Origin of the sequence: Methylobacterium sp. UNC378MF (genome assembly GCF_900103195.1) — a bacterium.
Lineage (GTDB): Bacteria > Pseudomonadota > Alphaproteobacteria > Rhizobiales > Beijerinckiaceae > Methylobacterium.
The window spans coordinates 1-54,069 of sequence record NZ_FMWU01000017.1 but is presented as its reverse complement, the minus strand read 5'-3'; the positions used below and the strand labels follow the sequence as shown (position 1 = coordinate 54,069).

Sequence of the window (54,069 nt, the reverse complement as noted above, 5' to 3'; positions counted from 1 at the left end):
TTCGCGGCGCTCTCCGCGGCGGCCCGCAGGAACGGAGGCAGGCCGGCCAGATCCTCCTCGCCCTGAAGCGGCAGCGTGAAGCTGCTCTCGTCGGCCAGGAGATTCTGGCTGAAGCGGGTGCCGAGTTCCGACATGCGTGCCGCGATCTCGGCGATGCGGGCCTTGTCGTCGGATCCGAGATCCGCACCCGAGCGGCGAAAGCGGATCCGGTACCGGTCGAGGACCCGGCGCTCCTCCGGACCCAGTCCGTCGGCCTCGATCGCCGAGATCCGTGCCCAGAGTTCGGGGTTGAGGTAGATGGCGCTGCCATGCCGGGCGAGCTTCGGCCCGATTTCCCGCTCGATGGCCTGCAATTCCGGGTTCGTGTGGCTGCCGGTCAGATTGTAGAACACGCCGGCGACGCGCTCGAGGGCCTGGCCGGCGCGTTCCATCGCCGCCACGGTGTTGTCGAAGGTGGCCGGCGTGGTCTGGTTCGCGATGGCCCGGATTTCGGAATCGTGGGCGGCGAGCGCCGCCTCGAAGGCCGGCCGGTAGTGCTCGGGTCGGATCCGCTCGAAGGGCGGAAGGCCGTGCGGGGTGCTCCACTGCGCCTCGCGGAAGGGATTGTCCTGCGGCAGGCTCGGGAGCCCGGCATCAGCTGCGTCCGACATGCGGTCCTCAAAACTCCGTCCACGCGACGGGGCGACTGGGCTGCCCCGCCGGGACACCGACATGGGATCTGCCGGCGCGCTGCGAAAGACAGTGGCTCGATCGGCGCGCGCGTCAACCGGACGGGGACTGATCCGAATGGCATCTCGCTCGTTGTAGAGGCCAACGCCCACGCTTAGAGGCTCCATGCCGGGACGCTGCCAGTCGCTTCTCCGACCGTCGATGATGCTCGCGGGCGGAACCCTCGCCGTGGGGCTCGCCCTGCTTCCGGCGACGCCGGCCCGCGCCGTGGAGGCGCCGGCATCCGCGGTGCCGACGCCCCCGCCCCTGCCGCCCGAGCGCCCTGAGGCGCTGAAGCCGCCCGTTGCCGAGCCGGCATCTCCGACGCCGCCGGCGAGGCCCGCGGAGCTGAAGCCGGTGGTCCCGGAGCCGATCAGGGAGCCGGTGAAGGACGTCATCCGGGACAAGCCGTCCGAACCCGCGAAGGATTCCCCGAAGGAAACCGCGAAGCCCGAGATCCCCTCGCCGCCGCCTTCACCGCCGGAGCGGCCACCGGAATTGTCCGGATCGGCGGCCCTGGCCCTCAAGGTCACGCCGCCGGATGACACCGCCTGCCGGACGCGTCTGAAGCGTCTCGGCGTCGATTTCGAGCCTTTGCCGCCCATCGCGGAGGGGCAATGCACAGCGCCGCTGCCGCTCAAGGTGACGAAATTGGCAGACGGGGTCACGCTGCCGCAAGGTGCGACGCTGACCTGCCGGACCGCCGAGGCCCTGGCCCGCTGGGCCACCGAGGTGCAGGTGGAGGCCGAGCGGACGCTGAAGCATCCCCTGACCGGTCTGGAACTCGGCGGCTCCTATGTCTGCCGCGGGCAGAACCACGATGTCGATGCCAAGCTGAGCGAGCACGCCTTCGCCAATGCGGCCGACATCATGGCTTTCACCTTCGGCGGCCGCGCGAGCATCGCCGTCAAGGCGCTGCCGGAAGGCTCCGATGACGCGCAGTTCCTGAGGACGGTACGCATGAAGGCCTGCGGCTTTTTCCGCACCGTGCTGGGTCCGGGCTCGAACGCCGCCCACGCCAACCATCTCCACTTCGACGAGCGCGAGCGCAGCGGTGGCCATCGGCTGTGCGAATAGTGTTGCGTGGAACGTTCCGGCCGGCTCGGCATTCTTCGGCACGGGAGCGCGTCCGCTCCCGGGAATGACGACGTCGATGATCCCGACATCCTGGCGGCCGGCTTGCGTGGCTCTCCTTACGACCTGCCTCGCCGCGCAAGGCGCGGCGGCGCGGTCCGAGAAGCGCCAGAAGACCGAAACCGCGCAGACGCCGGCTTTGACCGCCGATGCGGTGAACGCCGCCGCTCTGGCGCCGCAGGACGGCGGGACGACCGACGGGGCCAAGTCGAGCAAGAAGGCGCGGAAGGCCAAGACATCCGACGAAAAACCTGATCCCTTGATCGTCAAGGCACAGGTGCTGCTCGACCGCGCGCATTTCTATCCCGGCGCAATCGACGGCCGGAAGGGCGACAATTATCGGCGCGCCCTGTCGGCCTTCGCGGTGTCCCAAGGGCTTCCCGCAACCCAGGACCTGACGCCGGAACTCTGGGACAAGCTGCAGGCGACCAGCGATAAGCCCGCCGTCACGGAGTACACGCTGACCGAGGCCGATGCTGCGGGTCCCTATGTCGAGCGGATCCCGCCCAAGATGGAGGAGCAGGCCGAACTCAAGACGCTGGGATATACCAACCCCCGCGAGATGCTGGCGGAGCGCTTCCACATGAGCCGCGACCTCGTCGGCGCGCTCAATCCGGACAAGCCGCTCGACAAGGCCGGCACGACCATCGCCGTGGCGGCCGTGGACCCGATGACCACCGACAAGCCGAAGGGCAAGGACCTGCCCGGGGAACCGAAGGTCGAGCGCATCGAAGTCGACAAGACGAGCCGCGACGTCCGTGCGTTCGGAGCCGACGGGAAGCTCGTGGCGTACTATCCCGCCTCGATCGGCAGTTCCGAGAAGCCTGCGCCGAGCGGCGAAACGAAGGTGAAGGGCGTCGCCTTCAATCCCGACTACACCTACAACCCGAAATACGGGTTCAAAGGCGTGAAAGCGCAGCACAAGTTTACGATCCAATCCGGCCCCAACAACCCGGTGGGCCTGGTCTGGATCGACCTGGCAATTCCGAGCTACGGGATCCACGGAACGCCGGAACCCGAGAAGGTCGGGAAGACCGAGTCCCATGGCTGCATCCGCCTGACCAACTGGAATGCCCGCGACCTGGCCGCGCATGTGACGCGGGGCGCAAAGGTCAGTTTCAAGGACGATTGACCGGCGGCTGTGCCGGTCTCCAGCCCTTGTGGCGAGAGCCACACGTACAAAAATGTATCATCGGTTAACATAGCGCCCGGTCTGAGGGTCGGAACGAGCCGGGAACGCTTGACACATTGCCCATTACGGGCGACGCCTCAGGTTGTCTCGCGGGCCGACCTTCGAGCCGCGTTCATGCACCCGGACGCTGCTCTTGCGGTGCGCAAGCCTGACCAACCGCACGGCAAATGCCCTGGCGACGGGGCATTCGAAGGGAAGACGGCCCGGCGTGATTGCTGATCCCAACGATGACGTTCTCAACGGCGTCCGCGTTCTCGTCGTCGAGGACGAGGCTGCGATCTCGATGCTGCTCGAGGACATGCTCCTCGATTTCGGCTGTGCCGTGGTCGGGCCGGCCGCGCGGCTCTCCTCGGCGCTCGAGATGGCCTCGCAGGAGACCTTCGAGGTCGCCATTCTTGACGTGAACGTGGCGGGCGAACCGATCTACCCGGTAGCCGAAGCCATCGCCAAGCGCGATCTGCCGCTCGTGTTCTCGACCGGCTATGGCGGGGCGGGCATTCGCGAACCGTTCCGGGACAGACCCGTGGTCCAGAAGCCGTTCAGCCAGGCCGATCTCAAGCGCACGCTGATCGGTGCGATCCGGGCAGCCCGCGCCTAAGGCGCGCATGGCCGTTCGGGACGGGTGAAGCGGGCATCCCCGCGCCGGGGCCGCCGGTTAAAGCCCTTCGATCGTGAAGATCTGCTCGACATGGGCCGGCCATTCGCGGGCCCCGACGAACACGGCGTCGGCGCGGAACGTCGCTCCGGAGCACCACCCGTTGCGCCCGATCCACGCGCGGACCGCCCGGGAGAACCGCCGCCGCTTGGCGGCATTGATGGCGTCCCGCGCGTCGTCGCGCTTCGCCCGCGCCTTTACCTCCACGAACACGATGGTGTTCCAGCGCTGGACGACGAGATCGATCTCGCCGCCGGCTATGCTCACACGTCGGCCGATCGGCCAGTAGCCCTTGAGCATCAGCGCGGCCAGCGCCAGCCACTCGGCGTAGTGGCCCCGCCGATAGGCCGCACGGCGCCGCGCGGTGCGGTCTGGCAGAGCGCCGTTCATCCCTGTTCACGCGCGAGCGCCAGCGCCCGCGCGTAGACCTGACGCCGGGGCTGCCCGGTCTCGTCGGCGACGAGGCTGGCGGCGTCCTTGATCGAGTGCCGCTCGAGCGCCCCCAGGATGAGCGCATCGAGTGCGGCATCCGAATCCGCATTCCGCTCCGGCGCCGTCGCCGCACCGATGATCACCACGATCTCACCCTTCGGCGGTCCCTCCTGGGCGAAGCGCTCGCTCAGGCTGCCCAAGGTATCCCGCCGGATGGTTTCGTAGAGCTTGGTCAGCTCGCGGGTCACGGCGGCCGGGCGTTCCGGGCCGAGCACCGCCGCGGCGTCCGCCAGCATGTCGGGCAGGCGATGCGGCGACTCGAACAGGACCAGCGTGCCCGGGACCTGAATCAGCGCTTCCAGGCGGTTGCGCCGGGCTCCGGCTTTCTGCGGCAGGAAGCCTTCGAAGAAGAAGCGGTCGGTCGGAAGACCCGCGGCGACCAGGGCCGTCATCACCGCCGACGGCCCCGGCACCGGCGTGATCGCGATCCCGGCTTCGATGGCGGCCTGGACAAGCTTGTAGCCAGGATCCGAGACCAGCGGCGTGCCCGCATCCGAGACGAGGGCCAGGGCTTCGCCGGCGCGCAGCCGCGTGACCATCCGCTCGCGCACGGCCTCGTTGGAATGCTCGTGATAGGCCAGCAGCGGTGTCGTGATCCCGTAATGCGCCAGAAGGTTGCGGGTGACGCGGGTGTCCTCGGCCAGAACTGCATCCGCGGCCGCCAGAGTGGCCAAGGCCCGGATGGTGATGTCGCGCAGATTCCCGATCGGGGTCGCCACGATGTGCAGGCCCGGCGACAGCGCTTCGGCTTCGCTCGCCAGCCCGAAGGCCGTGAACGTGGTGCTGCGCGGTCGATCGGGGGCGAGCTTCTGGGACGGCGCGCGGGTCGAGGCGGCGGGCCCCGGGTCATCGAATCGTCGGGTCATGTCCGGCGATCTTGCCACACCCGCCGGCTCTCGTCGCGGTGAGGCCGCCCGACCGGGGGCAAGTCGGTGCCCTCACGTTTACTTTTGGAAATCCGGCCGTCAGGCTGGAGGGCCTGCCCGAAGGAGTCCGCGCCATGGCGCGTCCGACAAGCGCGCGGGACCGTCTCGTGCGCGTCACCGCCTCGACTGCCGCGCTCTGCGCCATCCTGCTGCCGCTGGGCGGCTGTCTGGGCACCGACCTCGCCCGGCGCGTGACGGCGCCGCAGGCCGAGCTGACGCCGCCGGCGGCCGTGCCGGAGGCGCCGGGCCCCGCGCCCGCGGCGCCGACGATGCCGGCCGCGGGCGGCACCGCGCGCATCGGCTCCGGTTCGGTGAAGGTTGCCCTCGTGCTGCCGCTGACCGGCCAGGGCTCGACGGTGGGCGCGGCCCTGCGCAACGCGGCGCAGCTCGCCTACGACGAGGCGCAGCAGCCGGATCTGACGATCCTGGTCGAGGACGATCGGGGCAGCCCGGACGGGGCCCGGGACGCGACCCAGGAGGCGCTGCGTCAGGGTGCCGAGATCGTGCTCGGCCCCCTCTTCGCCGGCAGCGTCCAGGCAGCGGCGGTCGTGGCGCGGACCGCCGGCAAGCCGGTGATCGGTTTCTCGACGGATGTGACCGTGGCGAACCGGGGGGTCTACCTGTTGAGCTTCCTGCCGCAGCCGGAGGTCGACCGCGTCGTCGAGGATTCCGTGTCCGGCGGAAAGCGGTCCTTCGCGGCGCTGATTCCAGAGACCGCCTACGGCAACGCCGTTGAGGCGGAGTTCCGCGAGGCCGTTGCGCGCAAGGGTGCGCGGATCGCCGCCGTGGAACGCTATCCTGCCGGTGCGCCCGGGCCCGCGGTGGAGCGGCTGTCGCGTGTCATTGCCGGCCCCGGCGCCACCGCCGACGCGCTGTTCATCCCGGAGACCGCCGAGTCCCTGCCGGCCGTTGCGGCCGCGCTGACCAAGGCGGGGTTCTCACCGGCCCGGGTGCGCCCGATCGGCACCGCCCTCTGGAACGAGCCATCGCTGTTCGCCCTGCCCGCGCTGCAAGGTGGCCGCTTCGCCTCGCCCGACCGCGCGGGCTTCTCGAATTTCAGCGGCCGCTATCAGGCCCGGTTCGGCGGCGTGCCGCCGCGCGTGGCTTCCCTGGCCTACGATGCGGTGATGCTCGCCGCGGCCCTGTCCCGGCGCTACGGCTCGCAGCGCTTCGCGGAGGCCACCCTGACGAACGGGTCGGGCTTCGCCGGCATCGACGGCACCTTCCGCTTCCGACCGGACGGGCAGAGCGAGCGGTCCCTGGCCGTCTACGAGATCCGCAACAACGCGGCGACGCCGGTCAGCCCGGCGCCGCGGGTCCTCGCAAAGCCCGGGACCTGATCAGGCCGCGAGTTCGGCGACCAGCGCGTTGAGGACGGGGGCCCCGCGCGCCGTGGCGGCGATGCGGCCGCCGGGCAGCCGCTCCAGCAGGCCGTCGCCGATCAGCATGCCGATGCGGTTGCCGTTCAGCGCGCGCCCCTTGAGAGCAGCGTAGCGCTCCGGATCGATCCCTTCGCGGAGCCGGAGGCCCATGACCAGGAATTCGTCGGCCTGATCGGCGGCCGTCAGCGTTTCGGTCTCAACGACGCCGTGTCCCGCGCGCTCGACGCGGGCGAGCCACGCCTCGGGCGACCGCTCGGTGACCGTTCCGATGCGCGCCGAGGGCGTCACCAGCCGGCCGTGGGCCCCCGGGCCGATGCCGGCATATTCGCCGTAGCGCCAGTAGAGCAGGTTGTGCCGCGACTCCGCGCCGGGACGGGCATGGTTCGAGATTTCGTAGGCCGGCATCCCAGCCTTCGCGCAGAGATCCTGGGTGACGTCGTAGAGGGCGCGGCCGACCTCGTCGTCCGGCGTCACCAGCTTGCCGGCGGCGGCGAGCCCGTGGAACGGCGTCCCGGGCTCGATGGTGAGCTGGTAGAGCGAGAGATGCTCGGCCGCCCGCGCCAGCGCCGCGCCGAGCTCCGCGCGCCACAGGGCCGGCGTCTGCCCGGGCCGCGCGTAGATCAGGTCGAAGGAGGTCCGCGCGAAGGCCGATTGCGCCAGCTCGATCGCCTCCAGCGCCTGCGCGGCATCGTGCAGGCGTCCGAGGGTTCGCAGCGAGGCGTCGTCGAGCGCTTGGACGCCGAGGGAGACCCGGTTGACCCCGGCCGCGCGGTAGCCGTGGAAGCGGCCGGCCTCGACGCTCGACGGGTTGGCCTCGAGGGTCACCTCGGCGTCCGGCGCGACCGTCCAATGAGCGGCCACCGCGTCGAGCAGGCCGGCGACGGTGGCGGGCTGCATCAGCGACGGCGTGCCGCCGCCGAGGAAAATGCTGGTGACGGTCCGGCCGGGCGTGCGGGTGGCATTGTGGGCGATCTCCGCCCGGAAGGCCGCGAGGAAGCGCGGCTCGTCCACGCCCGCGTGGCGCACGTGGCTGTTGAAGTCGCAATACGGGCACTTCGCGGCGCAGAAGGGCCAGTGCAGGTAGATCCCGAAGCCCGCGTCGCGGGTCGGATGGTCCGGGCCGGTCGATGCCATGATGGCCGGGATGTGAGCGCCCGCGCGCCGTTTGGCAATCAGGAGCCGGGCGCGAGGCAGGCCCGGCTCAACTCGACGAAGGCCCGGGCCCGGTGCGACAGGCCCCGCCCCCGCTGCCAGTCGACGCCGTGTTTCTCCTCGGCGCTCATCTCGCCGAAGGTCCGGTCGTGGCCATCCGGCCGGAAGATCGGATCGTAACCGAAGCCCGCCGAGCCCCGCGGCGCGACAAGATCGCCGAACACCCGCCCCTCGAACAGCTCGGTATGGCCGTCCGGCCAGGCCAGAACCAGGGCCGACACGAAATGCGCCCGACGTTCGGTCGCGCTGCGCCTGTCGAGTTCGACGAAGATCCGGTCCATTGCGCCGGCGAAATCCTTGGTCGGACCGGCCCACCGGGCCGAGAAGATGCCTGGCGCCCCGTCGAGGCCGTCCACGCAGAGGCCCGAATCGTCCGCAAAGGCCGGAAGCCCGGTAGCGTTGGCCGCTGCCTGGGCCTTGATGGCGGCATTCTCGGCGAACATCGTGCCGGTCTCCTCGGGCTCCGGCAGGCCGAGTTCACCCGCCGACACCGCCTCGATCCCGAACGGCGCCAGAAGATCGCGCATCTCGGCGAGCTTGCCGGCATTGTGGGTGGCGATCACCACCTTCCCGGTGAGGCGGCGGCTCACGCGATGGCTTCCTTCTGGAGGGCGACCAAGCGCTCGGTGCCGGCGCGGGCGAGGCCCAGGAGTTCGAGGAGCTGCTCCTGAGTGAACGGTTCCATCTCGGCGGTGCCCTGCACCTCAACGATCCCGCCGCGGCCGGTGAGCACGAAGTTGGCGTCGGTCTCCGCGGCCGAATCCTCCGCGTAGTCGAGGTCGAGGACCGGCAGGCCCTTGTAGAGGCCGCAGGACACGGCGGCGACGTGGTCGCGGAGCGGATCGACCGAGATGATCGAGCGCGTCCGCATCCAGGCGAAGCAATCGTGGAGGGCCACCCAGGCGCCGGTGATCGCGGCCGTCCGGGTGCCCCCATCGGCCTGGATGACGTCGCAGTCGATCGTGATCTGGCGTTCGCCCATGGCCGGCAAGTTGGTGACGGCGCGCAGCGACCGGCCGATCAGCCGCTGGATCTCCTGTGTCCGACCCGACGGCTTCCCGGAACCGACCTCGCGGCGGGTGCGTTCGTGCGTCGCACGCGGGAGCATGGCATACTCGGCCGTGACCCAGCCCTTGCCGGAACCGCGCAGCCACGGGGGTGAACGCTCTTCCAGCGACGCTGTGCAGTGCACCCGGGTGTTGCCGAAACTGACGAGGCACGAGCCCTCGGCGTAGCGCGAGACCGCGCGCTCCAGGCTCACGGGCCGCAACTCGTCGGCGGCACGCTTGGAAGGCCGCATTGCGGGCCCCTTCTGTCGAGAGTGTCGAGGGCCGGGCTCTTAGGCCGACGCGCCAGCGCGGGCAAGCAGCGCCTGACGGATTGATCCGGGCGAGACGGTTGGACATGATCGCACCACAGGATGATTGCGTGACACACCCCGGTCCCAACCTCTCCAACGGCCAGTCCATGCAGGCCCTTGCCGCCCTCAACGAGCGTGCCCGGGAGATCTTTCGGCAGATCGTCGAGAGCTATCTCACGACCGGCGAGCCCATGGGGTCCCGGAATCTCGCCCGGATCCTCCCGATGGCGCTGTCGCCGGCCTCGATCCGGAACGTGATGGCGGATCTGGAGCATTCCGGCCTGATCTTCGCGCCGCACACCTCGGCCGGGCGCCTGCCGACCGAACTCGGATTGCGCTTCTTCGTCGACGCAATGCTCGAGCTCGGCGACGTCAGCCAGGACGAGCAGGCCCGCATCGAGGCGCAGATGCGCGCGGCAGCCTCGGGGCATACGTTCGACTCGGCTCTGGCCGAGGCCTCGACCATGCTGTCGGGGGTCTCGCGCGGGGCCGGCGTCGTCCTGACCACCAAGGCGAACGTGAACCTGAAGCACATCGAGTTCGTGCGTCTCGATCCCGCCCGCGCCCTCGTCATCCTCGTCTCGGACGATGGCTCGGTCGAGAATCGTCTCGTGGACCTGCCGCCGGGTCTGCCGGCGGGTGCCCTTCAGGAGGCCACGAACTTCCTGAACGCGCGGCTGCAGGGCCGAACCCTGGGCTCCCTGCGCGCCGAGATCGAGGCCGGCCGTAAGGCGATGAAGCGCGAACTCGATGCGATCACCGAGCGCCTGGTGGATGCCGGTCTCGCCACGCCGGTGGGACCGACCGAGGCGCGCCAGCTGATCGTGCGGGGTCAGGCCAACCTGCTCGACGACCTGCGCGCGGTGGAGGATCTCGAACGCATCCGCCTGCTGTTCAACGACCTGGAGACCCAGAAGGATGTCATCGACCTCCTGGCCCGCGCGGAGGGCGGCGAGGGCGTGCGGATCTTCATCGGCTCGGAGAACAAGCTGTTCTCGCTGTCGGGTTCGTCACTGATCGCGGCGCCGTTCCGCGACGGATCGCAGAAGATCGTGGGGGTCGTCGGGGTGATCGGCCCGACGCGGCTCAATTACGCGCGCATCGTGCCGATGGTCGACTACACGGCCCGCGTGGTGTCGAAGCTGCTGGATGGCGGGAGATAGGGGACGCCGGGCGGATGATCCGCCCGGTGCTCGTGGTTGGCCGCCGCCGGCCGATCAGGCCGGAATGACGTCGACAATCTCGTAGGTGTCGGGATCGATGATCACGATGTCGTCGCGCACGAGGATGAACTCGTAGCCCTCGTATTCCGGGACGAGGGTGACGATCGCGGGCGGAAGCCGATGCAGCGTCACCGAGCGCGGGATCGTGGTGCCGACTGCGAGGCCGAAGGCGACGTCCCGGATGGGCGAGACGCCCAGACGGGTGATCGAGCTGCGGAACTCGGTCCGCTGCCGGGTATCGAGCCGGCCGACGGCACCGCGGACTGCGCCGCCCTCGCGGGCGCCTGCGCGGCCGCCCCGCTCACCGGCCGGCCCGCGGCCGCCTCGATCGGAACCGGCGGCGTCGCGGTTGCCGCGCTCGCCACCGGCGCCTTGTTCGCGGGCCCCGGGATTGGCGGCCGTCCCGGCCCGATCCGACGGGCCGTTGCGCTCGGCTGCGCCACCAGGGCGCCCCGGACCTTCGGCACCGCGACCGGCCGGACCACCCGGCTCGGCGCCGCGCGGACCGCCCTCGGCCCCCCCGGCACCACGCATTGCGCCGCCCTCGGCGCCGCCGGCACCGCCCCGCATGCCGCCGCCCGGGCCTGCGCCCCCACCGGCCGGCCCGGCACCTGCACCGGCAGCCGCTCCGCCGGGACCGCCGGAGCCGCCACCTGGCCCGGCACCGCCGGCGCCCGGGCCGCCCTGTGCGAAGGCCGTCGCCGCTCCGGCCACGACGATAGCTGCCGCAACGGTGTCTCTCAGAATGCGCTTCATGGCCTCTCCTCCTGGACTTGCCGGAGCGCCAGCGACGCCCATGCCGGCCCGCAACGGGGCCTCGGGGCGAACCGTTCCGTCCCGCGGCGTCGTGGACGCACCGCAGTGACACGGTCCCGCGCTGTCCTCGGCTAAGTCCGATCACGGCCTTGCGATCAGGCGCGTCGCCTGTAACGTCGCGCCGCACGAAGAAGAGACCGGCCGCGGCCGGCATCAAGATTGATCGACGGAGACGCCATGTCCGCCTCGCGAGACGATACGATTGGTATCGCACCGAGCGCCCTCGATGACGCCGCAGACCGGAAGCGCCGCATCTGGGCGATCGTCGGCTCGTCCTCCGGCAACCTCGTCGAGTGGTACGACTTCTACTGCTACGCCTTCTTCGCGCTCTATTTCGCGCCGGCCTTCTTCCCCAAGGGCGATTCCACCAGCCAATTGCTCCAGACCGCCGGGATCTTCGCGGTCGGCTTCTTCATGCGCCCGATCGGCGGCTGGCTGTTCGGCCGCATCGCCGACCGCGTGGGGCGGCGGACCTCGATGGTCATCTCCGTCCTGATGATGTGCTTCGGCTCGCTGCTGATCGGCATCCTGCCGACCTACGAGCATGTCGGCACCCTGGCGCCCGTGCTGCTGCTGCTCGCCCGCATGCTGCAGGGCCTGTCCGTCGGCGGCGAGTACGGCACCTCGGCGACCTACATGAGCGAGGTGGCGATCAAGGGGAAACGCGGCTTCTTCGCCTCGTTCCAGTACGTCACGCTCATTGGCGGCCAGCTCCTCGCCTCGCTGGTCCTGGTCCTGCTCCAGACGGTCATGACCGGCCCGGAACTTACGGCCTGGGGCTGGCGCATCCCGTTCTTCATCGGTGCCGCGCTGGCGGTCGTCGCGCTCTATCTTCGGCGCTCGCTGGCCGAGACCAAGGATAGCAGCGACAAGGAAACCGCCGGCACCTTTTCCGAGCTGGCCAAGCACTGGCGCGCCTTCCTGGTGGTGGTGGCCTACACGGCCGGCGGCTCCCTGAGCTTCTATACCTTCACGACCTACATGCAGAAGTATCTGGTCAACACTGCGGGAATGCCGAAGACCTCGGCCTCGCAGGTGATGACCGTGGTGCTGTTCGTCTACATGGCGATCCAGCCGATTTTCGGCGCCCTGTCGGACAAGATCGGCCGCAAGGCCAACATGCTGCTCTACAGCGGCCTCGGCACGCTGATGGTGGTGCCGCTGATGACGGCGCTCGGCACCAACAAGGACCCCTATCTCGCCTTCGCGCTGATCACCCTCGGGCTCGCGGTGGTGTCGTTCTACACGGGCATCAGCGGCATCGTGAAGGCGGAGCTGTTCCCCACCAACATCCGCGCCCTCGGGGTCGGCCTCTCCTACGCCGTCGCCAACGCCACCTTCGGTGGCACCGCCGAGTTCGTGGCGCTGTGGTTCAAGGACAACGGCATGGAGAGCACGTTCTTCTGGTACGTGACCGTCCTGATGGCGATCGCCTTCGTGGCCTCGCTGATCATGCCGAACCCCAAGGTCCACGGCTATCTCGACGGCGCCGGTACCGTCGAGGAGGCTCTCGGTAAGAAGCCGCGCCTCGCCCATGCCTGATCGCTAGGCCGTCCTGCTGGACCGGCCGCCGTTTTCACGCTGATATGCCTCCCGCCGGGCGCGCCAGACGTCCGCGGGAGGATACCATGCTCAGGAAAGCCGCCGCCGGGGCGTTGGCCCTGCTTTGCCTTGCAGCCGTCTCGACGCCGCGAGCCGAAGAGGGGGCATCCGCCCAAACCCCGTTCAAGCCGACGCTCCCGTCAGGCTACTTCTTCGTCGGCGGCCGCTACGCGACAGCAGGCGGCAAGACCACGGCCCACGGGCAGATGTTCGTGGAATACCGCGCCCCCGCGCGGGTGACGCAGCCCTATCCGATCGTCCTCGTGCATGGCACCGCCCAGACCGGAGCCAACTTCCTCGGCACGCCCGACGGACGGGCGGGCTGGGCGGACCGCTTCGCCGCCAAGGGCTTCGCGGTCTACGTGGTCGATCAGGTGGGGCGCGGCCGCTCCGGCGGCGACCCCGAGACCTACGGCCCCTATGCCCGTCTCCCGGCCGAGGATCTGGAGACGGTGTTCACCGGCCAGGAGCGCAGCGCGCTCTATCCGCAGGCGACGCTGCACAGCCGGTGGCCGGGCGGCCCGGGGGTTCGCGGCAACGCCGCGTTCGACCAATTCTATCTCTCCCAGGTGCCGTACATCGCCAGCGCTCTGAAAAGCGAGGAGCTGGTCGATCCGGCGCTGATCGCCCTTCTGGAGAAGATCGGACCCGCGATCCTGCTGACGCATTCCCAGGCAGGCGTCTTCGGCTGGGCGGTCTCCGATCAGCGCCCCGACCTCGTCAAGGCGCATGTCGCCGTCGAGCCCAACGGGCCGACCTTCTACGACATCCGCTTCAAGGGCGGGACCGACTGGTACGAACGCGTCGGCGAGGCGCGGGCGCGGCCCTACGGAATCACCCGGGTGCCGCTGCATTTCGAGCCGCCGGTGAGCACCCCCGCCGACCTGACCGTGGTGCAGGCCGACGCAGCCACGGCACCCGACAAGATCCGCTGCTGGCTCCAGGGCGAGCCGGCCCGTACCCTGCCGAATCTGGCCCGGGTGCCGGCCGTGATCGTGACGGCCGAGGCCTCCTTCCGCGCCACCATGGACGATTGCACGGCCGCCTTCCTCACCCAGGCGGGCGCCAGGCCGGACCGGCTGGACCTCGCCCAGCACGGCATCCACGGCAACGGCCACATGATGATGCTGGAAGAAAACAGCGACGCGGTGGCGGACGCGATCGTCGGCTGGATCGAAGGCCGGATGCCGACGCCCGCGCGTCCTTAACCGGCTGCTTACCCTGTCCCGGCGAGGGTGGCCCCGTCATCCGATGAGGGAACGCATGACCGACATGACCGACACCGTGGGCGTCGCGGGCGACCGCATCCGCTCGATCATCGAGCGCGTGGAACGGCTGGAGGAGGAGATCAAGGATCTGATGGAGGCCAAGAAGGAGATCTTCGCCGAGGCCAAGGGCGAGGGGCTCGACGTGAAGGTGCTCAAGGAGATCCTGAAGATCCGCAAGCAGGACAAGGACGAGCGCGACGAGCAGGAGACGCTGCTCGATGTCTACCTGCGCGCCATGGACGCGCCCTCGCCTGCCCCGATCGCGGCGGCGGCCTGACGTCTTCGACGGGGTGCGGCGCCACCGGCGCCGCCCCTCCCCTCAGACCCGTGTCCCGGCGGCGAGATACGCGGCGATGTTGCCCCGGATCCGGTCCAGGGGCACCTCGGCCGGGTCCGGCAGGACGAAGCGCGCGCCCGTGATCGTCTCGTAGGCGCGGATGTAGACTGCGGCGGTCTCCAGCACGACCTCGGCGGGGATCTCCGGGATCGGATCCTTGTAGGGATCGCAGCGGGCCACGACCCAGTTGCGCACGAAGTCCTTGTCGAAGCTCTCCGGCGCCGATCCCGCGGCGAAGCGCTCGGGGTAGCTCTGGGCGAACCAGTATCGGCTGCTGTCCGGCGTGTGGATCTCGTCCGCGAGGACGATCCGGCCCTCGGGATCAAGGCCGAACTCGTATTTCGTGTCGGCGAGGATGAGGCCGCGTTCGGCGGCCAGCGCCACGCCGCGGGCGAACAGGGCCAGGGCAGCCTCCGACACGGTGCGCCACTGCTCGGCCGTGAGCAGCCCGCGTTCCAGAATCTCCGTCTCGGTTAGCGGCTCGTCGTGGCCGCCGTCGAACGCCTTGGTGGTGGGCGTGATGATCGCCTCCGGCAGGCGCTCGTTCGGCCGCATCCCATCCGGGAAGTGCTGGCCGTACATGTCCCGCTCGCCCGCCCGGTAGCGCGTCAGGATCGAGGTCGAGGTCGTGCCGGCGAGGTAGCCGCGCACCACCACCTCCACCGGCAGGATCTCCAGGCGCCGGCCGACCACCACGTTGGGGTCGGGATAGGCGATGACGTGGTTCGGGCAGAGGTCGGCCGTCTGCTCGAACCAGTAGCGCGCGGTCTGGGTCAGGACCTGGCCCTTGAACGGGATCGCCGCGAGCGCCCGGTCGAAGGCGCTGATCCGATCCGATGTGATGAGGATGCGCCGGCCGTCGGGCAGGTCGTAATTGTCCCGGACCTTGCCCCGGTAATGATTTGGCAGCTCGGGCAGGGTCGCGTCGCGCAGGACCTGATGCGCGTGCGGGGCGAGATCTGCCGTGTTCATCGAACTTTCCGTCGGGCTGTGCGGCGACCGCGCCGCCGGACCTCTGTGCGCGGATAGGCTGAAGATTTCCAGCCCCGGCCTGCGCGGGTGCCCGAGGGGACGGCGCGGCTGCACACGCTTCGGCGAACAAGGGGCGGCGCTCGGGAGCTGCGATCTGGCAGGCAATGCTCTGGTCGGGTTCGATCCCGGACCCTATTGTTGCGCGGGATGACAGAGGGTGGATTGCCGGCCGCACGACGCAGAACGGCCCCGCTGGATGGCCGAGGCGCAATGTCCGAGACACCGCATCAATCGAGCAAACACCCGTTCCTGCGCCGGATCGAGACCGTTGCCCTCTTCAAACTCACCGATGAGGAGCAGGCCGCGCTCGCGGCGCTCCCCATGCAAGTCGCACAGATCGAGGCCAACCAGGACATCGTCCGGGAGGGCGACCGACCGTCCCGGAGTTTCACGCTGCTCAGCGGGATCGCCTGTACCTACAAGTCGACGCGCGCCGGCAAGCGGCAGGTGATGAGCTATCATGTCCCCGGCGACATGCCTGATTTCCAGAGCCTGTACCTGGACGTGCTCGATATCAGCATCGCCACGGTCAGTTCCTGCCGCCTCGGCTTCGTCCAGCACGAGACGGTCCGGGCGCTGCTGCGCGCGCATCCCCGGCTCAACGAGGTCTTCTGGCGCGCGACGCTCATCGACGCCGCCATGGTGCGCGAGTGGATGCTCAATACGGGGCGTCGCGAAGCCTACGCGCGGATGGCCCACTTGTTCTGCGAACTGGTAACCCGCCTCGGGGCGGTCGGGCTGGCACCGGACCGGGTCTGCGATCTGCCGATGACGCAGCCCGAACTCGCGGACGCGCTGGGGATCACGTCGGTTCATGTCAACCGCACGATCAGGGATCTCAAATCCGCCGGGCTGATTTCACTGCGTGGTCGCCGCCTCACCGTCCACGACTGGGCCGGGCTGCAGGCGGCGGCGGAGTTCGATGCAACCTACCTGCATCTGCGTGATCCGGCGGCTCAATGAGCGGCGTCAGGAGGGTCAAGGCCCTCCCTGTCACCAGCGCGGTACGACTTTACCGCGCGCCTCGCGTCGGCAGAACCCGCGCCGGACGCCGGTTCGCAGCCTAACGGAGAGGTTTGAGAGAGATGGAGAAACAGACGCCGCGCGTGTGACCCACTTCAGGATCGGGCGCTCAGCGAGCTGATGGTGCCCAGGGGCGGAATCGAACCACCGACACTGCGATTTTCAGTCGCATGCTCTACCAACTGAGCTACCTGGGCGTCGTCCGCGCCGGTGTCGGCCTCGGACGACGCGGGGTATAGTGAGTGCTTCGCGGCCTGTCCAGCCTTGCCGTGACGTCGGCGTGCCGGAAACGTCGGAAAAGTTCATCCTTCCGGATCGGGCTCGGGCGGCACCTCGTCGGTGTCGATCTCCTCGGGGATCGCGTAGCGCTCGTTGAGCCATCGCCCGAGATCGACGTCAGCGCAGCGCTGGGAGCAGAACGGCCGGAATTCCTGCGTGGACGCACGCCGACAGATCGGACAGGGCGGCGGTCGCTCCCGGCTCATGCCAAGGCCCCCCAGCCGGCCCGCACCGGATATCCTTCGCCGTCGAGGAGGCTCAAGGTCTCGTAGAGGGGCAAGCCGACGACGGCGCTGTACGAGCCGACAAGCTTCACCACGAAGGCTCCCGCCAATCCCTGGATCGCGTAGCCGCCGGCTTTGCCGCGCCATTCCCCCGAAGCCACGTAGCCCTGGATGTCCCGGCCGGAGAGCCGCTTGAACCGGACACGGGTCTCGACGATCCGCTCCCTTCGCCCGCGCGGCGAGGCCAAGCAGACAGCGGTGTAGACCCGGTGCTGACGCCCGGAGAGCAGGCGCAGGCAATCCGCGGCCTCGTCGGGGATTTCGGCCTTCGGAAGAACCCGCCGTCCGACCGCGACAACCGTATCGGCCGACAGGAGCCAGGTCGGCGTGGCGGTGTCCTCCAAGTGGAGCGCCGCTTCGGCGGTCGCGAGCTTGGTCCGGGCGAGGCGGCGCGCCAATTCGCGTGGCGTCTCGGCCTTGCGCGGCGTCTCGTCGATCTCGGCCGGCAGGAGAGCCGCCGGCTCGATGCCGATCTGCTGCAGCAGCGCGAGACGGCGTGGCGACGCGGAGGCGAGCACAAGTCGCGCGGTCGGCCCCTGCATCGCGCCGATCGCTTCAGGTTTGGCGTCCATGATGTTCCGTTCGCACAATCGACCGGAGCCGTGTGCGCCCTGCGCGGCGGCACTCCGTCGGCCGGGACAGGCTCGATGCGCCTGTCTGATAAGGGAAGGGGTCGGGCTTGTGAACTCAAGCGGATCCGGTCGGCCGCGCGGATCCAGGCTCCGCAGCGCCAAGGCTTCCGCGCCGGATGCCACGCATGCCGGGAAGATTAGGTCGGACCGGCATTGTGAGTTTATCACCGCAGGCAGATTAGAAACGGGCGCAGGCACACGCCCAAGATCAGCGCAAGTCGTCGCCGGCGCCCGTAACGTCCCGTTAACCACGATCGCTCGAGAATGTCTTCGCCCGAACGGAATCGACATCGATGCTGAACGCTGATCCGCTCAAGCAGCGCCCGACCCTCGTCCACACGGCCCTGCTCGCGCGCGCCCTCGAGGGCCTCAGGCCCGAAGTCACCTCGCCGGTCGAGATCTGGCAGCGGCTCACCGAACGCTACGTCGTCGATCTCGACGCCGTCGCGGCCCTCCTCCCCGCCGACGAACCGGAAACGCAGTGGTTGCCCGCCCGCGATTGAGCCGGACGCGATCACGTCTGCCGGAGGCTCGTGCAACTGGCATGTGACGTGCTTGAACACTGCGGCAAGAAGTCTTCGATACCAGGAGGAAGCACCCAGGCAACGACAACGCGGCGGCTCGCGCGCCAGAGCACCCCGCGGACCTTTCGATCACTCGAAGCCGAGGTCCGTCATGTCGGAACTGCTCTCCGTCGCCCTCGTCTGTGCCGGCACGCTGCTGGCCCAGGACTGCTCCCGCGACACCGCCCTCGACGTTATCATCGCCCCGGCGCACACGCCGATGGAGTGCCTCATGCACGCGCAGACGATGGCCGCACAGGCCGGGCTGCCGGGCGGCAGCGACCGGTACCTGAAGATCGCCTGCGAGCATCGGCGGACCGAGGCAGACCCTCGCCCGGTCGTCCGTCGCGCCTCATGACCCGGCCCATCCACGGCCTGGTGCATCAAAGTCACGTCGCCATAATTCCTGTTGGCATGCCACTTCGGGACAGTTGCCGGCTTTGGGAACGAGACCCATCCTGCACGGCCACGCCGATGCAGTCCGAAGTCCGGCATCCGCCAACATTGCCGCCCCGATGGCCCGCGTGCCGGGCAGGGCTCAAGCGAGTGCCTGCCCGATGCTGTACGACGCGTTCGACCTGCAGACCGACATGGCGGCCCAGACCCGGGCGTGGGGTCGGCTTCTGAACGACATCTGGTCGCCGTGGGTTGCGTGGGGCGAGCCGGCGACCTGGATGTCCGCCGGCGCCCGGATGATGATGCGTACGGGCCTGACCTTCGCGCGGCCTCCCTACGGCATCGAGTCGGTGAATGTCGGAAACAGGAGCGTCCCGGTTTCGGAGGAGCCGGTCGAGGTCACGCCGTTCGGCACGCTGCTGCATTTCAAGAAGGACATCCACACCGAGCAGCCCAAAGTGCTGATGGTCGCCCCGATGTCGGGCCATTTCGCCACGCTGCTGCGCGCCACCGTGCGCACGATGCTGCCCGACCACGACGTCTACATCACCGACTGGCACAATGCCCGCGACGTGCCGCTGTCGGAGGGCAAGTTCGGCTTCGACGATTATGTCGGCCACCTGATCCAGTTCCTGCGGACGATGGGGGAAGGCGCCCATCTGGTGGCGGTCTGCCAGCCGGCCGTGCAGGCCCTCGTGGCCGCCGCCGCGATGGCGCAGGCGAAGGATCCCGCCGCCCCCCGCAGCATGACGCTGATGGCCGGCCCGGTGGATTGCCGGGTCAATCCGACGGGCGTGAACGAGCTCGCGAATTCCAAGCCGATCGACTGGTTCGAGAAGAACCTGATCGCGACGGTTCCGAAGCGCCACAAGGGCGCCGGCCGCAAGGTGTATCCGGGCTTCGTGCAGGTCTCGGCCTTCATGGCGATGAACACAAAGCGCCACGTGCAGGGCCATGCCGACCTGTTCTGGCACATGGCCAACGGCGAGCACGACAAGGCCGAGGCGATCGAGACTTTCTACGATGAGTATTTCGCCGTGCTCGACCTCGCGGCCGAGTTCTATTTGGAGACGGTCAAGACCGTCTTCCAGGATCATGCCCTCGCCCGGAACGCCGTGACCTATCGCGGAGAGCCGATCGACCTGCGCGCGATCCGCCGCACGGCCCTGATGACCGTCGAGGGCGAGCGGGACGACATCTGCGCGGTCGGTCAGACGATGGCGGCCCACGACCTGTGCTCGGACCTCGCCCCCTACATGCGGACGCATCACCTGCAGGCGGGCGTCGGCCATTACGGCGTCTTCGCCGGGCGGCGCTGGGAGTCGCAGATCTATCCGCAGGTGCGCAACTTCATCCAATCACACGACTGAGCGGACCCGCGACCAGGCGACCGTCGCGCCGATTTGACCCGCCGACCGGCCCGGCCCACCATGCTAGGCTCTTCTGACGGGAGCCCGAAGCGCGGTTCCTTGAGCCACTCCTCGCGGCGTGAGGCGGAACGGTCGGCGTGATCGGCAGGAACGGCATCGAGAGCAAGGCCGAGGCGGGCGGTCTCACCGCGGCATCCACGCGGCTCGACCGCCTCGTGGCGCAGGCGCGGGCGGCTGCCCTGTGGGAGCAGGCCTGGCCGGTTATCTGGCGCGGGATCGCGGTCGTGCTGCTCTTCCTGGTCGTCTCCTGGTCGGGCGTCTGGCTCGATCTCACGCCGCTCTGGCGCCAGATCGGCCTCATCGTTTTGGCCGTCCTCCTCATCGTCGCGCTTCTGCCGCTGATCCACATCGCCCGGCCGGACCGGCGTCTGGCCGTGGCGCGGCTCGATCGCGAGGCCGCGGCGCGCGATCCGAAGCTGCGGCATGGGCCGGCCTCCGCGGCGCAGGACAGCCTCGCCGTCGGCGCCGCCGATCCGGGAAGCCGGTTGCTGTGGGACCTCCATCAACGCCGCGCCGCGCAGGCGGTCTCGGCTCTGCGGATCGGATTGCCGAAACCGGGTATGACCCGGCGCGATCCCTTCGCCCTGCGGGCTGGTCTGGTCGTTGCCGCAATCGCCAGCCTGTTCGCGGCCGGTCCCGAATGGCGTCAGCGGATCGGCGCCGCCTTCGACTGGCAGGAACCGGCTGCGCCCGGCCCGAACTTCCGCGTGGACGGCTGGATCGATCCGCCGCTCTACACGCGGCTTCCGCCGCTGCTGATCGCCATGGACGGCAGCGATCAGCACCTGCGCGCGCCGGTCAATGCGCAGTTGATCGTGCGGATCGCCGGCCAGGGCAAGGCCGCGTCCGTGACCACCCTCACGCCCAATGCCGGCCTGGTCGCCGTCCCGGGTCAGGAGGCACGTCCCGACCTGCGGGAGGAGCGGTTCCGCATCATCGGCGGGGCCGCGCTGACGATCGTAACCCCGGCGGGCCAGCAGCGCCTGACCGTCGACGCGATTCCGGACCGGCCGCCTGAGGTGACCGCCGTGGGCGGCCCCGAGGTGAATGGGCGCGGCACCTTCAACCTGACCTACCGGGCCAAGGACGATTACGGGATCAGCTCGGCGGAAGCGGTGATCGCGCCGCTGAGATCGGCGCGCGCCCTCGTGCCGGTTCCGCAGATCAACCTGGCGCTGCCCGGCGATGCGAGCGGGGAATCCGACACCAAGACCCTGGTGGATCTGACGGACAGTCCCTGGTCCGGGGCGCGGGTCCGCTATCACATCGTCGTCAAGGACGAGGCCGGCCAGGAGGGTCGCACGACGGATTCCGAGATCGTTCTGCCGGCGCGCCCGTTCCGCGAGCCCCTCGCGCGGGCCCTCGCGGAGGAACGTCGCCGCCTCGTCACGGCTCCCGACACGGACCGCCGATGGGTCCAGGGGGCTCTGGACGCGCTGCTGGTCGCGCCCGCCACGTTCACGCCGCAGCCTGCGATCTTCCTGGGTCTGCGAACCGCGACCGAGCGCCTGCGCCGCGCCAGGACGGATGCGGACCTCGTCGAGGTGGCCGATCTCCTCTGGGAGATGGCCCTGAAGATCGAGGACGGCGACCTCTCTGACGCCGAGAAGCAGCTCCGCCAAGCCCAGGACCGCCTGAAGGAGGCGATCGAGCGCAACGCGCCCGATGATGAGATCAAGCGCCTGACCCAGGACCTGAAGCAGGCGCTCGATAAATTCCTGTCCGAGATGGCGCAGAAGCAGGGGCGTCAGCCCAGCGAGCAGAGCGAGCGCAGCCAGAACAACAGGCAATCGAAGACCGTTACACCCGAGGATCTCGACAAGATGATCCAGGACATGGCGGAGGCGATGAAGCGCGGTGACACCGCCGAGGCGCAGCGCCTGATGGAGCAGCTGCGCAACATCCTGGAGAACCTCCAGACCGCCGAACGCGGGAGCCGCTCGGATCAGGCCTCCCGTGAGATGCAGAAGCAGATGCGCGATCTCGATTCCATGGCCAAGGACCAACAGGGCCTGCGCGACGAGACCTTCAAGGACGGCCAGGAAGAACGCGGCGGCCAGCGCCAGCAGAATCGCGGTCAGCCGCAGCAGGGGCAGCGCGGACAGCAGGGCCAGAAGCAGCCGGGCCAGCAGGGTCAGAGCCAGCAGGGGCAGCAGGGCCAGGGTCAGCAGGGCCAGGGGCAGCAAGGTAATGTCGGGGAGCGTCAGCAGGCGCTCCGGCAGCGCCTGGAGGACCTTCAGCAGCGCATGAAGGAGAACGGCATGCGCGGCGAGCAAGGACTCGCCGACGCCGAGGAGGCGATGCGCGAGGCCGAGAACGCCCTGAAGGACGGCGATTCGGGCGAAGCAGTCGACGCGCAGGGGCGCGCCCTCGACGGGTTGAAGCGCGGTGCCGACGGCATGGCTCAGCAGATGCAGGAGATGGCCGAGGGTCAGGGCGAAGGCCAGCAGGACGGCGGCCAGCAGCCGGGGCAGCAGGGTCAGGCCGGCGCCCGCGACGACGATCCCCTCGGGCGCCCGACCCGCGGCCGTGACATGAGCGACGGGCGGGTGCGCGTGCCCACGGCCGACGAATCGGCGGTCCAGCGTGCCCGGCGCATCATGGAAGAGCTGCGGCGCAAACTCGGCGACCCGAGCCGTCCCCGCGAGGAACTCGACTATTTCGAGCGCCTGCTCCGCCGCAACTGAGCGTCCGCTCCCTCACGCAACGCACAGCCGCCGCAAGGCTCCCGCCCTATCCGGAACGCCGACCGCATGTCGTCCAATACCCTCGTCCTGATCGCCTGCCTGGCCGTCGCTGTCATCCTGCTCCTGGGCTTGGCCAACATGATGCGGGGCGGCAGCGCCAGCCTCTCGCAGAAGCTGATGCGCCTGCGCGTGCTCCTGCAATTCGTGGCGATCGTGATCATTATGGGCGTCGTCTGGTGGCGTTCGGCCTGAGGGGCGCTGGAACGGGTGTGACCGCGCCGCCGCACTGAACGCCTTTCGCTGCGGCAAGGGATGAATTGGCCGCCGCACCCCGCGAGCCTCTGCTACGCTCGGTAGAAGCAAATCGCTGCGCCCGATCGGCCGAGCCCGCATGACTGCCCCTTCTCGCCTCTGTCTGTTCGGTATCCTGACCGGGGCGGCCATCCTGCCGGCTTCGGCCGCCGACGTGCCGCCGCCTGCCGCCTACGCGGCGCCCGTCCAGCCGCTCAGCATCGTGTCGGAGATCCGGATCGGCGGCGCGGTGCAGGATCCCGGCAGCGCCGAGGGCAAGCTCCCCGGCTTCAGCAAGGCGAACGTCAACGGCGAGATCCTGTTCGCCAAGCCCGTCCTCAGCATGGATCCGTTCTGGCAGGCCTTCGTGCCGCGGCCGACGGTCGGCGGCAGCTACAACACCGGCGGCCGGACCAGCTACGCCTATCTCGGCGCCACCTGGACCCTCGAAGTGTTCCCGGAAACCTTCAACCGCCGGGTCTTCCTCGACGGGTTCTTCGGCGGCGTGGCCCATAACGGCTGGACCGGCCCGAAGGCGGAGACGCCCTACGGCTTCAATACGCTCGGCTGTTCTCCCATGTTCCGCGAGGCGGCGGCCCTGGGCTTCCGCCTGACGGAGCACTGGAGCATCATGGCGACGGTCGAGCACATGTCGAATGCCGGACTCTGCGCCAACAACCGCGGCTTGACCAATTACGGCGGCAAGATCGGCTATACGTTCTGAGGCGCTGAACCTCTTGGTCAAGCTCAACCGCATCTACACCCGAACCGGCGACAAGGGCACGACCGCGCTGGCCGACGGACAGCGTCGCTCGAAGGCGGATCTCCGGGTCGAGACTTACGGCACCGTGGACGAGACCAATGCCTGCATCGGGATGGCGCGCCTGCACACGCAGGGGCCGCTCGATCAGATGCTCGGCGCGATCCAGAACGACCTGTTCGACCTCGGGGCCGACCTGGCGACACCGCCGAGCCCGGAGCCTCTCCCCTACGAGCCGCTGAGGATCGTGGCGAGCCAGGTCGACCGTCTGGAGCGCGATATCGATGCTCTCAACGCGACCATCCCGCCGCTGAAATCCTTCGTGCTGCCCGGCGGCTCGCCGGCCGCAGCGGCCCTGCACCTCGCCCGGACCGTCTGCCGACGCGCGGAGCGGCTGGCGGTCGGCCTCGCAGCCCGGGACGACGAGACGGTGTCGCCGGAGGCGCTGCGCTACCTCAACCGCCTGTCGGATTTCCTGTTCGTGGCGAGCCGCGCGGCCAATGGCGACGGAGCCGACGACGTGCTCTGGGTACCCGGCGCCAACCGCTGAGCCGGCACCGGGCCTTTTCGCGGGCTCGCCACGGCGTCGCGTTGACAAGGCGGAAATGTGGCCGTTACGGTCCGCGCGCCTTGCGTGCCCTGGCCACGCTGCGCTTCGAGCGCCCGTGGGAGTGGCCTGCACGACGACAAGAATCCTCGGGGAAGGATCGTGACCGCCATGAAGGTGCTGGTGCCCGTCAAGCGGGTGGTGGACTACAACGTCAAGATTCGCGTGAAGGCCGACGGCTCCGGTGTCGAGCTCGCCAACGTGAAGATGTCCATGAACCCCTTCGATGAGATCGCCGTGGAAGAGGCGATCCGCCTGAAGGAGAAGGGCACCGTCACCGAGATCGTTGCGGTGTCGATCGGCCCGCAGCAGGCACAGGAGACGCTGCGCACGGCGCTGGCCATGGGTGCCGACCGCGCGATCCTGGTGAAGACGGACGTGAATTGCGAGCCCCTCGCCGTGGCGAAGCTTCTCAAGGCCGTCGTCGAGAAGGAGAGCCCGCAGCTCGTCATCCTCGGCAAGCAGGCGATCGACGACGATTCGAACCAGACCGGGCAGATGCTCGGCGCGCTGCTCGGCTGGCCGCAGGGCACCTTCGCGTACAAGATCGAGCCCGGCGAGGGTAGCCTCGACGTCACACGCGAGGTTGATGGCGGCCTGCAGACCGTCAGTCTCAAATTGCCGGCGATCGTGACCACGGATCTCCGCCTCAACGAGCCGCGCTACGCGTCGCTGCCCAACATCATGAAGGCCAAGAAGAAGCCCCTTGAGGAGCTGGCACCGGACGCGCTCGGTGTCGACGTGACCCCGCGGCTCACGGTGCTCAAGACCGCCGAACCGCCGGGCCGCTCGGCCGGCGTCAAGGTCGGTTCCGCGGCCGAGCTCGTTCAGAAGCTCAAGGTCGAAGCCGGCGTCATCTGATCCGCAGGCGGGGCTCCCTAGATCCGGTCGAGCCCCGCGCCACCACCCTCAAGGGCACCAGCAGACCATGACGACACTCCTCTTCGTCGAGCACGGCAACGGCCAGATCAAGGACAGCACGCTGAAAGCGCTGTCCGCCGCGAAGGAGATCGGGGCCCCGATCCACGCTCTCGTTCTGGGCACCGGCTCGAAGGCCGTGGCCGAGGCTGCGGCCAAGCTCGACGGCGTCGAGAAGGTCCTGAGCGCAGAAGACGCCGTCTACGACCACGACCTCGCCGAGCCCGTCGGAGCGCTGATCGCGTCGGTCGCCGGCCCGTACGACGTGATCATCGCGTCGGCCTCGACCACCGGCAAGAACGTGCTGCCGCGTGTGGCCGCCCTTCTCGACGTCGCGCAGGTCTCCGATATCATCAAGGTGGTCGCGCCCGATACGTTCGAGCGGCCGATCTACGCCGGCAACGCGATCCAGACCGTGCAGGCCCCGGCGGGCAAGACGGTGATCACCGTGCGCACGGCGGCGTTCAAGGCGGCGGGTGAAGGCGGCTCGGTTGCCCCGATCGAGCCCGTCTCCGCGGCCGCGCCCGCCGCTGGTGGCTCGACCTTCAAGGGCGAGGAGATCGCCAAGTCGGACCGGCCTGAGCTGGCCTCGGCGCGCATCATCGTGTCCGGCGGCCGCTCGCTCGGCTCGTCGGAGAAGTTCCACGAGCTGATCGAGCCGCTGGCCGACTCGCTCGGCGCCGCGGTCGGCGCCTCCCGCGCCGCGGTCGATGCCGGCTATGCGCCGAACGATTGGCAGGTTGGGCAGACCGGCAAGGTCGTAGCACCCGATCTCTACGTCGCGGTGGGTATCTCGGGCGCGATCCAGCATCTCGCCGGCATGAAGGACTCGAAGGTCATCGTCGCCATCAACAAGGATGAGGACGCTCCGATCTTCCAAGTGGCCGATTACGGGCTCGTCGGTGACCTCTTCCAGGTCGTACCTGAGCTGCAATCCGAGATCGGCAAAGCCAAGGGTCAGTAACGGACCGCGTTCTGGCAACTCGAGAGTCGTGTCTCAGAACGCGGTTTCACGGGTTCCTTCCGGATCGAAGATTGGTCTAGAAGGCTGCAGCGGCGAGACTACGCGCGGTGCCGTCGCGTTCGTGCCGTCCGGCTTGCCGCGCGGCCGTGGATCGGCATCCGCATTGGGGGCACAGGTCGGCACATGCATATGGAGATCAAGCGGGTCGGCATCATCGGCGCGGGCCAGATGGGCAGCGGCATCGCGCAGGTCTGCGCCACCGCCGGCTTGGACGTCCTGTTGAACGATCGCGATGCCGCCCGGCTGGACAACGGCCTGACCGTGATCGAGGGCAGCCTCGCGCGCCTCGTTGCGAAGGGTTCGTTGACGGAGGGCGACAGCGGCGAGGCCCGCGCGCGCATCGTTCCGGCCCGAGATTACGCCGCTCTTGCGCCCTGCGACCTCGTGATCGAGGCGGCGACCGAGAACGAGGCGACGAAGCGCGAGATCTTCACCGCGCTGTGCGGATCGCTCCGACCGGAGACCTTGGTGGCGACGAATACGTCGTCGATCTCCATTACGCGGCTGGCGGCGGCGACCGACCGACCGGAAAAGTTCATCGGCATCCACTTCATGAACCCGGTGCCGGTGATGCAGCTCGTCGAGCTGATCCGCGGCATCGCCACCGAGGATACGACCTACGAATCGGCCAAGGCGTTCATCGCGAAGCTCGGCAAGACCTCGACCATGTCGGAGGATTTCCCGGCCTTCATCGTCAACCGCATCCTGCTGCCGATGATCAACGAGGCGATCTACACGCTCTACGAAGGCGTCGGATCGGTCGAGTCGATCGACACCGCGATGAAGCTCGGTGCCAACCACCCGATGGGGCCGCTGCAGCTGGCCGACTTCATCGGCCTCGATACCTGCCTGTCGGTCATGCAGGTGCTCTACGAAGGGCTGGCCGATTCGAAGTACCGCCCCTGCCCGCTGCTGGTGAAGTACGTCGAGGCCGGCTGGCTCGGCCGCAAGGCCAAACGCGGCTTCTACGATTACCGTGGGCCGACGCCGATCCCGACCCGCTGAGACTGCGCGTTGCGGGACGGCTTCATGAAGCCGTCCCGGCTCGCTCTTACTTCGGCGCGCCGCCGTTGGCGCCCGGCTGAGCCGGCTGCGGATAGGACGGGTTCCCGCCCGGAACACCGGTGCTGTTCGACGGCGACGCGCCGCCGGACTGGCCGGTGACCGAACCCGTCACTTCCTTGCGCGACGCGTCCTGGCTCTGGCTGGCGTAGTCCTTCGGCGAATTGGCACCGTTCCACGTGAGCAGACCCACCGTGGCGATCGCCAGCAGCACGAGGCTCGCCACCAGAACCCAGAGGACGGGTTTGCCGCGCTCGCCCTGACGGCTTTCGTTCGGGTTCAATTTCTCGGCCATCTGAAAAACCTTCTTCGGCGGGACGCCACACGCCGAAACGGGCGCTGTGCGACACGATCTCGTTACCGGCCGCCAACGCGGGGCCGCCGAAGCAGGTTCCTGCCGGGTCGCGGTGTTACCGTCCGGTGGTCAGAAGGATCTTGCCGAGATGGGCGCTGGATTCCATCAATTCGTGCGCGTCGAGGGCCCGCTCGAGCGGGAACGTGGCATGGGTGACCGTCCGGATCCGCCCGGCATCGAGTTCGGGCCAGATGTCCCGGCGCAGGCCGTCGGCGATCGCCGCCTTGTCGGCTTTCCCCCGCGGCCGAAGCGTCGAGCCCGTGAAGGTCAGGCGATTGCGCATGATCGGCGTGATGTTCAGGCCGTCGACCTTGTAGCCGCCCATCAGGGCGATCATCACCAGACGCCCGTCCGGTGCCAGCGACTTGAGATTCCGGGGAAGATAGCTCGCGCCGATCATGTCGAGGATGACATCGACGCCGCGTCCGTCGGTGAGGCGCTTCAGCTCCTCAGCGAAATCGAGTTGCTTGTAGTCGATCGCGGCCTCAGCGCCGAGTTCCTCGCAGAATCGGCACTTCTCGGCCGAGCCCGCCGTAGCGAAGACCCGGGCGCCGACATGCTTGGCAATCTGGATCGCGGTCGCGCCGATGCCGCTTGATCCGCCATGGACGAGGAAACTCTCGCCGCGTGCGAGGCGACCGCGCTGGACGACGTTCGAGTAGACCGTGAAGAAAGTCTCCGGCAGGCCGCCGGCATCGATCAGCGAGACGGCTTTCGGACGCGGCAAACAATGGGACGCCTCGGCCACGGCGTACTCGGCGTAGCCGCCGCTGATCACGAGGGCGCAGACCTCGTCCCCGAGCGACAGGCCGTTGACCTCGCGTCCGAGCGCGACCACGCGTCCGGCGACTTCGAGGCCCGGGATCTCGGTCGCGCCGGGCGGTGGCGGATACACGCCGGAACGCTGCGCCACATCGGGCCGGTTCACGCCGGCGGCCACCACTTCGATCAGGACCTGTCCGGACCCCGGGCTCGGCACGGGGGCGGTTTCGAGGCTGATCACCTCCGGGCCACCGGAACCCGCATAGCGGATCTGGCGCATGGTCCCGGGCAGGTCGGTTGTGGCCATCAACGATAATCCTCGGCGCGCAGGTGGTCTCGGCCGCGCTCACAACGTCGCGGTTCGGCTCTAGTTGCGGCAACGGACGCGCTTGGCAAGCCGAAGGCGCCGAACGCGTCCGTTGCCGGTTCAGGGGCCAGCCTACCGGGCCGCCGCCTTCACCGCCGCGGGCAGTACGATCTGCCCCTGCGCGAGGCTCTTCGGCCAGATCGCGATCTGCTTGCCATCCTGCCACTGCGCCATCAGGCCTGTGATGAAGCCGGGACCGTACTTGATCGAGTGGGTGAACGGGTCGTCCTTGCCGTAGAACTGCGTGCGCCCGACCGTGCCCACCCAGTCGGTCTTCTCGAGAGCATCCACGAGCTTGTCGGCCTCCGTTGTGCCGGCGCGCTTCACCGCATCGGCCGCGTAGTAGACCTGATCATAGGCCATGTAGCCGGCGTAGGACGGATCGCTGCCGAAGCGCTTCTTGAACGCGTCGCTGAAGGCGAGCGACTTGTCGGTGATGGCCGCACCCGGCACCGCGATGCTCTGGAAGATGACCCCCTGCGTCGCGCCGTTGGTGTTGGCCCAGAAGGTCGAGGAGGTTGCCTGCGAGTTCATGCCGGTCATGGCGAGCGGCACCTGCTGGTTCTGCCACTGCACAGTCGGCTGCACGCCGACATGCGAGATCCCGGTGACGATCAGGTCGGGCTTGGCCGCCTCGATCTTGTTGTAGATCGGCGTGAAGTCGCCCGTGTCCGGCGAGAAGCGGATGTGATCGACGACCTTCACCCCGATCTCGGGCAGGCACTTTTCGTAACCGACGTCGAGGGGACGGGTCCAGGCCGCGTCCTCGCTCATGATCGCGGCGGTCTTCACCTTCATCAAGTCGATCAGCATGTCCTTCGTGGAATCGCAGATCGATTGAGCCAGCGCCGCCGAGGTGAGATAGCCGTGGAAGGTGTACTTGTTGCGGGCGTAGTCCTTGTGGACGGCGAGGCTGATCTCGTTGGAGGCGGCGCCCGGCGTGATCATCGGCGTCTTCAGCCGGGCCGCCCAGGGCATCAGCGCCAGCACGACCTCCGAGATGTAGCTGGCGATGACGAGGTTGACCTTGTCCTCGGAGACCGCCCGCTGGAAGGCGCGGACCGCGTCGGAGGCGGAGGACTTGTCGTCGTAGGTGACGACCTGGATCTGGCGCCCGTCGATCCCGCCCTTGGCGTTGATCTCGTCGGCGGCGAGCTGCACCGCCTGCGGGATCGAGGCCCCGACCACCGACTGCGCCTCGGCGATCACTCCGATCTTGATCGGATCGGCGGCACGGGCCTGCGTCGGTCCCAACAACCCCGCTACTGCGAGCAGGGCCAGGGCCCGACTCGAAACGCTGCGTTCCATCGGCATGGGCTTCCTCCTGCGGCCCGTGCGCCTGTTGTCGCCGCATCAGGTCCGCGCCTGGATTGTGCAACACGCCGGCGCCTGAATACAATGTGCAGATGCGAAATCCGGTGACAGATGGCTTGTCAGCTGACCGCGCGTCAGAAGATCAGGCTCAGATTGTTCACCGGCATGGCGACGCGCCCGGTCAGGCCGGGCTCGTGCCGGGCCGCTTCAGCCGCGTCGGCTTCCAGGTCCAGCACGCCCCAGTTCGGGTGCCGCTCGCGCAGTGACGCTGCGAAGGCAGCGTTGCTCTCCGCATCGTATCGCCCGGCCTCGCGGAACGGACCATAGAGGAACGGGACGCCCTCCTCCGCCAGCACGCGGCCGGCGCCGGCCATCGGGCCCTCGGTGGCGGCCCAGGGCGCGAAGTGGATGATGTTGATGCAGACGATTGCGTCGACGCGGGCGACCGGCAAGCGCATGCCTGCCGCCTCGATCGTCGACGCGGCCCGCCGGCGCGGGGGCGCTGCATGGCCTTCATGTTCGAGGAGAGCGGCGCACTGACCATCCGCAACGTGCGCTCCATCGGGCTCGCCCTCGACATGCACGTGTCGAGCGGCCGCCTCCGCTTCGAGGCCGCACGCCCGAGCCTGTTCGGGCTGGAGACGCATCTTGCGCGGATGCACCCCGGCCTCGATCGGTTCCCGCCGGAAGTCGTGGTAATCGACCCGGCCCCCGCCTTGCGCAGGTCGGCGGGGCCATCGCGCTCGCCCGCGAGCTGCAGCGGCGCCTGCCCGCTCTGTCGGGGCGCGCCATGGGCTGAAGCCCGGTCCTAGCGGGTGCCGTACATCCGGTCTCCGGCATCGCCGAGGCCGGGGACGATGTACCCGTGGTCGTTCAGGTGGCTGTCGATGGCCGCAGTCCACACCGGCACGTCGGGATGGGCGGCCTGGAACTTGGCAAGGCCCTCCGGAGCCGCCAGCAGGCACACGAACCGCAGATCCGAGGCACCCCGAGCCTTCAGGCGGTCGAGGGCCGCGATGGCCGAATTGGCGGTGGCCAGCATCGGATCCAGGACCAGGACCGTCCGGTCGGCGAGATCGGAGGGGGCCTTAAAGTAATACTCCACGGCCTCCAGCGTGTCGGGATCCCGGTAGAGACCGATATGCGCGACGCGGGCCGAGGGCACCAGCGACAGCATGCCGTCGAGAAAGCCGATCCCCGCCCTCAGGATCGGCGCCAGGACCAGCTTCTTGCCCTGGATCTGCTGCCCCTGCATCGGCTGGAGCGGAGTCTCGATCGTGACGGGCTCCAGCGGCAGATCCCGCGTCACCTCGTAGGCGAGGAGCATCCCGATCTCGTTGAGGATCTGACGGAAGCCCTTCGTCGACCGGTTCTTGTCCCGCAGATACGTGAGCTTGTGCTGCACGAGCGGGTGATCGACTACGGTGACCCGACCCGTCGGCATGTCCTACCCCTCCCCTTGCGGTTGAGGACCAATGCCGGACCCGGAGCCGAGGTGCAACTCGGCTCGGTGATCCGCACGGCGGACCACGCGGATGCGACGAGGACGAGGCGCGCTGCGTGCGACCCGGATGTCTCAAGACATGTTCTCCCACGGCTGAATCCGCGGCGTCCGGTCCGGATCAGGATACGCCGCAGGACAGACGAGCGGTTTCAGATCCGCGCCGGCTCGTTCGATCGGATCGCCGGCGATGGGAGCCGTCGGCATTGTCCTATCCCCGCGCGACGCGCCGCTTTCGTAGGCTTGTCGCTTTGAGCGAACAGCGGTTTTTTAACCTCGGTGTTGGGTCGCCTATCGTTATAATCGGATTATAATTCCGATCAATATTTGTAGCGTGGGCATATACCTACCTAAATACATTGATGATCTGGCAGCATCATATGGCGTCAGAACTGACCGGAAATGACATTCACGACTTGCCTGTTGATTCCCAGGTTATAAGTGAGAGAGAAAGTATCGCCCTGCGTGATGCTCCCCTCCTGTCCTCTCGTCTGGTCCGCCTGTTTCATGCGCATATCCATACCGCTCAAAACAATACTGGCCATGATCTTCCTTGGCCTGGCTCTGATCTCAGCTGTTCAGAGCGGCATGTCCCTGCGTGAACTCGCGGCCGTCGGCGAGAAGACGACGGCTCTGGCAAAGGACTGGGTTCCCTCGCTCGAGAAGGTCGGTGCGATCGAGGTCGCGGCGTCCGAAGTGCGGATCAAACAGTACCGGCTGATCCTCCTGTCGGACACGCCGGAGCACCGCGCGGCCAACGAAGCCAACCTCGCGAAAACGCATGCCCAGTTTCTGGACGCGCGACGGGCCTATGAGCCGCTGATCAGCACGCCTGAAGAACGAAGCCTCTACGACGCCTTCGATGAGTCCTGGATCCCTTTTGAACGGGCGGACCGTGAGGTGCGCCGCCTGATGGAAGCGGGTCTGCAGCAGGATGCAAAGGCGTTGCTGATCAAACCCGAGATCGTGGCCCTCTACGACAACGCTCGTGCGACCTTGGCGCGCTTGGTGCAGCATGACGAGAAAGCCGCATCCCAGGACGCCAATACTGCAATGAACAGGGTCGATCGCGCATCCGTCACCGCAATCATCGGGACCGCTCTCGCGTTACTTGCGGCTTTCGGTGCGGCGCTCTTCGGCCTCGTCTACATCTCGCGCCCAATCGCAGCGATGACCGGTGCAATGAGCAAACTCGCGCGGGGCGACACGGCGACGGACATTCCATTCCGGCATCGCCGCGACGAGATCGGCGCGATGGCCGCAGCGGTGCAGGTCTTCAAGGACAACCTGATCCGCACACGGCAACTCGAAGCCGAGGCCGAAGAGGCGCGGAGGGAAGCGGAACGTCAGCGCAGCCACGGTATGCGCCAGATGGCCGACCAGTTCGCGGAAGCCGTGGGCGGAATCATCGCGCAGGTCTCGGCGTCGGCCACCGGGCTGCAGGCGACTGCCCGGAGCATGACGGAAACCGCGGCGAAGACCGCCGAGCAATCCACGACTGTCGCGGCCGCCGCCGAGCAGGCGGGCAGCAACGTGAACACGGTGGCGGCGGCGGCCGAGGAACTGGGCACCTCCGTCCAGGAGATCGGCCGGCAGGTCAATGGCTCGGCCACGCTCGCGCGGGCGGCGGTCGACGAGGCGGATCAGACCGGCGCTATGGTCCAGGAGCTGAGCGACGCTGTCGTCAGGATCGGCGACGTTGTCGGATTGATCTCGACCATCGCGGGTCAGACGAACCTGCTGGCGTTGAACGCCACGATCGAGGCGGCCCGGGCGGGGGCAGCCGGTCGCGGCTTCGCGGTCGTGGCCACCGAAGTCAAGGCACTGGCCGAACAGACTGCCCGGGCAACCGACGAGATTTCGGGCCAGATCGCGCGGGTTCAGGCCTCGACGGACCAAGCCGTCTCAGCGATCGGAGCCATCACGGCGCGAATCCGCGAGATCGACGGCGTGGCGACGTCAATCGCCGCCGCGGTGGAGGAACAGGGCGCAGCGACCCACGAGATTGTGCGCAACGTCGGCCATGCGGCGGCGGGAACCGGCGAGGTCACCAGCAATATCGTGAGCGTCGCGAACGCCGCCGAGAAGACCGGCGCGGCGGCCGGGCAGGTCCTGATCGAAGCCTCCCGGCTTTCCGAACGTTCCGACCACCTGAATGCCGAAGTCGCACGATTCCTGGGCATGGTCCGCGCGGCCTGAAACCCGGTTCCGATCGCGGCGGCTTCAGAGCAGTGTGTTGATGGGTCCGGGCCGATCGGCCCGGACGCTGCACTTGCGATCACTCAGACCGAGTGGCCGCCGCCGCCGGTCTGGCGCTTGGCCATGAAGGCATCGAACTGCTCGCGGTCCCGAGCGCGCTTCAACTCTTCCACGAACTCGGAAAAGGCGCGGCTCTCTTCCTCGAGAGCACGCCGCTGCGCCTCAAGCCGGTCCAGCTCGGCCCGACGATAGGCATCGAAAGCGGCATTGCCGGTGCTGTCCCGGCGGCTGGCGGCCTCGAAGGCGCGGGCGAAGCGCGAGGCGGGACGCGCCCCCTCGAACTCGGACACGGTCCGGCGCGCGGCATCGCGCAGCTCCGAAAAGGCGGGATAGCCGGCGAGCTTCCAGGCCACCAACGCAAGGCCCACCGGCCACCAATAGATGAAGCCGACCACGATCGCGCCGATCTCCAGGGAACGACGGGGGAACGGGCCGGACCGGCAGAGCCTGCCGGTTGCCCAGGGAGAGGAGGATTGAGAGGTCACGGCTGTGCTCCGCTGTTCATGTGAACGCGGTTAACATGCGGGTGAGGCGAAGGGCTTTCAAGCCCGCCCGGGACCGGTCTCGCGCTCGCCCCTCTGGGCCGCTCCGTGGACCAGAGCCAGGACTCCGGCCCGCAGCAGCTCGTATTTGTCGGGAAATCCGGGGCCGCGCGGCAGATGACCGGCAGCCGAGAGGGTCGCGAGGCCGTGGGCGAGGGCCCAGACCTCCAGGGCGATGAAGCGGGGTGCCACGCCCCCGAACCCGTCCGCGAATGTGGCCTGGAGTGCTTCGACCAGCAGGTCGAAGGGGCTCGGCCGCGCGACCGCTTCCGCGGCGCCGGCCGCGGCACCGAAATCTTCGCTGCCGGCCGGGGTTCCGCGCGTCTCGAAGATGGCCGCGTAATAGGCCGGCTCCTCCTCGGCGAAGGTGAGGTAGGTCTCGCCCATACGGGTGAACCGCTCCAGCGGCGTCCCCCGCGACGTCAGGGCCCGCGCCAGACGTGCGGCGAGTTCCGCGAAGCCGCGCCCAGCGAGTTCTTCCAGCAGCGCCTCACGCCCACGGAAATGGCGATACAGCGCGGCCGGTGTGACGCCGACCAAGCGCGCGGCATCCACCAAGGTGAAGCCGCCGATCCCGCGCTCGGCAATGAATCGGCGCGCGGCCTCGAGAAGGGCCTCCTTCAGGTTGCCGTGATGGTAACTCCGCCGGTCTTCCGGCCCGTCCCGCCAGGGTCGCAAGATCTCACATCCTTCCCGCGCCTGTTGCACCTCACCGGACCTTGGCCCCGTTGTCGAGTCCGAAGGCGCGCTGACCTCCGTTCAGAGATCCGCCTAGGCTAGACAGCCGAACAAGACGGTTGTTTCGCGCAAGCCCCGACCTGCTTGACCGCCTCGAGCAAGCGTAACATTATTACACGTGCAGCCGAAAGGCGTCGACGGGCGGCTTTGCCGTGCGGGTGCTGGCTTTGCCATTGCAGGATAACGAGCATCGCTCATGGCTTTCGTGAGCCTCAGGGCGTGGCGGGCCCGCTCGGCGGAGCGCGCCGAGGTGGCGTCGCGTCTCAAGCAGGAGCTGCGCTCGGCGCTCAACCTTGGGGACGCCGATACGCTTGCGGTCAACGAGATCGCCTGCGCGGATCCCGGCTGTCCGGACATGGAGACCATCGTGCTGGTGATGCGCGCCGGCGCGCCGACGCGAGCTCTGAGGATCCGGCGCCCCATCGACGCTGTGGATGCGCACGATGTTGCGGCGCTCGCCGAGGAAGACCGGTCCTCCGACGTCTCGATAACGTGATCCGGCGCTGCGCTTTCGGGTCTCCCGGCCGTTCAGGCCGCAGGGACGCGTCCGCGCGCGCGGCGTAGCATTCCTCAAACGCCACGATCCGGTCGGGCAGGTCTCGGGAGGGAAGCACGCCATGATGAGCCGCCGTCACGTCCTCGCGCTCGCCGTCCTCGCCCCTGCCGTGAATGGGTCGTTCGGCGCACTTGCGCCAGCGCGGGCTGGCGAGACGCGGCCGTTCACGGATGCGGCCTTCGAAGCCGCGCAAACCAGCGGAAAGCCGATCCTGATCGCGGTCAGCGCCCCCTGGTGCCCGATCTGCCGAACGCAGAAGCCGATCCTCGCGAAGCTTTCGGCCGAGCCGCGCTTCAGGGATCTCCAGATCTTCGACATCGACTTTGACAGCCAGAAGGATCTGCTGAGGCGCCTGAACGTCCGGATGCAGAGCACGCTGATCGCCTACAAGGGCGCGACGGAGGTCGGCCGATCAGTGGGCGAGACGCAGCCGGAATGGATTGAGGGGCTCGTGGAGAAGACCCTCTGACCGGCGGTGCGCCGCGAAGCAGATTGTCCGGTCCCGTTCAGGGAAGCCTCGGCATAAGCGCGTTGCGGTCCCGCGTGATGGGTCCGGCGGAGATTGTCACCGGTGTCGAGCACCCTTTCGTCAGATATCCCGGGTCCCGATGCGATCGTGGCCGTGCCCGTGCGGAACGAAGAGGAGCGGATTGTGGCCTGTCTGAAGGCCATCGACGCTCAGGAGGGTGTGGACGCGGACCGCCTCGGCATCGTCCTGTTCCTGAATAATTGCACGGACAACACGGAAGCGCTCGTGTCCGCGCTGGTGCCGACCCTGTCGATCCCGGTCCGGGTGCGCGTCGAGAATTTTTCCGGCGCCCATGCCGGCTGGGCGCGGCGCAAGGCGATGGATGCTGCCGCGGAATGGCTGGGTGATGCGGGGAATGCGGGGATCATCCTGTCCACCGATGCCGACAGCCGCGTCCCGCCCAACTGGGTGGCCCGCAACCGCGCGGCGATCCTGGCGGGTGCCGATGCGGTCGCCGGCCGGGTCGAACTCGACGCGGCGGAGGCGGCACTGCTGCCGCCATCGCTGCCCGCCCGGGGCCGCCTGGAAGATCTCTATGACGCCCTGATCACCGAGGCGGAGGCGCGGATCGATCCCGATCCGCACGATCCCTGGCCGTGCCACCGGACCGCGATCGGCGCGACCCTGGCGGTGACCCGCAGCGCCTACCTTCAAGTCGGCGGCATGCCCGAGATCCCGCTCGGAGAGGACGGTGCCTTCATCGCCCGGCTGCTCGAGCATGGGCTGCGTGTCCGCCATGCCACCGACGTCTGCGTGACCATTTCGGCCCGGCTCGCCGGACGGGCACCGGGCGGCGTCGCCGACACGATCCGCTCGCGCTGCGAAGAGCCCGACGCGCTCTGCGACGCCCGGATGGAAACCTTTCCGCGGGTCGTGCGGCGCTACGTCTGGCGTCGGCGGTTTCGCGCGATGCACGGACGCGGGCTGCTCGCCCGGACCGATGCCTGGGCTCGGGCGATCGGGATCACGCCCGCGGAGGCGCTGCGGATCGCGGCCCTGCCCCTCGGTCAAGCCATTGCGGAAGCGGAGCGCGCCAGCCCGCGACTGGCCTATCGCCCGATCGGGCCGCGCCAGCTGCCCGGTCAGATCCGGATCGCCCGGCTTGGGGTCGCCGCGATCCGCGTCGGCCTCGGCTTCGCCGGCCTTTTGCAACGAGTCGCCGGGAGGGCGGCGTCCGAACGGGTGGCCACCCACCCGCATGGCAGCCGCACCTGATCCCCTCAGGAGCGGCGTTCCAGCACGTCCCGCGGCGCGACGCCGAAGCGGCGGCGGACAAGCGCAACTTGCACCAAACGGTGTCGCGGAGCGGCGCTGACGCGTCCGGGCCTCAGGGGGCGGATCGACCTCAATGGTCGGCGGCCGCGACCCGCCCGTCGGTCCGGGCAGCGGTCGCACTGGCGAAACGCAGCACGACGCTACGTCCCTCGGATGGGGGCGCCGACAGGCTTGCGCGGAACCGGGCGCTTTCGGACGAGGCGAGGACGGAGCGGGGCGGGGCGACCGAAAATGTCCGGATCGTCCGGCCGCCGGCATCGCGAATCTCGACGCTCAGCGGCGCGACCGGCGTGTCCGAGCGGGCAATGCCGACGAGATCGCCCTCCACGACGAGTTCCGCGGGACGGCCATCCTCGGCCGGGTTGCCGAAGGCCACCACGTCGCGGATCTCGATGCCACGCACATTCACCGGCAAGCCGATGCGCGCGAACAGGGACGCGGTCTGCGGCACGGCCCGCACCACATTGGTGCGGGCGAGGCAAATAAGGGGAAAAGCCGCCAGAAGCGTCAGACCGAAAGCCAGCGAAGGCGACAGTCCAGGGATCGCACGGCGGCCCTTTCCGCCAAGCTTCCCGGGCCGGGCGGGACGCGGGATCGCCGGAGCGGGGACGTCGCTGGCAATCCGTACCGACGCGGTCGCCTCCTCCCAGGCCGCATCGGCGAGCGGATCGGCCTCGGCGCGCGCGGCGAGTTCGGCCTCGTGTCCGGCGAGGACATCGGCGGGCGTGATGAACCAAGTCTCGCGGCAGGCGGCACAGCGGACCGAACGGCCCTCCATGCCGACCTTGCTGGCGTCGATCCGATATTCGCTCGCGCAGCTTGGGCAGGCGATCAGCATACGCGCCATACTCGCATCGATCGGCCGCAGCCGGGCCGAAAAGTGAATTTCCTTGAGGAAGTGTCGCCGAACAGGGTTAAGCGGCAGTGAAATCCCCGAGGCCTTGAAAACGCCCGCCGGTGCGGCGATTCCCGGGGGATGGACAGACGACACACGGCACGGTCTTGAACCTACAGGCGAGCATGAAGAGCCTGCTGCCCGGCGCGGAGCGGCCAGTGGTGCAGTTCGAGAATGTCGGCATGCGCTACGGCCTCGGGCCGGAAGTGCTATCCGACGTGAGCTTTCGCATCGCGCCGCGCTCCTTCCAGTTCCTGACCGGACCCTCCGGGGCCGGGAAGACGACTCTGCTCCGCCTGATCCTGCTGTCGGTCCGGCCAACCCGCGGGCTCGTGTCGATCTTCGGCGAGGAGGTCAGCGACATTTCGGCCAAGGCGCTGACCGGGCTTCGGCGCCGCATGGGCGTGGTGTTCCAGGATTTCCGCCTTCTGGATCACCTCACCACCTACGAGAACGTGGCCCTGCCGCTGCGCGTCCAGGGCCGGGCCGAGGCCAGCTACCGGGCCGAGGTGGTCGAGCTGCTGCGCTGGGTCGGTCTCGGTGAGCGCATGCACGCCCTGCCGCCACTGCTCTCGGGCGGCGAGAAGCAACGCGCCGCCATCGCCCGGGCGCTGATCGCGCGGCCCGACCTGCTGCTCGCCGACGAGCCCACCGGCAACGTCGACCCCGGCCTCGGCCGACGGCTGCTGCGCCTGTTCCTGGAGCTGAACAAGCTCGGAACGTCGGTCATCATTGCCACCCACGATTTCGGCATCATGGACGCGGTCGACGCTCGCCGGATGGTCCTGGGCGAAGGCCGGCTGCGGATCGAGGAATGAGCACTCAGGCGATACCGCGGACGAAGTCGGGCGGATCAGTCATGCCGCCGGATCCGTCGACGCCGGCCAATCTGCGGCGCAACGCCCCGCTCGTCCCCACCGACACGGCGGCCGGCCGGTCGCTGGCGGCGGTCATCGCGATCCTCACCTTCCTCGCCGGCCTCTGCGCGGGCGCGGCCGAGATGGTCGCCACGAACGCCGCCCAGTGGCAGGGCGATGTGGCGCGGGAGGTCACGATCCAGGTTCGGCCGGGTCCCGGCCGCGACGTCGATGCCGATGTGGCCCGCGCCGACGGCATCGCCAAGTCCGAACCCGGGATCGCGGAATCGCGGGTCTTCAGCAAGGCGGAAGCCGAGCGTCTGCTCGAACCGTGGCTCGGAACCGGGCTCGATCTGTCGGACCTGCCGGTCCCGCGGCTGATCGCCCTCAAGCTCGCGACCGGCGCCGGGACCGACTTGAAGCGCCTGCGGTCTCGGCTCGTCGAAGCCTTGCCGGGTGTCGCCAGCCTCGACGATCACGCCCTCTGGCTCCAGCGCCTCTCGACCGCCGCCAACGCCTTCGTCGGGATCGGGATTGGTCTCGTGCTGCTCGTCCTGATCGCGACCGGGCTCGCCGTGACCTTCGCGACCCGCGGTGCGATGGCGAGCAACCGCGAGGTCGTGGAGGTGCTGCATTTCGTCGGCGCCGATGACGATTACATCGCTCGCGCCTTTCAGCGACGGTTCTTCGGCTTGGGCCTGCGCGGTGGTGCGATCGGAGCGGGACTGGCGATTGTCGCTTTCGTCATCGCCGGCCTCTTCGCCCGAGCCGCGCGCTCCGGCCCCGCGGGCCAGGAGGTCGAGGCTCTGTTCGGGGCCTTCCATATCGGCGTGCGCGGCTATGCCAGCGTGATCCTGATCGGCGTGATCGCCTCGCTGGTCACCGGCATCGTCTCGCGCGTGACCGTTCGGCGATTCCTGGCCTGATCGTCCGCGACTTCACGACCAAGTGGAAATAGGGGGTCTTCCCAGCGCGTTTACCATCTGGAAACTTTATCGTTACCGTGTGGGAAGAGGCGAAAACGGCGGCCTCCGAGCCGCCGCAATCGGCGCCGATCCTCCGGAGGATGACCACGCGTATGCTGCGCGCATCGGATCCGCCCTCGACCGATGCAGTCGGCTGGGCCTGGCACGAGTGGGGTCTTCCGCGCCGGGCCGTCGCACGCCCGCGCCGTCGGCGGCACGTCGTTCTCTGGGCCTTCAGCCTCTGTGCCGGCGTCGGAATGCTGGCGTTGTTTACGGGGTTCCTCGTCTTCGTCGGTGCCCTCGCCCGCCACGAGCGCACGCCCGCCGACCGGGCCGACGGCATCGTGGCGCTCACCGGCGGCGCCCAGCGAATCGGTGACGCGATCGATCTGCTTGCCGGAGGCTATGGCCGGCGCCTGCTCATCACCGGCGTCAACGAACGGACCAGCCGCGACGAGATCACCCGCCTGAACCCGACGCAGCGCGCCCTGATCGCCTGCTGCGTGGATCTCGATTACCGGGCGCGCAACACGATCGGGAATGCCATCGAGACGCGCCGCTGGATGCGGGCGCACCGGTTCAGCACCGTCGCGGTGGTGACATCGAACTACCACATGCCGCGCACGCTGGTTGAACTCGACCATGCCCTGCAGGACAGCGACCGGGTCCTGCCGCATCCCGTGGTGACCGAGGCATTCGACGCTGATCGCTGGTGGCAGAGCCCGCCCGCCGCACGCTTGCTGGCCTCCGAATACGTGAAGTTCCTGGTGAGCTGGGTGCGTACGCGCTTCGAGGCCGATCCGGAGCGGTCGCGAGCCGCGATCCTGATCGGACGCGGCAAGCCGGTGAAGGTGGTGGCCGAGCCGCGGATGCTGCGCGGCGTCGATGAGAACGCCTTCGCCTCGAGGCGGACTGATTGATCAGCGGCGAGGATCGCTCAGCCAGCCTCGCGGCACCCGCTACCCCTTGCAGCGCGCCTTGATGGCCGCCGAGAATTCCCGGTCCGAGCCCTGAACCTGGGCGAGGCGCTCACTGCGCTCGGAACCGGACAGGCAGCGCCCGTAAACGCTCGCGACGCGGCGCATGGTCTCGACGTGACGGCGCCAGACGCGGCAATTCTTTGCCTCGTCGCCATCGGCCTGCTCCAGCTGATCGAGGGCCTGGCGCTGCATCGACTGCGCCACGAGGAGATCGCGCGCGCAGGTCGTGTCGCCCTGGGCCACGGCAGAGGTCGAGAAGGCAACCGCGACGCTCAGAGCGGCGGCAATGCGCAAGATCGGCATCGTCAGGCGGCCTGCGGCGCGGTCGAGCGCGTCAGCAGCGCGTAGAGGGCACCGGCGTCCCGGGCCGCGCGGATATGGGTGAGCATGCCCGGCTCGCGCAGAAGACGGGCCACCTGTGCCAGCGCCTTCAGGTGATCGGCGCCCGCGCCTTCGGGCGCGAGCAGCAGGAAGGCGATATCGACGGGCTGGCCGTCCAGCGATTCGAAATCGACCGGGCGATCGAACCGAGCGAACAGCCCGAAGAGACGATCCAGGCCCGGTAGCTTGCCGTGTGGGATCGCCACCCCATCGCCGATCCCGGTCGACCCGAGCCGCTCACGCTGGAGAAGCGTGTCGAACACGGCCCGCTCGCCCAAAGCCGGAAGGCGTCGCGCCGCCTGCGTCGCGAGATCCTGCAGCACCTGCTTCTTGGCGCGGGCGCGCAGGGCCGGCACGACCGCCTCAGGGTCGAGAAATTCCAGAACTGGCATCGATCGACCGTTGCCCCGTCGCCCGTTCGCAAGGAACCGGGCCTCGTCGCGAGGGCATCGACGACCGTGCCGGCCGTGCCCCCGCTGAATCAATCGGTTGGGAAACCAGCCGGTTCCGGCTCCGTTCCTCCCAACCGACCGTGTCACTCGGCGGCGTTCGGCGGGTCCACCCAGCCGATCGCCCCGTCGCTGCGCCGATATACGACGTTGATGCGGCCGGTACCAGCGTGGACGAACACAACCACTGGGGATCCCGTCATGTCGAGGGCCGTCACGGCCTCGCCGATGGTGCGACGCTGGAGGGTCTTGGTGCTCTCGGCGACGATCGGCGGGTGAGCATCGCCCTCGGCGGCATCAACGTCTTCCGGCTCCGGTGCTGCGAACACCGCGTAGGCGGCCTCCATCGCCGCGGCATCACCCGGCCCGGTGGCGTGCTGCTTGAGCTTGTGCTTGTAGCGGCGAAGCCGGGTCTCGAGGCGCTCGGCGGTCTGCTCGAAACTCGCTCGCGCGTCATGAGCAAAGCCGTTCGCCTCGATCGTCAGCCCGGAGACGAGATGCAGCACGCAATCCGTCCGGAAGGCGGCCCCGTCGCGCCGGAGCGTGACGTGCCCGTTGCAGGAATCGTGCATGTGCGAGTCAAGATATTTGGCCTGGATCGCGGACATCCGTTCCTCGACGCGGCCGCGCAGACTCTCGCCGAGATCCACGCCGTGGCCAGTGACTCGCAACGATCCCATGCCGCCTCCCCCGTTCTGATGCAGTCAGCCGAATTAGAGAGCCGGCTCGGGTTAAGTCAACGGAGCCGCTTGCGGTTCAAGCGGTTGCTTAACCCTGGGTTCAGCCACGCGATCCGTATAGAGGGGGCGCCCGAGACCTGCCCCCCAGCGACGTGAGACGACCGCCTGCATGACGATCGACGCCGGACTTTCCGTTGCTCCGACACGCCGCACCCTGCTGGTCGGCACGCTCGGCGCCGCCGCAGGATTGCTCCCGGCCGTCGCGCGGGCGGCCGATCCGGAGAAAGTACCGGCCTTGCCCGGCAGCGGAGAGGCCTTCGAGGCGGGCACGCTCACGCAGCTCGCGCGTGCCCGCGCTGCCGCGCCCTATGTTGCACCGAAGGTGGGTGACGTTCCTGCGGTTCTGAAGGGCTTGTCCCGCGAGGGCTACGAGGCGATCCGCCCGGCGGAGGGCCGCGCAGTCTGGGCCGACCGGGATATCGGCTACGTGCTTGAGCCTCTTCTGCGCGGATCAATCTTCGAGACGCCCGTCGCGCTGTCCATCGTCGAGAACGGGCTGGTCCAGCCGGTCGCCTACGACAAGACGGCGTTCGCAGCGCCGGGGCTCGAACTGCCGGATCTCGCGGTCGGCGCCGCATTCTCTGGCTTCCGCCTGCGCGCCCGGTTCGAGGGGGCCGATGGGGTGTCGAATTTCGCTCTGTTCCAGGGCGCCTCGTTCTTCCGCCTCGTCGCCGAGGGGCAGGATTTCGGCATCAACGCCCGGGCGCTCGCCCTGCGTCCGGCGGATTCCCGCGGCGAGGAATTTCCCTTGTTCCGGGCGCTGTTCATCGAGACGCCGGCACCGGGGCAGCCGGTGGTGGTCCACGCCCTCGCCGAGTCCGAATCGGCAACCGCGGCGTTCAAGATCACCCTGACGGCCGGCCGCGACGTCTCCACGGCGTCCATCGACGGGACGGTCTTCGCCCGCTCCGAACTCGACCATATCGGGCTCGGCGGCATGCAGGGCAGCTATTTGTTCGGGCCCCTCGACCGGAACCGCGTCGACGATCTGCGCGCGGCGGCCTTTTCGGTGGAGGGACTGGCGATCCACAACGGCTATGGCGAGCCGATCTGGCGCCCCGTGCACAATCCCGAAGCCCTCCAGGTTTCAGCCTTCGTGGATCGCGGGCCGAAGGGGTTCGGCCTGATGCAGCGCGCCCGCGCATACGACGATTTCGAGGATGATCTGCGGCACTGGGAACAGCGCCCGTCCCTCTGGCTGGAACCCCTGGACGACTGGAACGAGGGTGCGGTCGCGCTGCTCGAGATTCCGAGTGATTCCGAGCTGAACGAGAACGTGTTTGCCTATTGGCGGCCGAAGGCGAAGCTGGCGAAGGGCGCGGAGATGCGCTTCCAGTGCCGTCAGCATTGGTCAAAGGGCTGGCCGGATCCGCTGCCGCCCGAGATCGCGCGGATCCGCGACAGCCGCTGCGGTCACGGCAGCACGGGCAACCGCCGTCTGTTTGCCGTCGATTTCGAAGGGGACGTGCTGTTCCAGCCCGGCGAGATCGACGTCGACCTCGGTGCTTCGACCGGGACGATCACCCGCCAGGACCGGTTCCGGTATCCGGACCGCAAGACCTTACGGATCCTGTTCGAACTCGATCCCGGCGGCGAGCGGGCCAGCGAGCTGCGTCTGGCGCTCCGGCGCGGTCAGACCCGGGTGAGCGAGACTTGGCTATTTCGCTGGACACCGTGAGTTCCCCCACCAGCTGAGGACCGGCCCGCACCGTGCGATTGGACGAGACGATGACCTTCCCGCCAGCGATGGACGCTGGGTCCGGACGCGAGACCGGCCCCGACGGCGATCGCGCGATGCCTCCGGAGGCGCCCCTGGCCATGCCCGTCCAGGATCTGTCGCGCTGGGATCCGGGCACGGGCCATCGGCCGGCACGATCCCACCGGAATCAGTGGCCAGAGCGGCTTCTGGTCTTCGGCGGCGCGCTGGTCCTGACAGCCTATGGCGGCTGGCAGATGGTCGAGACCGTGTCGGTCTCGGGGAGCCCGACCGCGCTTCAGCTCGTGCTGGTCGTCCTGTTCTGCCTGACGTTTTCGTGGATCGCCCTGGCGTTCACCAGTGCCGTGCTCGGCTTCGGATTGCTGCTGCGGTGGCCGCGCCCGATTCCGGGTCCGACGGCGCTGAGCACGCGGACCGCGATCCTGATGCCCGTCTACAACGAGGCCACGGCCCGCACCTTCGCGGGCATCGAGGCCATGCGCGAGGCCGTCGAGGCGACCGGGCTCGGCGACCATTTCGACTGGTTCATCCTGTCCGATTCGACCCAGCCCGATGCCTGGATCGCCGAAGAGCGGGCCTTCCTCGACCTGCGCGGTCGCCTCGGCCCCGATGCGCGGCTCTACTACCGGCACCGGCCGAAGAACCATCACCGCAAGGCCGGAAATATCGGCGACTTCGTCACGCGATGGGGTGGCCGCTACGAACACATGCTCGTGCTGGACGCCGACAGCCTGATGAGCGGTTCGGCGATGGTGGCGCTGGCCGCCGCCATGGAGGCGGATCCGGATGCCGGCATCATCCAGACGCTGCCGCTGATCATCAACCGCAACACCCTGTTCGCCCGGCTCCAGCAATTTGCGGCTCGGATCTACGGTCCGGTCATCGCCGCCGGCCTTGCCGCATGGTCAGGGCGGGACGGCAATTACTGGGGCCACAACGCGATCATCCGGACCCGCGCGTTCGCCGAATCCTGCGGCCTTCCGGACCTTCTGGGAAAGCCCCCCTTCGGCGGGCACATCCTGTCCCACGATTTCGTCGAGGCGGCGCTGATCCGCCGAGCCGGTTGGGCGGTGTACATGCTCCACCGCCTTCCGGGCTCGTATGAGGAGAGCCCGCCCTCGCTGATCGACGTCGCAGTCCGCGATCGGCGCTGGGCGCAAGGCAATCTCCAGCACGCGCGAGTGATCGGTGCCGCGGGGCTGCACCCTGCTACCCGTCAGCACTTCGCGACCGGTATCGCCGGCTATCTCGCCTCGCCGCTCTGGTTGCTTCAGCTTGTGGTCGGCATCCTGCTGGTGCTGCAGACGGCCACGGAGCGGCCCGACTATTTCGGCGGCGCCGGTTTCTCCCCGGTCTTCCCGCGATTCGACCCGGTCCGCGCGCTTCAATTGTTCGGCCTGACCATGGCGGTTCTGCTCGCGCCCAAGCTGCTCGGCCTGATCCTCGCCCTCTTGGACGGCCCCGTGCGGCGCGCCTGCGGCGGCGCCGGCCGCCTCGTCCTGTCGAGCCTCGTCGAGATCCTGCTCTCCGCCCTCGTGGCGCCGGTGGCGATGGTGATCCAGTCGGGTTCCGTGATGGGCATCCTGCTGGGACGGGACACGGGGTGGAATCCGCAGCGGCGCGATGACGGCTCGATTCCGCTACGCGACATCGTCGCCCGCCATCGCTGGCACATGCTGCTGGGTCTCGTGGCGGGCGTTGCCGCCTTCGCGATCGCCACCTCGCTGTTCCTCTGGATGAGCCCGACGATCCTGGGTCTGGTGCTGGCGATTCCGATCTCCTGGGCAAGCGGCCAGCTCGGACTGGGCTTGGCGCTCAAGCGTCGTCTTCTCCTCGCTACGCCCGAGGAGGCTTCGCCCCCGGAAATTGCGGTCCGCGCCGCCGCCCTCACGGCGCGCAATGCGGATCGCGGCTTCGATGATGCCGACTCGCTCGCCGCGATCCACGCCGATCCCGGTCTCGCGCTGGCCCATAGCCGGATGCTTCCCGTGGGGCAGCGGCGGCCTCGGGGCGCGATCGATGCGGACCAGACCCTCGCCGCCGCCAAGATCTGCGAAGCCGAGACGGTCGCTGAGGCGCAGGCGTGGCTGTCATTGAAAGAGCGGATGGCTCTGCTGCACGACCGAGCCCTGGTCGACCGCTTGGTCCGCCTCGAGGACGGCAACCCGTGATCGGGTTTCGATCGCCCTCGGAGTGACGGCGCGTCTTCGCTCGGCCCGCAAGAACGACGCGTCGTTTTCAGGTCCGTTCACGGCGGCCCGATAGGCTTGTCCCGGGCTCGAGCGATCGGCACGGGTGAGAAGTGATTAACCATTCGGATCCTAGGCTCGCCCATTGTCCTTCGGATCCGGTCATGACCCTGCTGTTCGTGTTCCTGCTCCTGCCGCTCGCTGTCGCCATCGTTCTGGCGCGCGGCGAGCCGATCCGCACCATCAGCTGCCTCGGCGCGATGGGCGTGGGTTGCGTGATCGCCTGCACGAGCGTGATCGGTCTTTTCCGCCACCGGACCCGGACGACCTGAGGCGAACCGGCTATCCGTCTCCTTACAGGAACCCGACCTGACGGGGGCCACCGGCCAGGCTGCGACCCGCCCTGGCGACGAGCTGGGAAAAGGCCAAGGCGGCCGCCGTCGCCTGGGCCCGGGACGGGAAGCTGCGCCGCGACTCGAGGACCGGCTCGTCGGTCTCGTTGACGAGGACCCAGGACCAGAGCGACCGGCTGCGCTCGCGGATCTCGAATTGCACGGGCGCCTGCCTTTCCGGGACATGCGAAGCGAAACGCTCGCATCAGCGGGTGACATCCCGATGACGGGCACGAACATCGTCAAGGCCGGCAAGGGATACGCGTCTTCCAGCGAAGACGTCTACTTTCGTAGACTGCAAGCCGGAGGATTGTTGAAATTGCGTTGTCCTGACTATCCGTTGTTCAAGGATGCGCAGACCAGCCGGCTATAGCGGTGCTAAGAAAAGCTGGATGCCGGGGATTGTCCCCAGAAATCATGCCGGCTCTGGCGAGTCGACGCCGCAATCCGTAGCGCCGTATCTGAAGAGCGGAACGCGCAGGGGACCGGATTGACTGGATCCTCATCTTCCCGATTGTTGCACACGGGGGCTCGGAGCTTACTGGCGGCAGCACCTGTCGGTGCTGCGAAGCGGGTCGACGTGATGGCGAACCACAGCAGACTCCCGGCCGAGCGGTCGCGCCGGATCCTCGGCGATCTGGCCGAGACCCTCGGATGTACGGTTGACGTGTTTTTCGATGCGGCTCGGCACAAAGAGGTCGTTATGACCGAAGAACTGCTCAATCTGTGGTTCTCGATCAAGGATGCGCGAGCCCGCCATCGCATCCTGGACTGCGCCCGGACCGTCAAGGTGGAGGCAGCGACGCGGGAGCACACCTGACCAGCGCCATGTTTCCGGCGGCTTGGCGTTTCACGCAGGCAGACCGTCCCTCGCTGCGTCCTGACCGGAGAATCCATGAAAGCCGTGAACGCGCTGATCGCCGAAGAACTCGGTGTCGGGCAGGCGCAGGTCGCCGCTGCCGTCGCGCTCCTCGACGGCGGCGCGACCGTGCCCTTCATCGCGCGCTATCGGAAGGAGAACACGGGCGGCCTCGACGACACGCAACTGCGAAAGCTCGAGGAGCGGCTGTCCTATCTGCGTGACCTGAACGAGAGGCGCGCCGCGATCGTCGCGAGCATCACGGCCCAGGGCAAGATGTCCCCGCCCCTCGCGGCGGCCCTCGACGCTGCCGATACGAAGGCGCGCCTTGAAGACCTGTACCTGCCGTTCCGCCCCAAGCGGCGTTCGAAGGCGCAATCCGCGCGCGATGCCGGCCTCGAACCCTTGGCCCAGGCCCTGCTCAGCCGACCCGACCGGGCGCCCGAGGCCGTCGCGGCCACTTACGTTTCGGATGCGCGCGGCGTTCCGGACGCGGACGCCGCGCTGGACGGGGCCCGCGCCATCCTGATCGAGCGCTTCGCCGAGGACGCCGACCTCGTCGGGCGCCTGCGGGCGGATTACTGGCGGACCGGTCAGCTCGTCTCCCAGCTGCGCAAGGGCAAAGCCAATGAGGGGGCGAAGTTTTCCGATTACTTCGCCTGGAGCGAGCGGCTGGAACGGATGCCCTCGCACCGCATCCTGGCGATCTTCCGCGGCGAACGGGAAGAGGTACTCGACGTCGGCTTCACCGCGGAGGGTGAGGATTCGCCGCCCGGCATCCCGGGGCCGTTTGAAACCGCGATCTGCCGCCGCTTCGACATCGCGTCGCGCGGACGCCCCGGCGATTCCTGGCTTCTTGAAACCGTGCGCGCGGCGTGGCGGACGAAGATCCGAACCGGGATCAAGCAGGATCTGCGCGGCCGTTTGTTCGAGCGGGCCGAGGACGAGGCCGTGACGGTCTTCGCCGGAAACCTGAAGGACCTGCTCCTGGCTGCCCCGGCGGGCGGGCGGACCACGATGGGCCTCGACCCGGGCTATCGGAACGGCGTGAAGGTCGCGGTGGTGGACCGCACCGGGCGAGTCCTCGCGGTGGAGACGACCTATCCGCACGAGCCTCAGCGCCGCTGGCGTGAGGCGGTCGCGGCGCTGGGGCGCCTGTGCCGCCTCCACGGCGTGGAGCTTCTGGCCATCGGCAACGGGACGGCGTCCCGCGAGACCGAACGCCTTGCGGCCGAGATCATCGCGGCAAACCCGGATCTTCCGATCGCGAAGGTCATGGTCTCCGAGGCCGGCGCCTCCGTCTACTCGGCCTCGGAGATCGCGGCCCGGGAGCTTCCCGATCTCGATGTGTCCCATCGCGGCGCCGCGTCGATCGCCCGGCGCCTCCAGGATCCCCTGGCTGAGCTGGTCAAGATCGACCCCAAGTCGATCGGCGTCGGCCAGTACCAGCACGATGTCAGCGAAGCGAAGCTGTCGCGCTCGCTCTCCGCGGTCGTGGAGGATGCCGTGAATGCGGTCGGGGTGGACGTCAACACGGCCTCCCCTGCCCTTCTGGCGCAGGTCTCCGGTCTCGGCGCCGCAATGGCAACCCGGATCGTTGCGCATCGCGACGCCCAGGGGCCATTCCGGACGCGCTCGGCGCTCAAGGACGTTCCGGGTCTCGGGCCGAAGACCTTCGAGCTGGCTGCCGGCTTCCTGCGCATCCAGGGTGGCGACGACCCGCTGGACGGTTCGGGCGTCCACCCGGAAGCCTATCCGGTGGTCCGCCGCATCCTCCGGGAAACCCGGAGCGACATTCACGTCCTGCTGGGCAATACCGCCATCCTCGGCCGCCTCGCGCCCGAGACCTTCGTCGACGCGCGCTTCGGCGTGCCGACCGTCCGCGACATCATCGCCGAGCTCGAGAAGCCGGGACGCGATCCGCGGCCGGCCTTCAAGACGGCGCGGTTCGACGACGGCGTCGAGACGATCGGTGATCTCAAGCCGGGTATGCTGCTGGAAGGCGTGGTCACCAACGTGGCCGCGTTCGGTGCCTTCGTGGATATCGGCGTCCACCAGGACGGGCTCGTCCACATCTCGGCCATGGCGCGCCGGCGGATCGGGTCGCCCGCGGAGGTCGTCCGACTCGGGGAAGTCGTCCGGGTTCTGGTGCTCAACGTCGATGTTCCACGCAAGCGCATCGCGCTGTCGCTGCGGCTCGACGACCCGATCGAACCGGCTCAGCCACCGCGACGTGCCGCCGAGCCGAAGGCAGAGGCGCCTCGAAACCGACCGAGCCCGAGCGCGGAATCCGCGCCGAGCGGGGCGCTGGCAGAGGCCCTCCGTCGCGCTGCCGCGTCGCCGCGGCGCAACTGATGTCGAAGCGCGTTCCGAGTCGGCGACGCCGAAGGAGGTGTGCTGCGGCCGGCACGCGGTCGATCATGGTTAGCGCTTCGTAAACCTCCGTCTGGTCACAGTGCAGGCTTCGTGCCGCTGAGCACGATCCCAACCACCTGATCCCGGTCCCGGCACCGCTGCGACGGTCCGACTCTCGGAGGCTCTGATGCACACGCACGCTGCGGGGACCAACAACCCGAACCCGATGATCGGCCCGGCACGCCTGATCAGAGCTGCCTTCGAAGGCTCGGACATGGCCGCGCTGGCCGCCGAAATTCTCGCGCGCAGCGACGATGCCGTCGTCGACGCCGGCACCGCGATGGATATGGCAACGATCCTGCTGCTGAAGCATCGGTTCGACCAGGGGCTCGCGCTTCAGACCGAGGTTCTGCAGGGGCAGCGGCTCTTCTCGCTGCGCTCGAATCCGGATCAGGCGCGGGTCCGGGTCCTCATCCTCGTCACGGCCGGCGATCTCATGGCCAACACGCCGCTCGATTTCCTGCTGAACGACGACGATTTCGGCCTCAGCTATCTCTATCTCTGTCCCGGCGACGCGGTGCCGCGCGATCTTCCCGAGCACGATGTGATCATCACGGGCATCGCTCATTCAGCCGTCGCCGAACCGCTCCTGGAAGCCCTCGCGGCGGCCGCCGACCGGTGGACCTGTCCGATCATCAATCACCCGCGCCACGTCCTCAAGACCTCACGGCACGGGATCGCGGATGCGCTCCGCGGCGCTGAGGGAGTCCTGGCACCCGATGTCGTGCGGGTGAGCCGGTCTGCTCTGAGCGCGGCGGCGTCCCGCCTCCCCGAGGGCCTGACTTATCCGGTCCTCGTGCGGCCGCTCGATACGCATGCGGGAAACGACCTTCAGAAGGTCGATCGGGCAGAGGATTTGAAACGTTACCTCGATCACGCGACCGGCGAGGCGTTCTACGTCACGCAATTCTGCGACTACCGCGGTGCCGACGGCCTCTTCCGGAAACTCCGCGTCGTCCTGATCGACGGCGTTCCGTTCCTGTGTCACTTGGCCATTCGTGACCACTGGATGATCCATTACCTCAACGCCGGCATGCTCGAGGACGCGGGGAAGCGGCAGGCCGAGGCCGCGGCAATGGACACATTCGACGCCGAGTTCGCGCAGCGCCATCGTGCCGCCTTCGCCGAAATCCACCGGCGGATCGGGCTCGATTATCTGGTCATCGACTGCGCGGAAAGTGCGGACGGCCGACTGCTGATCTTCGAGGCGGATACCGGGATGGTCGTCCACGATATGGATCCCGTGGATCTGTTTCCCTACAAGGTGCCGCAGATGCGTCGGGTGTTCTCCGCCTTCCAGGAGGCCGTGCGCCGTCGGGCTGAAGGGCGTTCCGCCTAGGGCGGGCCCTGGGAGCCCGCGCTCCGTGAGACCGGTGCGCTGCCCGGCCCCGCTACCACGGGATACGGCCGAAGCGATCGATCAGCCGCTGATACTCGGCCTCGCTTTCGGCCTTGGAGGTCCCGCCCTGGCCGACATCCGAGGTTCCGGAGCCCGGATGCACCAGGCGGCACACCAGCGGCAGGGCGAAGCCGTGGCGTGCGAGGCTTATGTTGGGGCCGCCGAGCTGAAGGATGTTGGCGAGCCAGGGGCGGACCTGGATCGCGTCCTGTAGGGTGCCGGGCGCCGTCGCCTCGACGAGGTGGACCCGGCGCAGGCCGGTCTCGGCGAGGCGGCCGAGCCACTCGTTGTCGTAGTGCCACTTCGAGGCCGGGCTGATCGCGCCGACCTGCGCGAAGGTGGTCCGCCGCATCAGCCAGCCCGACGGCGTCGCGAAGTCGTTGATCCGGACCACCTCGCCGGCCTCGTCCACCTCGAGCTGCGTCGAGGAGACGAAATCGAAGCTCTCGAGGGTCCGCAGCGCGAAGCCGAGATATGGCGGCAGCCAGTGATCGTCGTCCTCGAGGAAGCCGACGTAGTCCCAGCTGGCATCGACGGCGCGGATCGCGGCGTTCAGCGCGGGGATCTGCCCCTTGCGCTCGCCGCGCGCGAAGGTGATCTGCGGATGGTCCGCGAGGTGCGCGGGGATCTCGGTCTCGGGGTCGGTCCCGACGAAGAAGTGGATCGTCACCGGCCTGTCGAGTTCCTGGGCGTTGGCGCTCTCCACCGCATGGTCCAGGAAGTACTGACCGGCTTTCCCGGCCAGGGTCGAGAGCTTCAGCCGAGATGGCGTGATGATCGCAATTCTCATTCCCACGCCTCATCGTGTCGAGCGCGGAACGCCGGCGCACGGAGCACAGTCAGGTGACGGCCGGTCGGTTCGCCGGTAATCGCTCAGAGCTTGTAGGATTGCTCGCCGATATGGCCGAGCTCCTTGCTCAGATAGGGATCGCACCAGATCCGGAAACCCGCAGCACGGACGCGATCGCAGAAGTCGAAGTCCTCGCCGATGTTAACGCCGGCCTCCTCGTCGACACGGAACCGGAAATAGGGTCGCTTCAGGCTTTCGAAGACCGTGGACTTGATCAACAGGAAGCCTGTTGGGATCCGTGCCATCTCCAACAAGCCCTTCGGTGCGTCAGCCGGCTGTTCCGGCAGGATCTCGCCGAGGAAGTGGAACGGCGCCGTGCGCCGCGAATAGGTCGCGCCGATGATGTCGACCTGCCGAACGAGGAGCTTGAGCAAGGCATCCTTCGGGAAGGTCATGTCGCTGTCGATGAACAGGACATACTCAGCGCCGTGTTTCTGGGCGAATTCAAGGCCCAGATTACGGGCATCGGCAACGATCGACGATTTTCCGACCACAATCGACATCGGCATCTCGCCGAGCGAATGCATCATCGATCCGAGACTGACGGCGAAATCCGCATGGACCATGGTCCCGCACGGGATCGCGATCGCCACGTGGGGAAATTTCGACGGCGTGGAGGGGTTCGGGCCGCCAACATCACCAGACGCTTGAGCGATCACAGCTGAGCTCCGTACAGGGTGCGCCCCATCCCCTCTTTCGCACACCGCATCGGATCGTCTCCGCTCGGACAAGTGCGACAGAGTTGGCCGGCGCCTCGTCTTATCGCGGTGGATGGTTAACAAATTTTGAACTCGGACCGAAATCTATCAATACTTGACGGATTGTGGAGTTGATTCATTAACGATCACCCCAACAGGGCGAAGCGTCGACAATTGATTTAACCGCTGTGAAACGTTTGAGACGCGATTACTGGCGTGCCCGAGAAACGGGTGCATCAAATCAGAAAGATACGACCCATGTCCTCGATCACCCTGTCGTCCGCCACGCGTCAGAACCTGCTCTCGCTGCAGGACACCGCCCAGCTGATGGCGACCACGCAGAACCGGCTCGCGACCGGCAAGACGGTCAACTCCGCCCTCGACAACCCGACCAACTTCTTCACCTCGCAGGCGCTCGACGGCCGCTCCTCGAGCCTGAACACCCTGCTCGACGGCATCTCCAACGGTGTCCAGTCGATCCAGGCCGCCAACCAGGGCATCACCTCGATCCAGAAGCTGGTCGACCAGGCCAAGTCGATCGCCAACCAGGCCCTCTCGACCCAGCTCTCCACGACCGGAACCGCCGCCAACACGGCCAGCACCACCTCCACGACGGTGCTGTTCACAATCAACGGCACCTCGGTCTCCGCCACAACCTCCAGCAGCCTCTCCGCCACCGTCGCTGCCCTGAACACCGCCGTCAGCTCCGCCAGCACCACCTCCAACGGATCCTTCGGCGCCGGCGCGATCTTCTCCCTCGACAGCACCGGCACCAAGATCGTGCTGAACG

Annotated in this window: 57 protein-coding genes, 1 tRNA gene and 2 pseudogenes (1 of these 60 only partly in view); 34 read left to right on the top strand and 26 right to left on the bottom strand. The window is 68.4% G+C overall.

Features of this window, described 5'->3' with window-relative positions; translation table 11 throughout:
* Window positions 1-650, bottom strand: the beginning of a protein-coding gene (locus BLT59_RS18410) for a M3 family metallopeptidase (RefSeq protein WP_091783426.1). It extends 1,420 nt beyond the left edge of the window; 650 of the gene's 2,070 nt are visible here — the first part of the coding sequence; the start codon lies at window positions 648-650; its stop codon lies off the left edge, out of view.
* 220 nt (window positions 651-870) lie between these two features.
* On the opposite strand from BLT59_RS18410, the gene BLT59_RS18405 reads away from it, so the two are divergent.
* From BLT59_RS18405 to BLT59_RS18395, 3 genes are all read left to right on the top strand, one after another.
* The gene (locus BLT59_RS18405) at window positions 871-1,785 is read left to right on the top strand and encodes an extensin family protein (protein ID WP_244514047.1); all 915 of its coding nucleotides are present in this window, start codon (window positions 871-873) and stop codon (window positions 1,783-1,785) included.
* Between the two features lie 64 nt (window positions 1,786-1,849).
* On the top strand, window positions 1,850-2,974 hold the full coding sequence (locus tag BLT59_RS18400; protein ID WP_175544056.1) for a L,D-transpeptidase family protein: 1,125 nt from the start codon (window positions 1,850-1,852) through the stop codon (window positions 2,972-2,974).
* Window positions 2,975-3,242: 268 nt separating this feature from the next.
* Window positions 3,243-3,632, top strand: a complete 390-nt coding sequence (locus tag BLT59_RS18395) for a response regulator (protein ID WP_091783420.1) — start codon at window positions 3,243-3,245, stop codon at window positions 3,630-3,632.
* A gap of 57 nt (window positions 3,633-3,689) precedes the next feature.
* On the opposite strand, the gene BLT59_RS18390 is transcribed toward BLT59_RS18395, so the two are convergent.
* Both BLT59_RS18390 and rsmI read right to left on the bottom strand, forming a co-directional pair.
* On the bottom strand, window positions 3,690-4,079 hold the full coding sequence (locus BLT59_RS18390) for a YraN family protein (protein ID WP_091783413.1): 390 nt from the start codon (window positions 4,077-4,079) through the stop codon (window positions 3,690-3,692).
* Complete coding sequence (gene rsmI / locus BLT59_RS18385; RefSeq protein ID WP_091783411.1) at window positions 4,076-5,047, bottom strand: 16S rRNA (cytidine(1402)-2'-O)-methyltransferase; 972 nt, start codon at window positions 5,045-5,047, stop codon at window positions 4,076-4,078. Before rsmI ends, BLT59_RS18390 begins: the two co-directional genes overlap by 4 nt.
* A gap of 134 nt (window positions 5,048-5,181) precedes the next feature.
* Between rsmI and BLT59_RS18380 the strand changes: the two genes are divergently transcribed.
* Window positions 5,182-6,447 carry a penicillin-binding protein activator gene (locus BLT59_RS18380; RefSeq protein ID WP_091783409.1) on the top strand — a complete coding sequence of 422 codons (1,266 nt, stop codon included), beginning with the start codon at window positions 5,182-5,184 and terminating at the stop codon, window positions 6,445-6,447.
* Here the strand turns inward: BLT59_RS18380 and hemW are convergent, their stop codons facing one another.
* Genes hemW through rph form a run of 3 tightly spaced genes read right to left on the bottom strand, consistent with a single transcriptional unit; the run spans window position 6,448 to window position 9,001 of the window.
* The gene (gene hemW, locus BLT59_RS18375) at window positions 6,448-7,623 is read right to left on the bottom strand and encodes a radical SAM family heme chaperone HemW (protein ID WP_175544055.1); all 1,176 of its coding nucleotides are present in this window, start codon (window positions 7,621-7,623) and stop codon (window positions 6,448-6,450) included.
* Window positions 7,624-7,661: 38 nt separating this feature from the next.
* Complete coding sequence (gene rdgB, locus BLT59_RS18370; RefSeq protein ID WP_091783406.1) at window positions 7,662-8,291, bottom strand: RdgB/HAM1 family non-canonical purine NTP pyrophosphatase; 630 nt, start codon at window positions 8,289-8,291, stop codon at window positions 7,662-7,664.
* Window positions 8,288-9,001, bottom strand: a complete 714-nt coding sequence (gene rph / locus BLT59_RS18365; protein WP_091783403.1) for a ribonuclease PH — start codon at window positions 8,999-9,001, stop codon at window positions 8,288-8,290. The genes rdgB and rph overlap by 4 nt, the downstream gene beginning before the upstream one ends.
* 167 nt (window positions 9,002-9,168) lie before the next feature.
* On the opposite strand from rph, the gene hrcA reads away from it, so the two are divergent.
* The gene (gene hrcA / locus BLT59_RS18360; RefSeq protein WP_091783683.1) at window positions 9,169-10,224 is read left to right on the top strand and encodes a heat-inducible transcriptional repressor HrcA; all 1,056 of its coding nucleotides are present in this window, start codon (window positions 9,169-9,171) and stop codon (window positions 10,222-10,224) included.
* 54 nt (window positions 10,225-10,278) lie between these two features.
* On the opposite strand, the gene BLT59_RS18355 is transcribed toward hrcA, so the two are convergent.
* The gene (locus BLT59_RS18355; protein ID WP_091783399.1) at window positions 10,279-11,040 is read right to left on the bottom strand and encodes a DUF1236 domain-containing protein; all 762 of its coding nucleotides are present in this window, start codon (window positions 11,038-11,040) and stop codon (window positions 10,279-10,281) included.
* Window positions 11,041-11,277: 237 nt separating this feature from the next.
* Between BLT59_RS18355 and BLT59_RS18350 the strand changes: the two genes are divergently transcribed.
* From BLT59_RS18350 to BLT59_RS18340, 3 genes are all read left to right on the top strand, one after another.
* Window positions 11,278-12,642 carry an MFS family transporter gene (locus BLT59_RS18350; RefSeq protein ID WP_091783396.1) on the top strand — a complete coding sequence of 455 codons (1,365 nt, stop codon included), beginning with the start codon at window positions 11,278-11,280 and terminating at the stop codon, window positions 12,640-12,642.
* 86 nt (window positions 12,643-12,728) lie between these two features.
* The gene (locus BLT59_RS18345; RefSeq protein ID WP_091783393.1) at window positions 12,729-13,910 is read left to right on the top strand and encodes an alpha/beta hydrolase; all 1,182 of its coding nucleotides are present in this window, start codon (window positions 12,729-12,731) and stop codon (window positions 13,908-13,910) included.
* 55 nt (window positions 13,911-13,965) lie between these two features.
* The gene (locus BLT59_RS18340) at window positions 13,966-14,247 is read left to right on the top strand and encodes a DUF2312 domain-containing protein (RefSeq protein ID WP_091783390.1); all 282 of its coding nucleotides are present in this window, start codon (window positions 13,966-13,968) and stop codon (window positions 14,245-14,247) included.
* Between the two features lie 42 nt (window positions 14,248-14,289).
* Here the strand turns inward: BLT59_RS18340 and BLT59_RS18335 are convergent, their stop codons facing one another.
* Complete coding sequence (locus BLT59_RS18335; protein WP_091783384.1) at window positions 14,290-15,279, bottom strand: phosphoribosylaminoimidazolesuccinocarboxamide synthase; 990 nt, start codon at window positions 15,277-15,279, stop codon at window positions 14,290-14,292.
* Window positions 15,280-15,549: 270 nt separating this feature from the next.
* On the opposite strand from BLT59_RS18335, the gene BLT59_RS18330 reads away from it, so the two are divergent.
* Complete coding sequence (locus BLT59_RS18330) at window positions 15,550-16,302, top strand: Crp/Fnr family transcriptional regulator (RefSeq protein WP_091783381.1); 753 nt, start codon at window positions 15,550-15,552, stop codon at window positions 16,300-16,302.
* Between the two features lie 181 nt (window positions 16,303-16,483).
* Here the strand turns inward: BLT59_RS18330 and BLT59_RS18325 are convergent.
* The 3 genes from BLT59_RS18325 to BLT59_RS18315 all read right to left on the bottom strand — a co-directional run bounded on the left by BLT59_RS18325 (window position 16,484) and on the right by BLT59_RS18315 (window position 17,497).
* Window positions 16,484-16,559: transfer RNA gene (locus BLT59_RS18325), tRNA-Phe, on the bottom strand.
* A gap of 105 nt (window positions 16,560-16,664) precedes the next feature.
* Window positions 16,665-16,847, bottom strand: coding sequence for a DNA gyrase inhibitor YacG (gene yacG, locus BLT59_RS18320; RefSeq protein ID WP_091783376.1), 183 nt, complete (start codon window positions 16,845-16,847; stop codon window positions 16,665-16,667).
* Window positions 16,844-17,497: a Maf-like protein gene (locus BLT59_RS18315; protein WP_091783373.1), complete on the bottom strand. Its 654-nt coding sequence runs from the start codon at window positions 17,495-17,497 to the stop codon at window positions 16,844-16,846. The genes yacG and BLT59_RS18315 overlap by 4 nt, the downstream gene beginning before the upstream one ends.
* A 353-nt stretch (window positions 17,498-17,850) precedes the next feature.
* Here BLT59_RS18315 and BLT59_RS18310 point away from each other — a divergent pair, with 353 nt between their 5' ends.
* The 10 genes from BLT59_RS18310 (at window position 17,851) to BLT59_RS18265 (ending at window position 27,238) form a co-directional block, all read left to right on the top strand.
* Window positions 17,851-18,060 carry a hypothetical protein gene (locus BLT59_RS18310; RefSeq protein ID WP_091783370.1) on the top strand — a complete coding sequence of 70 codons (210 nt, stop codon included), beginning with the start codon at window positions 17,851-17,853 and terminating at the stop codon, window positions 18,058-18,060.
* 172 nt (window positions 18,061-18,232) lie between these two features.
* Complete coding sequence (locus BLT59_RS18305; protein WP_091783367.1) at window positions 18,233-18,478, top strand: hypothetical protein; 246 nt, start codon at window positions 18,233-18,235, stop codon at window positions 18,476-18,478.
* A gap of 199 nt (window positions 18,479-18,677) precedes the next feature.
* Window positions 18,678-19,886 (top strand): polyhydroxyalkanoate depolymerase, encoded by a 1,209-nt coding sequence (phaZ, locus tag BLT59_RS18300; protein ID WP_091783364.1) that lies wholly within the window; start codon window positions 18,678-18,680, stop codon window positions 19,884-19,886.
* Between the two features lie 137 nt (window positions 19,887-20,023).
* The gene (locus BLT59_RS18295) at window positions 20,024-22,633 is read left to right on the top strand and encodes a TIGR02302 family protein (RefSeq protein ID WP_091783361.1); all 2,610 of its coding nucleotides are present in this window, start codon (window positions 20,024-20,026) and stop codon (window positions 22,631-22,633) included.
* A gap of 66 nt (window positions 22,634-22,699) precedes the next feature.
* Entirely contained in the window at window positions 22,700-22,885 is a 186-nt protein-coding gene (locus tag BLT59_RS18290) for a twin transmembrane helix small protein (protein ID WP_091783358.1), read from the top strand.
* Window positions 22,886-23,024: 139 nt separating this feature from the next.
* Window positions 23,025-23,648, top strand: coding sequence for an acyloxyacyl hydrolase (locus BLT59_RS18285; protein ID WP_091783355.1), 624 nt, complete (start codon window positions 23,025-23,027; stop codon window positions 23,646-23,648).
* A gap of 13 nt (window positions 23,649-23,661) precedes the next feature.
* Window positions 23,662-24,234 carry a cob(I)yrinic acid a,c-diamide adenosyltransferase gene (locus tag BLT59_RS18280; protein WP_091783353.1) on the top strand — a complete coding sequence of 191 codons (573 nt, stop codon included), beginning with the start codon at window positions 23,662-23,664 and terminating at the stop codon, window positions 24,232-24,234.
* A 168-nt stretch (window positions 24,235-24,402) separates the two neighbouring features.
* Window positions 24,403-25,152, top strand: a complete 750-nt coding sequence (locus BLT59_RS18275) for an electron transfer flavoprotein subunit beta/FixA family protein (protein WP_091783351.1) — start codon at window positions 24,403-24,405, stop codon at window positions 25,150-25,152.
* A 67-nt stretch (window positions 25,153-25,219) separates the two neighbouring features.
* Window positions 25,220-26,173: an electron transfer flavoprotein subunit alpha/FixB family protein gene (locus BLT59_RS18270; RefSeq protein WP_091783348.1), complete on the top strand. Its 954-nt coding sequence runs from the start codon at window positions 25,220-25,222 to the stop codon at window positions 26,171-26,173.
* Between the two features lie 183 nt (window positions 26,174-26,356).
* On the top strand, window positions 26,357-27,238 hold the full coding sequence (locus tag BLT59_RS18265; protein WP_091783345.1) for a 3-hydroxybutyryl-CoA dehydrogenase: 882 nt from the start codon (window positions 26,357-26,359) through the stop codon (window positions 27,236-27,238).
* 46 nt (window positions 27,239-27,284) lie between these two features.
* On the opposite strand, the gene BLT59_RS18260 is transcribed toward BLT59_RS18265, so the two are convergent.
* The 4 genes from BLT59_RS18260 to BLT59_RS31875 all read right to left on the bottom strand — a co-directional run bounded on the left by BLT59_RS18260 (window position 27,285) and on the right by BLT59_RS31875 (window position 30,551).
* Window positions 27,285-27,590, bottom strand: a complete 306-nt coding sequence (locus tag BLT59_RS18260) for a hypothetical protein (RefSeq protein ID WP_091783341.1) — start codon at window positions 27,588-27,590, stop codon at window positions 27,285-27,287.
* A 115-nt stretch (window positions 27,591-27,705) separates the two neighbouring features.
* Window positions 27,706-28,719, bottom strand: a complete 1,014-nt coding sequence (locus tag BLT59_RS18255; RefSeq protein ID WP_091783338.1) for an NAD(P)H-quinone oxidoreductase — start codon at window positions 28,717-28,719, stop codon at window positions 27,706-27,708.
* 132 nt (window positions 28,720-28,851) lie between these two features.
* Window positions 28,852-30,093, bottom strand: a complete 1,242-nt coding sequence (locus tag BLT59_RS18250; protein ID WP_091783335.1) for an ABC transporter substrate-binding protein — start codon at window positions 30,091-30,093, stop codon at window positions 28,852-28,854.
* Window positions 30,094-30,227: 134 nt separating this feature from the next.
* Window positions 30,228-30,551: a DUF938 domain-containing protein gene (locus BLT59_RS31875; RefSeq protein WP_244514046.1), complete on the bottom strand. Its 324-nt coding sequence runs from the start codon at window positions 30,549-30,551 to the stop codon at window positions 30,228-30,230.
* Here BLT59_RS31875 and BLT59_RS31870 point away from each other — a divergent pair.
* Window positions 30,538-30,815: pseudogene (locus BLT59_RS31870) on the top strand (KaiC 1); the annotation flags it as partial. The gene BLT59_RS31875 and the pseudogene BLT59_RS31870 overlap by 14 nt on opposite strands.
* Window positions 30,816-30,901: 86 nt before the next feature.
* Here BLT59_RS31870 and upp read toward each other — a convergent pair.
* Both upp and BLT59_RS31360 read right to left on the bottom strand, forming a co-directional pair.
* Complete coding sequence (upp, locus tag BLT59_RS18240; protein WP_091783332.1) at window positions 30,902-31,537, bottom strand: uracil phosphoribosyltransferase; 636 nt, start codon at window positions 31,535-31,537, stop codon at window positions 30,902-30,904.
* 443 nt (window positions 31,538-31,980) lie between these two features.
* The gene (locus BLT59_RS31360; RefSeq protein ID WP_175544052.1) at window positions 31,981-32,139 is read right to left on the bottom strand and encodes a hypothetical protein; all 159 of its coding nucleotides are present in this window, start codon (window positions 32,137-32,139) and stop codon (window positions 31,981-31,983) included.
* Between BLT59_RS31360 and BLT59_RS18235 the strand changes: the two genes are divergently transcribed.
* Complete coding sequence (locus BLT59_RS18235; RefSeq protein WP_091783677.1) at window positions 32,102-33,793, top strand: methyl-accepting chemotaxis protein; 1,692 nt, start codon at window positions 32,102-32,104, stop codon at window positions 33,791-33,793. The genes BLT59_RS31360 and BLT59_RS18235 overlap by 38 nt on opposite strands.
* A gap of 83 nt (window positions 33,794-33,876) precedes the next feature.
* Here the strand turns inward: BLT59_RS18235 and BLT59_RS18230 are convergent, their stop codons facing one another.
* Complete coding sequence (locus BLT59_RS18230) at window positions 33,877-34,338, bottom strand: DUF2852 domain-containing protein (RefSeq protein ID WP_091783329.1); 462 nt, start codon at window positions 34,336-34,338, stop codon at window positions 33,877-33,879.
* Window positions 34,339-34,395: 57 nt separating this feature from the next.
* A complete protein-coding gene (locus tag BLT59_RS18225; protein ID WP_091783326.1) occupies window positions 34,396-35,073 on the bottom strand; it encodes a TetR/AcrR family transcriptional regulator in 678 nt (225 codons plus the stop codon).
* 256 nt (window positions 35,074-35,329) lie between these two features.
* On the opposite strand from BLT59_RS18225, the gene BLT59_RS18220 reads away from it, so the two are divergent.
* The 3 genes from BLT59_RS18220 to BLT59_RS18210 all read left to right on the top strand — a co-directional run bounded on the left by BLT59_RS18220 (window position 35,330) and on the right by BLT59_RS18210 (window position 37,433).
* A complete protein-coding gene (locus tag BLT59_RS18220; protein WP_091783323.1) occupies window positions 35,330-35,629 on the top strand; it encodes a hypothetical protein in 300 nt (99 codons plus the stop codon).
* Between the two features lie 121 nt (window positions 35,630-35,750).
* Complete coding sequence (locus BLT59_RS18215; RefSeq protein ID WP_091783320.1) at window positions 35,751-36,158, top strand: thioredoxin family protein; 408 nt, start codon at window positions 35,751-35,753, stop codon at window positions 36,156-36,158.
* 102 nt (window positions 36,159-36,260) lie between these two features.
* Complete coding sequence (locus tag BLT59_RS18210) at window positions 36,261-37,433, top strand: glycosyltransferase family 2 protein (RefSeq protein WP_091783316.1); 1,173 nt, start codon at window positions 36,261-36,263, stop codon at window positions 37,431-37,433.
* Window positions 37,434-37,563: 130 nt separating this feature from the next.
* Here BLT59_RS18210 and BLT59_RS18205 read toward each other — a convergent pair whose 3' ends face one another.
* Entirely contained in the window at window positions 37,564-38,331 is a 768-nt protein-coding gene (locus tag BLT59_RS18205; RefSeq protein ID WP_091783314.1) for a zinc-ribbon domain-containing protein, read from the bottom strand.
* Between the two features lie 182 nt (window positions 38,332-38,513).
* On the opposite strand from BLT59_RS18205, the gene ftsE reads away from it, so the two are divergent.
* From ftsE to BLT59_RS18190, 3 genes are all read left to right on the top strand, one after another.
* A complete protein-coding gene (gene ftsE / locus BLT59_RS18200; protein WP_020093599.1) occupies window positions 38,514-39,206 on the top strand; it encodes a cell division ATP-binding protein FtsE in 693 nt (230 codons plus the stop codon).
* Between the two features lie 41 nt (window positions 39,207-39,247).
* Window positions 39,248-40,171, top strand: coding sequence for a cell division protein FtsX (locus BLT59_RS18195; protein ID WP_244514045.1), 924 nt, complete (start codon window positions 39,248-39,250; stop codon window positions 40,169-40,171).
* A 152-nt stretch (window positions 40,172-40,323) separates the two neighbouring features.
* Complete coding sequence (locus tag BLT59_RS18190) at window positions 40,324-41,130, top strand: YdcF family protein (protein WP_091783308.1); 807 nt, start codon at window positions 40,324-40,326, stop codon at window positions 41,128-41,130.
* 39 nt (window positions 41,131-41,169) lie between these two features.
* Here the strand turns inward: BLT59_RS18190 and BLT59_RS18185 are convergent, their stop codons facing one another.
* The 3 genes from BLT59_RS18185 to BLT59_RS18175 all read right to left on the bottom strand — a co-directional run bounded on the left by BLT59_RS18185 (window position 41,170) and on the right by BLT59_RS18175 (window position 42,700).
* On the bottom strand, window positions 41,170-41,493 hold the full coding sequence (locus tag BLT59_RS18185) for a hypothetical protein (protein WP_091783306.1): 324 nt from the start codon (window positions 41,491-41,493) through the stop codon (window positions 41,170-41,172).
* 2 nt (window positions 41,494-41,495) lie between these two features.
* Window positions 41,496-41,963 carry a PTS IIA-like nitrogen regulatory protein PtsN gene (gene ptsN, locus BLT59_RS18180; protein ID WP_091783304.1) on the bottom strand — a complete coding sequence of 156 codons (468 nt, stop codon included), beginning with the start codon at window positions 41,961-41,963 and terminating at the stop codon, window positions 41,496-41,498.
* 143 nt (window positions 41,964-42,106) lie between these two features.
* Window positions 42,107-42,700, bottom strand: coding sequence for a ribosome hibernation promotion factor (locus BLT59_RS18175; protein WP_091783301.1), 594 nt, complete (start codon window positions 42,698-42,700; stop codon window positions 42,107-42,109).
* Window positions 42,701-42,869: 169 nt separating this feature from the next.
* Here BLT59_RS18175 and BLT59_RS18170 point away from each other — a divergent pair, with 169 nt between their 5' ends.
* The 3 genes from BLT59_RS18170 (at window position 42,870) to BLT59_RS31355 (ending at window position 46,998) form a co-directional block, all read left to right on the top strand.
* Entirely contained in the window at window positions 42,870-44,438 is a 1,569-nt protein-coding gene (locus BLT59_RS18170) for a glucan biosynthesis protein D (protein ID WP_091783299.1), read from the top strand.
* Between the two features lie 68 nt (window positions 44,439-44,506).
* The gene (gene mdoH, locus BLT59_RS18165) at window positions 44,507-46,648 is read left to right on the top strand and encodes a glucans biosynthesis glucosyltransferase MdoH (RefSeq protein WP_091783675.1); all 2,142 of its coding nucleotides are present in this window, start codon (window positions 44,507-44,509) and stop codon (window positions 46,646-46,648) included.
* Window positions 46,649-46,830: 182 nt separating this feature from the next.
* Window positions 46,831-46,998, top strand: a complete 168-nt coding sequence (locus BLT59_RS31355; RefSeq protein WP_175544053.1) for a hypothetical protein — start codon at window positions 46,831-46,833, stop codon at window positions 46,996-46,998.
* 22 nt (window positions 46,999-47,020) lie between these two features.
* On the opposite strand, the gene BLT59_RS18160 is transcribed toward BLT59_RS31355, so the two are convergent.
* Window positions 47,021-47,221, bottom strand: coding sequence for a hypothetical protein (locus BLT59_RS18160; protein WP_091783297.1), 201 nt, complete (start codon window positions 47,219-47,221; stop codon window positions 47,021-47,023).
* Window positions 47,222-47,641: 420 nt separating this feature from the next.
* On the opposite strand from BLT59_RS18160, the gene BLT59_RS18155 reads away from it, so the two are divergent.
* The 3 genes from BLT59_RS18155 (at window position 47,642) to BLT59_RS18145 (ending at window position 51,671) form a co-directional block, all read left to right on the top strand.
* Entirely contained in the window at window positions 47,642-47,878 is a 237-nt protein-coding gene (locus tag BLT59_RS18155; RefSeq protein ID WP_091783295.1) for a hypothetical protein, read from the top strand.
* A gap of 75 nt (window positions 47,879-47,953) precedes the next feature.
* Window positions 47,954-50,272 carry a Tex family protein gene (locus tag BLT59_RS18150; RefSeq protein WP_091783293.1) on the top strand — a complete coding sequence of 773 codons (2,319 nt, stop codon included), beginning with the start codon at window positions 47,954-47,956 and terminating at the stop codon, window positions 50,270-50,272.
* Between the two features lie 274 nt (window positions 50,273-50,546).
* Entirely contained in the window at window positions 50,547-51,671 is a 1,125-nt protein-coding gene (locus BLT59_RS18145) for an ATP-grasp domain-containing protein (protein WP_244514044.1), read from the top strand.
* 52 nt (window positions 51,672-51,723) lie between these two features.
* Here BLT59_RS18145 and BLT59_RS18140 read toward each other — a convergent pair whose 3' ends face one another.
* Window positions 51,724-52,521, bottom strand: a complete 798-nt coding sequence (locus BLT59_RS18140; RefSeq protein ID WP_091783286.1) for a glycosyltransferase family A protein — start codon at window positions 52,519-52,521, stop codon at window positions 51,724-51,726.
* Window positions 52,522-52,604: 83 nt separating this feature from the next.
* Entirely contained in the window at window positions 52,605-53,240 is a 636-nt protein-coding gene (locus BLT59_RS18135) for a glycosyltransferase family 2 protein (RefSeq protein ID WP_244514043.1), read from the bottom strand.
* A gap of 297 nt (window positions 53,241-53,537) precedes the next feature.
* Between BLT59_RS18135 and BLT59_RS18130 the strand changes: the two are divergent.
* Window positions 53,538-54,069, top strand: a pseudogene (locus tag BLT59_RS18130) (flagellar protein); the annotation flags it as partial.

Excerpts from the sequence above, each read along its gene's own strand:
- BLT59_RS18235 (WP_091783677.1), top strand. The coding sequence starts at position 32,102 with ATGCGCATATCCATACCGCTCAAAACAATACTGGCCATGATCTTCCTT.
- BLT59_RS18330 (WP_091783381.1), top strand. The coding sequence starts at position 15,550 with ATGTCCGAGACACCGCATCAATCGAGCAAACACCCGTTCCTGCGCCGG.
- BLT59_RS18220 (WP_091783323.1), top strand. The coding sequence starts at position 35,330 with ATGGCTTTCGTGAGCCTCAGGGCGTGGCGGGCCCGCTCGGCGGAGCGC.
- upp (WP_091783332.1), bottom strand. The coding sequence starts at position 31,537 with ATGCCGACGGGTCGGGTCACCGTAGTCGATCACCCGCTCGTGCAGCAC.
- BLT59_RS18335 (WP_091783384.1), bottom strand. The coding sequence starts at position 15,279 with ATGAACACGGCAGATCTCGCCCCGCACGCGCATCAGGTCCTGCGCGAC.
- BLT59_RS18345 (WP_091783393.1), top strand. The coding sequence starts at position 12,729 with ATGCTCAGGAAAGCCGCCGCCGGGGCGTTGGCCCTGCTTTGCCTTGCA.
- BLT59_RS31360 (WP_175544052.1), bottom strand. The coding sequence starts at position 32,139 with ATGGCCAGTATTGTTTTGAGCGGTATGGATATGCGCATGAAACAGGCG.
- yacG (WP_091783376.1), bottom strand. The coding sequence starts at position 16,847 with ATGAGCCGGGAGCGACCGCCGCCCTGTCCGATCTGTCGGCGTGCGTCC.
- BLT59_RS18315 (WP_091783373.1), bottom strand. The coding sequence starts at position 17,497 with ATGGACGCCAAACCTGAAGCGATCGGCGCGATGCAGGGGCCGACCGCG.
- BLT59_RS18150 (WP_091783293.1), top strand. The coding sequence starts at position 47,954 with ATGAAAGCCGTGAACGCGCTGATCGCCGAAGAACTCGGTGTCGGGCAG.
- BLT59_RS18140 (WP_091783286.1), bottom strand. The coding sequence starts at position 52,521 with ATGAGAATTGCGATCATCACGCCATCTCGGCTGAAGCTCTCGACCCTG.
- rph (WP_091783403.1), bottom strand. The coding sequence starts at position 9,001 with ATGCGGCCTTCCAAGCGTGCCGCCGACGAGTTGCGGCCCGTGAGCCTG.
- BLT59_RS18390 (WP_091783413.1), bottom strand. The coding sequence starts at position 4,079 with ATGAACGGCGCTCTGCCAGACCGCACCGCGCGGCGCCGTGCGGCCTAT.
- BLT59_RS18285 (WP_091783355.1), top strand. The coding sequence starts at position 23,025 with ATGACTGCCCCTTCTCGCCTCTGTCTGTTCGGTATCCTGACCGGGGCG.
- BLT59_RS18185 (WP_091783306.1), bottom strand. The coding sequence starts at position 41,493 with ATGCCGATCTTGCGCATTGCCGCCGCTCTGAGCGTCGCGGTTGCCTTC.
- BLT59_RS18255 (WP_091783338.1), bottom strand. The coding sequence starts at position 28,719 with ATGGCCACAACCGACCTGCCCGGGACCATGCGCCAGATCCGCTATGCG.
- phaZ (WP_091783364.1), top strand. The coding sequence starts at position 18,678 with ATGCTGTACGACGCGTTCGACCTGCAGACCGACATGGCGGCCCAGACC.
- BLT59_RS18310 (WP_091783370.1), top strand. The coding sequence starts at position 17,851 with ATGCTGAACGCTGATCCGCTCAAGCAGCGCCCGACCCTCGTCCACACG.
- BLT59_RS18340 (WP_091783390.1), top strand. The coding sequence starts at position 13,966 with ATGACCGACATGACCGACACCGTGGGCGTCGCGGGCGACCGCATCCGC.
- BLT59_RS31355 (WP_175544053.1), top strand. The coding sequence starts at position 46,831 with ATGACCCTGCTGTTCGTGTTCCTGCTCCTGCCGCTCGCTGTCGCCATC.
- ptsN (WP_091783304.1), bottom strand. The coding sequence starts at position 41,963 with ATGCCAGTTCTGGAATTTCTCGACCCTGAGGCGGTCGTGCCGGCCCTG.
- ftsE (WP_020093599.1), top strand. The coding sequence starts at position 38,514 with ATGAAGAGCCTGCTGCCCGGCGCGGAGCGGCCAGTGGTGCAGTTCGAG.
- BLT59_RS18355 (WP_091783399.1), bottom strand. The coding sequence starts at position 11,040 with ATGAAGCGCATTCTGAGAGACACCGTTGCGGCAGCTATCGTCGTGGCC.
- BLT59_RS18405 (WP_244514047.1), top strand. The coding sequence starts at position 871 with ATGATGCTCGCGGGCGGAACCCTCGCCGTGGGGCTCGCCCTGCTTCCG.
- rsmI (WP_091783411.1), bottom strand. The coding sequence starts at position 5,047 with ATGACCCGACGATTCGATGACCCGGGGCCCGCCGCCTCGACCCGCGCG.
- BLT59_RS18250 (WP_091783335.1), bottom strand. The coding sequence starts at position 30,093 with ATGCCGATGGAACGCAGCGTTTCGAGTCGGGCCCTGGCCCTGCTCGCA.
- BLT59_RS18155 (WP_091783295.1), top strand. The coding sequence starts at position 47,642 with ATGGCGAACCACAGCAGACTCCCGGCCGAGCGGTCGCGCCGGATCCTC.
- BLT59_RS18260 (WP_091783341.1), bottom strand. The coding sequence starts at position 27,590 with ATGGCCGAGAAATTGAACCCGAACGAAAGCCGTCAGGGCGAGCGCGGC.
- BLT59_RS31875 (WP_244514046.1), bottom strand. The coding sequence starts at position 30,551 with ATGCGCTTGCCGGTCGCCCGCGTCGACGCAATCGTCTGCATCAACATC.
- BLT59_RS18175 (WP_091783301.1), bottom strand. The coding sequence starts at position 42,700 with ATGGGATCGTTGCGAGTCACTGGCCACGGCGTGGATCTCGGCGAGAGT.
- BLT59_RS18350 (WP_091783396.1), top strand. The coding sequence starts at position 11,278 with ATGTCCGCCTCGCGAGACGATACGATTGGTATCGCACCGAGCGCCCTC.
- BLT59_RS18195 (WP_244514045.1), top strand. The coding sequence starts at position 39,248 with ATGCCGCCGGATCCGTCGACGCCGGCCAATCTGCGGCGCAACGCCCCG.
- BLT59_RS18270 (WP_091783348.1), top strand. The coding sequence starts at position 25,220 with ATGACGACACTCCTCTTCGTCGAGCACGGCAACGGCCAGATCAAGGAC.
- BLT59_RS18190 (WP_091783308.1), top strand. The coding sequence starts at position 40,324 with ATGCTGCGCGCATCGGATCCGCCCTCGACCGATGCAGTCGGCTGGGCC.
- BLT59_RS18400 (WP_175544056.1), top strand. The coding sequence starts at position 1,850 with ATGACGACGTCGATGATCCCGACATCCTGGCGGCCGGCTTGCGTGGCT.
- mdoH (WP_091783675.1), top strand. The coding sequence starts at position 44,507 with ATGGACGCTGGGTCCGGACGCGAGACCGGCCCCGACGGCGATCGCGCG.
- BLT59_RS18265 (WP_091783345.1), top strand. The coding sequence starts at position 26,357 with ATGCATATGGAGATCAAGCGGGTCGGCATCATCGGCGCGGGCCAGATG.
- BLT59_RS18145 (WP_244514044.1), top strand. The coding sequence starts at position 50,547 with ATGGCCGCGCTGGCCGCCGAAATTCTCGCGCGCAGCGACGATGCCGTC.
- BLT59_RS18305 (WP_091783367.1), top strand. The coding sequence starts at position 18,233 with ATGTCGGAACTGCTCTCCGTCGCCCTCGTCTGTGCCGGCACGCTGCTG.
- BLT59_RS18170 (WP_091783299.1), top strand. The coding sequence starts at position 42,870 with ATGACGATCGACGCCGGACTTTCCGTTGCTCCGACACGCCGCACCCTG.
- BLT59_RS18205 (WP_091783314.1), bottom strand. The coding sequence starts at position 38,331 with ATGCTGATCGCCTGCCCAAGCTGCGCGAGCGAATATCGGATCGACGCC.
- BLT59_RS18275 (WP_091783351.1), top strand. The coding sequence starts at position 24,403 with ATGAAGGTGCTGGTGCCCGTCAAGCGGGTGGTGGACTACAACGTCAAG.
- hrcA (WP_091783683.1), top strand. The coding sequence starts at position 9,169 with ATGCAGGCCCTTGCCGCCCTCAACGAGCGTGCCCGGGAGATCTTTCGG.
- hemW (WP_175544055.1), bottom strand. The coding sequence starts at position 7,623 with ATGGCATCGACCGGCCCGGACCATCCGACCCGCGACGCGGGCTTCGGG.
- BLT59_RS18290 (WP_091783358.1), top strand. The coding sequence starts at position 22,700 with ATGTCGTCCAATACCCTCGTCCTGATCGCCTGCCTGGCCGTCGCTGTC.
- BLT59_RS18380 (WP_091783409.1), top strand. The coding sequence starts at position 5,182 with ATGGCGCGTCCGACAAGCGCGCGGGACCGTCTCGTGCGCGTCACCGCC.
- BLT59_RS18215 (WP_091783320.1), top strand. The coding sequence starts at position 35,751 with ATGATGAGCCGCCGTCACGTCCTCGCGCTCGCCGTCCTCGCCCCTGCC.